Source organism: Limosilactobacillus secaliphilus (genome assembly GCF_001437055.1).
GTDB classification, from domain to species: domain Bacteria; phylum Bacillota; class Bacilli; order Lactobacillales; family Lactobacillaceae; genus Limosilactobacillus; species Limosilactobacillus secaliphilus.
On sequence record NZ_JQBW01000004.1, the window covers coordinates 115,344 to 173,014 of the forward strand.

51 protein-coding genes, 4 tRNA genes, 1 other RNA gene and 1 pseudogene (2 of these 57 cut by a window edge) are annotated in these 57,671 nt (G+C 47.6%); 13 read left to right on the top strand and 44 right to left on the bottom strand.

Annotation, left to right across the window (positions count from 1 at the left end):
- Nucleotides 1-5, top strand: the final stretch of a protein-coding gene (locus IV45_RS00625; RefSeq protein WP_057739629.1) for a hypothetical protein. Its footprint begins 397 nt before the window's first position; the window shows 5 of its 402 coding nt (coding positions 398-402); the start codon falls outside the window, past its left edge; its stop codon occupies nucleotides 3-5.
- A 411-nt stretch (nucleotides 6-416) separates the two neighbouring features.
- Entirely contained in the window at nucleotides 417-782 is a 366-nt protein-coding gene (locus tag IV45_RS00630) for a hypothetical protein (protein WP_057739631.1), read from the top strand.
- Nucleotides 783-1,295: 513 nt separating this feature from the next.
- Here IV45_RS00630 and IV45_RS08075 read toward each other — a convergent pair.
- The 4 genes and pseudogenes from IV45_RS08075 to IV45_RS00650 form a co-directional block, all read right to left on the bottom strand.
- Nucleotides 1,296-1,391 (bottom strand): annotated as a pseudogene (locus IV45_RS08075) (IS30 family transposase); the annotation flags it as partial.
- A gap of 214 nt (nucleotides 1,392-1,605) precedes the next feature.
- Nucleotides 1,606-3,108: a glycosyltransferase family protein gene (locus IV45_RS00640; protein ID WP_057739634.1), complete on the bottom strand. Its 1,503-nt coding sequence runs from the start codon at nucleotides 3,106-3,108 to the stop codon at nucleotides 1,606-1,608.
- 879 nt (nucleotides 3,109-3,987) lie between these two features.
- Nucleotides 3,988-4,060: transfer RNA gene (locus IV45_RS00645), tRNA-Glu, on the bottom strand.
- Between the two features lie 59 nt (nucleotides 4,061-4,119).
- Nucleotides 4,120-4,449 (bottom strand): hypothetical protein, encoded by a 330-nt coding sequence (locus IV45_RS00650; RefSeq protein WP_057739636.1) that lies wholly within the window; start codon nucleotides 4,447-4,449, stop codon nucleotides 4,120-4,122.
- Between the two features lie 123 nt (nucleotides 4,450-4,572).
- Here IV45_RS00650 and IV45_RS00655 point away from each other — a divergent pair.
- The 4 genes from IV45_RS00655 (at nucleotide 4,573) to IV45_RS00670 (ending at nucleotide 7,380) form a co-directional block, all read left to right on the top strand.
- Nucleotides 4,573-4,645 (top strand) — tRNA-Gln (locus IV45_RS00655).
- A gap of 79 nt (nucleotides 4,646-4,724) precedes the next feature.
- Complete coding sequence (locus tag IV45_RS00660) at nucleotides 4,725-5,588, top strand: aldo/keto reductase (RefSeq protein ID WP_057739638.1); 864 nt, start codon at nucleotides 4,725-4,727, stop codon at nucleotides 5,586-5,588.
- 136 nt (nucleotides 5,589-5,724) lie between these two features.
- Nucleotides 5,725-6,426: a M57 family metalloprotease gene (locus tag IV45_RS00665; RefSeq protein ID WP_057739640.1), complete on the top strand. Its 702-nt coding sequence runs from the start codon at nucleotides 5,725-5,727 to the stop codon at nucleotides 6,424-6,426.
- A gap of 39 nt (nucleotides 6,427-6,465) precedes the next feature.
- Nucleotides 6,466-7,380, top strand: a complete 915-nt coding sequence (locus tag IV45_RS00670; RefSeq protein ID WP_057739642.1) for a DMT family transporter — start codon at nucleotides 6,466-6,468, stop codon at nucleotides 7,378-7,380.
- Nucleotides 7,381-7,426: 46 nt separating this feature from the next.
- Here IV45_RS00670 and IV45_RS00675 read toward each other — a convergent pair whose 3' ends face one another.
- The 6 genes from IV45_RS00675 to IV45_RS00700 form a co-directional block, all read right to left on the bottom strand.
- Nucleotides 7,427-7,633 (bottom strand): hypothetical protein, encoded by a 207-nt coding sequence (locus tag IV45_RS00675; RefSeq protein ID WP_057739644.1) that lies wholly within the window; start codon nucleotides 7,631-7,633, stop codon nucleotides 7,427-7,429.
- Between the two features lie 2 nt (nucleotides 7,634-7,635).
- Complete coding sequence (locus IV45_RS00680) at nucleotides 7,636-8,517, bottom strand: ROK family protein (protein ID WP_057739646.1); 882 nt, start codon at nucleotides 8,515-8,517, stop codon at nucleotides 7,636-7,638.
- Between the two features lie 141 nt (nucleotides 8,518-8,658).
- Nucleotides 8,659-10,017, bottom strand: coding sequence for a glucose-6-phosphate isomerase (locus IV45_RS00685; protein ID WP_057739648.1), 1,359 nt, complete (start codon nucleotides 10,015-10,017; stop codon nucleotides 8,659-8,661).
- A gap of 99 nt (nucleotides 10,018-10,116) precedes the next feature.
- The gene (locus IV45_RS00690) at nucleotides 10,117-10,980 is read right to left on the bottom strand and encodes a GRP family sugar transporter (protein WP_057739649.1); all 864 of its coding nucleotides are present in this window, start codon (nucleotides 10,978-10,980) and stop codon (nucleotides 10,117-10,119) included.
- Between the two features lie 15 nt (nucleotides 10,981-10,995).
- Nucleotides 10,996-12,480: a HAMP domain-containing sensor histidine kinase gene (locus tag IV45_RS00695; protein ID WP_057739651.1), complete on the bottom strand. Its 1,485-nt coding sequence runs from the start codon at nucleotides 12,478-12,480 to the stop codon at nucleotides 10,996-10,998.
- Entirely contained in the window at nucleotides 12,480-13,190 is a 711-nt protein-coding gene (locus tag IV45_RS00700; protein ID WP_057739653.1) for a response regulator transcription factor, read from the bottom strand. Before IV45_RS00700 ends, IV45_RS00695 begins: the two co-directional genes overlap by 1 nt.
- 129 nt (nucleotides 13,191-13,319) lie before the next feature.
- Between IV45_RS00700 and ssrA the strand changes: the two genes are divergently transcribed.
- Nucleotides 13,320-13,696: a transfer-messenger RNA gene (ssrA, locus tag IV45_RS07720) on the top strand.
- 658 nt (nucleotides 13,697-14,354) lie between these two features.
- Here ssrA and IV45_RS00705 read toward each other — a convergent pair.
- The 5 genes from IV45_RS00705 to IV45_RS00725 form a co-directional block, all read right to left on the bottom strand.
- Nucleotides 14,355-16,271: a collagen-binding domain-containing protein gene (locus IV45_RS00705; protein WP_057739655.1), complete on the bottom strand. Its 1,917-nt coding sequence runs from the start codon at nucleotides 16,269-16,271 to the stop codon at nucleotides 14,355-14,357.
- A 743-nt stretch (nucleotides 16,272-17,014) separates the two neighbouring features.
- Entirely contained in the window at nucleotides 17,015-17,329 is a 315-nt protein-coding gene (locus IV45_RS00710; RefSeq protein ID WP_057739657.1) for a metal-sulfur cluster assembly factor, read from the bottom strand.
- A gap of 9 nt (nucleotides 17,330-17,338) precedes the next feature.
- Complete coding sequence (sdaAA, locus tag IV45_RS00715; protein ID WP_057739660.1) at nucleotides 17,339-18,223, bottom strand: L-serine ammonia-lyase, iron-sulfur-dependent, subunit alpha; 885 nt, start codon at nucleotides 18,221-18,223, stop codon at nucleotides 17,339-17,341.
- A gap of 9 nt (nucleotides 18,224-18,232) precedes the next feature.
- Complete coding sequence (locus tag IV45_RS00720) at nucleotides 18,233-18,895, bottom strand: serine dehydratase beta chain (protein WP_057739662.1); 663 nt, start codon at nucleotides 18,893-18,895, stop codon at nucleotides 18,233-18,235.
- Between the two features lie 162 nt (nucleotides 18,896-19,057).
- Nucleotides 19,058-19,885 (bottom strand): SDR family NAD(P)-dependent oxidoreductase, encoded by an 828-nt coding sequence (locus IV45_RS00725; RefSeq protein ID WP_057739664.1) that lies wholly within the window; start codon nucleotides 19,883-19,885, stop codon nucleotides 19,058-19,060.
- 280 nt (nucleotides 19,886-20,165) lie between these two features.
- Here IV45_RS00725 and IV45_RS00730 point away from each other — a divergent pair, with 280 nt between their 5' ends.
- Nucleotides 20,166-21,500 (top strand): APC family permease, encoded by a 1,335-nt coding sequence (locus IV45_RS00730; protein WP_057739666.1) that lies wholly within the window; start codon nucleotides 20,166-20,168, stop codon nucleotides 21,498-21,500.
- A gap of 56 nt (nucleotides 21,501-21,556) precedes the next feature.
- Here the strand turns inward: IV45_RS00730 and IV45_RS00735 are convergent, their stop codons facing one another.
- From IV45_RS00735 to murB, 10 genes are all read right to left on the bottom strand, one after another.
- Nucleotides 21,557-23,926 carry an HAD-IC family P-type ATPase gene (locus IV45_RS00735; RefSeq protein WP_057739668.1) on the bottom strand — a complete coding sequence of 790 codons (2,370 nt, stop codon included), beginning with the start codon at nucleotides 23,924-23,926 and terminating at the stop codon, nucleotides 21,557-21,559.
- Nucleotides 23,927-24,034: 108 nt separating this feature from the next.
- A complete protein-coding gene (gene apf / locus IV45_RS00740; RefSeq protein ID WP_057739670.1) occupies nucleotides 24,035-24,619 on the bottom strand; it encodes an aggregation-promoting factor in 585 nt (194 codons plus the stop codon).
- 330 nt (nucleotides 24,620-24,949) lie between these two features.
- Nucleotides 24,950-25,762, bottom strand: coding sequence for a Cof-type HAD-IIB family hydrolase (locus IV45_RS00745; RefSeq protein ID WP_057739671.1), 813 nt, complete (start codon nucleotides 25,760-25,762; stop codon nucleotides 24,950-24,952).
- A gap of 4 nt (nucleotides 25,763-25,766) precedes the next feature.
- A complete protein-coding gene (locus IV45_RS00750; protein WP_057739673.1) occupies nucleotides 25,767-27,623 on the bottom strand; it encodes an acyltransferase family protein in 1,857 nt (618 codons plus the stop codon).
- Nucleotides 27,624-27,783: 160 nt separating this feature from the next.
- The gene (locus tag IV45_RS00755; RefSeq protein WP_057739675.1) at nucleotides 27,784-28,095 is read right to left on the bottom strand and encodes a hypothetical protein; all 312 of its coding nucleotides are present in this window, start codon (nucleotides 28,093-28,095) and stop codon (nucleotides 27,784-27,786) included.
- 201 nt (nucleotides 28,096-28,296) lie between these two features.
- Nucleotides 28,297-30,114 carry a glutamine--fructose-6-phosphate transaminase (isomerizing) gene (glmS, locus tag IV45_RS00760; protein WP_057739676.1) on the bottom strand — a complete coding sequence of 606 codons (1,818 nt, stop codon included), beginning with the start codon at nucleotides 30,112-30,114 and terminating at the stop codon, nucleotides 28,297-28,299.
- A gap of 203 nt (nucleotides 30,115-30,317) precedes the next feature.
- Nucleotides 30,318-31,673: a phosphoglucosamine mutase gene (gene glmM, locus IV45_RS00765; protein ID WP_057739678.1), complete on the bottom strand. Its 1,356-nt coding sequence runs from the start codon at nucleotides 31,671-31,673 to the stop codon at nucleotides 30,318-30,320.
- A gap of 11 nt (nucleotides 31,674-31,684) precedes the next feature.
- Nucleotides 31,685-32,539, bottom strand: a complete 855-nt coding sequence (locus IV45_RS00770; RefSeq protein WP_057739680.1) for a CdaR family protein — start codon at nucleotides 32,537-32,539, stop codon at nucleotides 31,685-31,687.
- Entirely contained in the window at nucleotides 32,529-33,377 is an 849-nt protein-coding gene (cdaA, locus tag IV45_RS00775) for a diadenylate cyclase CdaA (RefSeq protein ID WP_057739682.1), read from the bottom strand. Before cdaA ends, IV45_RS00770 begins: the two co-directional genes overlap by 11 nt.
- A gap of 56 nt (nucleotides 33,378-33,433) precedes the next feature.
- Nucleotides 33,434-34,330, bottom strand: coding sequence for a UDP-N-acetylmuramate dehydrogenase (gene murB, locus IV45_RS00780; protein WP_057739684.1), 897 nt, complete (start codon nucleotides 34,328-34,330; stop codon nucleotides 33,434-33,436).
- A 113-nt stretch (nucleotides 34,331-34,443) separates the two neighbouring features.
- Here murB and IV45_RS00785 point away from each other — a divergent pair, with 113 nt between their 5' ends.
- Entirely contained in the window at nucleotides 34,444-34,980 is a 537-nt protein-coding gene (locus tag IV45_RS00785) for a 3'-5' exonuclease (RefSeq protein WP_057739686.1), read from the top strand.
- A gap of 62 nt (nucleotides 34,981-35,042) precedes the next feature.
- On the opposite strand, the gene IV45_RS00790 is transcribed toward IV45_RS00785, so the two are convergent.
- From IV45_RS00790 to IV45_RS00805, 4 genes are read right to left on the bottom strand one after another with little or no spacing between them, the layout of a single operon-like run.
- Nucleotides 35,043-35,549, bottom strand: coding sequence for a GNAT family N-acetyltransferase (locus IV45_RS00790; RefSeq protein ID WP_083487216.1), 507 nt, complete (start codon nucleotides 35,547-35,549; stop codon nucleotides 35,043-35,045).
- Nucleotides 35,509-36,000: a tRNA (adenosine(37)-N6)-threonylcarbamoyltransferase complex ATPase subunit type 1 TsaE gene (gene tsaE / locus IV45_RS00795; protein ID WP_057739689.1), complete on the bottom strand. Its 492-nt coding sequence runs from the start codon at nucleotides 35,998-36,000 to the stop codon at nucleotides 35,509-35,511. The genes IV45_RS00790 and tsaE overlap by 41 nt, the downstream gene beginning before the upstream one ends.
- 1 nt (nucleotide 36,001) lies before the next feature.
- A complete protein-coding gene (pta, locus tag IV45_RS00800) occupies nucleotides 36,002-36,976 on the bottom strand; it encodes a phosphate acetyltransferase (RefSeq protein ID WP_057739691.1) in 975 nt (324 codons plus the stop codon).
- Nucleotides 36,977-36,982: 6 nt separating this feature from the next.
- Entirely contained in the window at nucleotides 36,983-37,678 is a 696-nt protein-coding gene (locus IV45_RS00805; protein ID WP_057739693.1) for a uracil-DNA glycosylase, read from the bottom strand.
- 112 nt (nucleotides 37,679-37,790) lie between these two features.
- On the opposite strand from IV45_RS00805, the gene IV45_RS00810 reads away from it, so the two are divergent.
- Nucleotides 37,791-38,369: an LURP-one-related/scramblase family protein gene (locus IV45_RS00810; protein ID WP_057739695.1), complete on the top strand. Its 579-nt coding sequence runs from the start codon at nucleotides 37,791-37,793 to the stop codon at nucleotides 38,367-38,369.
- A gap of 164 nt (nucleotides 38,370-38,533) precedes the next feature.
- On the opposite strand, the gene smpB is transcribed toward IV45_RS00810, so the two are convergent.
- From smpB to gap, 9 genes are all read right to left on the bottom strand, one after another.
- Nucleotides 38,534-39,007: an SsrA-binding protein SmpB gene (gene smpB / locus IV45_RS00815; RefSeq protein WP_057739697.1), complete on the bottom strand. Its 474-nt coding sequence runs from the start codon at nucleotides 39,005-39,007 to the stop codon at nucleotides 38,534-38,536.
- 16 nt (nucleotides 39,008-39,023) lie between these two features.
- Nucleotides 39,024-41,378, bottom strand: coding sequence for a ribonuclease R (gene rnr / locus IV45_RS00820; protein ID WP_057739699.1), 2,355 nt, complete (start codon nucleotides 41,376-41,378; stop codon nucleotides 39,024-39,026).
- 93 nt (nucleotides 41,379-41,471) lie between these two features.
- Complete coding sequence (gene secG, locus IV45_RS00825) at nucleotides 41,472-41,714, bottom strand: preprotein translocase subunit SecG (RefSeq protein ID WP_057739700.1); 243 nt, start codon at nucleotides 41,712-41,714, stop codon at nucleotides 41,472-41,474.
- 62 nt (nucleotides 41,715-41,776) lie between these two features.
- Nucleotides 41,777-43,324 carry a ClC family H(+)/Cl(-) exchange transporter gene (locus IV45_RS00830; RefSeq protein WP_057739702.1) on the bottom strand — a complete coding sequence of 516 codons (1,548 nt, stop codon included), beginning with the start codon at nucleotides 43,322-43,324 and terminating at the stop codon, nucleotides 41,777-41,779.
- Nucleotides 43,325-43,378: 54 nt separating this feature from the next.
- A complete protein-coding gene (locus IV45_RS00835) occupies nucleotides 43,379-44,773 on the bottom strand; it encodes an amino acid permease (RefSeq protein WP_057739704.1) in 1,395 nt (464 codons plus the stop codon).
- A gap of 216 nt (nucleotides 44,774-44,989) precedes the next feature.
- The gene (gene eno, locus IV45_RS00840) at nucleotides 44,990-46,312 is read right to left on the bottom strand and encodes a phosphopyruvate hydratase (RefSeq protein ID WP_057739706.1); all 1,323 of its coding nucleotides are present in this window, start codon (nucleotides 46,310-46,312) and stop codon (nucleotides 44,990-44,992) included.
- 96 nt (nucleotides 46,313-46,408) lie between these two features.
- Complete coding sequence (tpiA, locus tag IV45_RS00845; protein ID WP_057739935.1) at nucleotides 46,409-47,158, bottom strand: triose-phosphate isomerase; 750 nt, start codon at nucleotides 47,156-47,158, stop codon at nucleotides 46,409-46,411.
- Nucleotides 47,159-47,215: 57 nt separating this feature from the next.
- Nucleotides 47,216-48,424 carry a phosphoglycerate kinase gene (locus tag IV45_RS00850; RefSeq protein WP_057739708.1) on the bottom strand — a complete coding sequence of 403 codons (1,209 nt, stop codon included), beginning with the start codon at nucleotides 48,422-48,424 and terminating at the stop codon, nucleotides 47,216-47,218.
- A gap of 85 nt (nucleotides 48,425-48,509) precedes the next feature.
- Nucleotides 48,510-49,523, bottom strand: a complete 1,014-nt coding sequence (gene gap / locus IV45_RS00855) for a type I glyceraldehyde-3-phosphate dehydrogenase (protein ID WP_057739710.1) — start codon at nucleotides 49,521-49,523, stop codon at nucleotides 48,510-48,512.
- A gap of 219 nt (nucleotides 49,524-49,742) precedes the next feature.
- Between gap and IV45_RS00860 the strand changes: the two genes are divergently transcribed.
- Both IV45_RS00860 and IV45_RS00865 read left to right on the top strand, forming a co-directional pair.
- Nucleotides 49,743-49,814, top strand: a tRNA-Arg gene (locus IV45_RS00860).
- A 5-nt stretch (nucleotides 49,815-49,819) separates the two neighbouring features.
- Nucleotides 49,820-49,903: transfer RNA gene (locus IV45_RS00865), tRNA-Leu, on the top strand.
- 97 nt (nucleotides 49,904-50,000) lie between these two features.
- Here IV45_RS00865 and IV45_RS08040 read toward each other — a convergent pair.
- A complete protein-coding gene (locus IV45_RS08040; protein WP_268872315.1) occupies nucleotides 50,001-50,132 on the bottom strand; it encodes a hypothetical protein in 132 nt (43 codons plus the stop codon).
- A gap of 660 nt (nucleotides 50,133-50,792) precedes the next feature.
- Here IV45_RS08040 and clpP point away from each other — a divergent pair.
- Complete coding sequence (gene clpP, locus IV45_RS00870) at nucleotides 50,793-51,389, top strand: ATP-dependent Clp endopeptidase proteolytic subunit ClpP (RefSeq protein ID WP_057739712.1); 597 nt, start codon at nucleotides 50,793-50,795, stop codon at nucleotides 51,387-51,389.
- 68 nt (nucleotides 51,390-51,457) lie between these two features.
- Here clpP and whiA read toward each other — a convergent pair whose 3' ends face one another.
- From whiA to uvrB, 5 genes are all read right to left on the bottom strand, one after another.
- Nucleotides 51,458-52,393, bottom strand: coding sequence for a DNA-binding protein WhiA (whiA, locus tag IV45_RS00875; protein ID WP_057739714.1), 936 nt, complete (start codon nucleotides 52,391-52,393; stop codon nucleotides 51,458-51,460).
- A gap of 15 nt (nucleotides 52,394-52,408) precedes the next feature.
- Nucleotides 52,409-53,395, bottom strand: a complete 987-nt coding sequence (locus tag IV45_RS00880; protein ID WP_057739716.1) for a gluconeogenesis factor YvcK family protein — start codon at nucleotides 53,393-53,395, stop codon at nucleotides 52,409-52,411.
- A gap of 12 nt (nucleotides 53,396-53,407) precedes the next feature.
- Nucleotides 53,408-54,274, bottom strand: coding sequence for an RNase adapter RapZ (rapZ, locus tag IV45_RS00885; protein WP_057739718.1), 867 nt, complete (start codon nucleotides 54,272-54,274; stop codon nucleotides 53,408-53,410).
- Between the two features lie 92 nt (nucleotides 54,275-54,366).
- Nucleotides 54,367-57,231 (bottom strand): excinuclease ABC subunit UvrA, encoded by a 2,865-nt coding sequence (gene uvrA / locus IV45_RS00890; RefSeq protein WP_057739720.1) that lies wholly within the window; start codon nucleotides 57,229-57,231, stop codon nucleotides 54,367-54,369.
- Nucleotide 57,232: 1 nt separating this feature from the next.
- Nucleotides 57,233-57,671 carry the 3' end of an excinuclease ABC subunit UvrB gene (gene uvrB / locus IV45_RS00895; RefSeq protein WP_057739722.1) on the bottom strand. Its footprint extends 1,616 nt past the window's final position, so 439 of the gene's 2,055 nt are visible here — the last part of the coding sequence; its start codon lies beyond the right edge, outside the window; it ends in the stop codon at nucleotides 57,233-57,235.

Genomic DNA, 57,671 nt, shown 5'->3' on the forward strand with positions numbered 1-57,671 from the left:
ACTAACTAGACCGACGAAAACTAACACCCCCAAACCGTTGTTATATCAACAATAGTTTGGGGGTGATTGTAGCTTTTCGTCGGAAGAGGACCAGAATTGTAGTTATTTTGGCAGCAAGATACACTAAAAATATAGATCATATGTTCTATATACCTAATCACGTTTAAAATTAGGCCAGTTTTAGGCCGCTTAGTTAGCAAGTAACATAATTAATCATTCAATACTTAAAATTGATTAGACGGGCTTACAAGGGAAAATATAAATATATAGCAAAATGGAGATGGTTTAGTGTTTATCGCATCATGTTTGTTAATTGTGAGCATTGTTTGTGGTCTGGCAAGTCTTATCGCTGACATTACGGTTATATGGCTATTCACCCACTACATGAAAGACCAGAACAAGGGGGATGAAACTAAATGAGTTGGTATCGTGGACGATATGTTTTCACTAAACGGAACCTGGCACAGTGGATGGCAGCAAGCAACAAGGATTACCATTTTAGAGTTCGCCACAAGGACCAGGCAGACAAGACGGTGGTTAGTTTCGTGTATTCAGACCAGGTGAAGAAAGACAGGCGGTTATATTGCGCTTGTCGTGTCCTATATGACCATTACCAAGAATATTGCCAGCAGCAGGAGCTAACCCCACTTAACAATCACAATTTTAAGCGCAACATGGAACTACTAGGGTTCATATATCAAAAGCACCACCGCTTTTATGTTGGTTATTACGGTAACAAGGTAACGACTGCATACAAAAACATTGGAATTGTTAAACAATAAATTTTCCATAGGGTGTCCAATTTATTAAAGCCTCTTAAACGCTGATATAACAGCAAGCTAATATGTTTTTATTGCCCAATATTGTACATTGGTGGGGATGTTTGTAGTTATAAGAACGTTAACAAAACCTAACCTTTTTTATTGATTCGCAGTTAAAGCACTAATTAAACTAAATCGGAGTTGGTAACATGATTTTATTCTTTGATAGCACCTACTGGATTTATGAGTTGTTAGCAGTAATCGCAGTAATTATTATTGCTTTACTGGTTATTAAGTACAGGCACTAGAACCTTACAAAACCTAACCTTCTTTATTGATTCGTAGTTAATTGTTATTACTTATGAGTGATTAGCTGTAATCATTGATACAATAACGTTTTACGTCAAAACAAGAAACAACAAAGAGCAATGATCGCCCCTCTTTTGCTATCAAAATAGAACATACTAAAAAGCCCCCGTTTTCTTTCAACGGGGGTTAGTTTATGGCAGATTGCAAGAAATAACTTGAACGAATTTAATGACGTAAATTAAGCAGGAAGCTCTCGATTGGTATGCGCCAGTTAAGACATTTAGGTGGCCGGGAATTCAGATACCAATTGATTTTAATAACGGTTTCCACTTAGCAAGAATCAGTGCCACCTTACCAGAACAACAAGTGAGAACTAAAATTAGGGCAAAGATTTCAAGCGAAATAATGACGCTAAGGACAACATGCGAATAGGTTAATAAAGTCATCCCAATCGCTAGCGTTATCCAGCTCATATTTTCCATCTTTTTTTCACTTACTCTTTTTCCTCCTTATTTCTTTAGCGGTACTTCGCGTATTAAATATTTCTGTGCTTAAACCGACCTAAGGCTCTAATCATCAGGATTATTTTTTGTATACCAATCCCAGCCAAGAGTAAAATAAAAGGCAAAAATTGGATAACATAGCGGCTTCGGCCACCTTCAAACAGCAATAAAAATAAAGAAAAGCCAACAACTGCATACTTTGCCAATAAAGCAATAAAATGAACATCATTTACCGTAAGGAGCATCGCCAACAACGTCCCAAGCCAGACCAACTGAATTAAAATTTTAACTGCATTATTAACGACTGGACTTCCACTAGCGAAGAAAAGCCGTTGTCCCAAGCTCTTTGGATAGTTCTTAAATGGTTTCAAGAAGCCACCCTCTCCTCCCCATGCAAACGTTCCGTCGGCAGTATTGACGACCTGTTTCTTAATTAAGAATTTCTGGTAACCGACCCAGCCCATCCTGATTACTCGTTGTTCCCAGACTTTAGTGGCCACGGCACTCCGTTTACCAGGATCTTTGATTGCCTCATCCCGCTCTACGTCAGCAAGAGCATAACCACCATTCCCAGTAGCACCCATCGCAGCAAAGTGCATCATCGGCAACGCCTTGCGTTGATCAATTCGGACATATGAATTATGCTGCTGGTATGCTGAAAAAACCAGTAGCATAATTAATGGAATAATCACTATTACCACAACCGTTCCTAGCAATTGCTTATCAAGATTGTGCCAACTAACACTAACTAGTGCAACGATTACAAAGGCTATATAAGTTATTACTAGGGATGGTTTAATTAGATAATCCAGCCCTAGTAAAAACCCGCTCAATGCCGCATAAGCATACTTTGTGCTTATTGATTGGCTACTGAAAAAGCTAATTAACGCTGCCAAGGAAAAGACCGTTAGCGCAAAAGCGGGAATATCGCTATAAGGAATCACAGCCCACGGCATAATTCCCAATAAAACCACTCCCAGCACGAAAGCAGTTTTACCAACCCGCTGTGTTAAATACTTTTTCCCCAACCAATAAAGCGTTAATAGACTCGAGTCCAATAATCCATAATTAATAAGGCCTAACGTAACAGTTAAGATACGTAAACTTGGCTGTCCCAGCCCTTTCCAAATACTATGTTCAATTAGCAATAGAAAAAACGTATTGGGGTTATAAGAGAAGTAGTCTTTGTCGACCCAAGATGCTTTTCCGATCGCCTTGAGCATAATAATTCCTGGATCCCAACCGCAGAAGCCAGACATGTTTAACAATAAGTAAAACTGCCAAAAAAGAATAGCTCCAAGCATAAAATAACGTAAGTAGCGGCTAAACTTTCCGTTAATTGAAAAAAGCGGCTTCTTGTGCCGCACCAAAAACAGCAAAATCAGCATAACAATTAAAATATCCATCATTAATATTCCTGACTTGCTAGCTTCTGCTACATCATTAAGTAACATTGCTGCTGCACCTAGCAAGCTAATTAGCAGCAAGGGAATGAAGAAAATATTAGCCAGTAAATTCATTCTCTTTTTTAACACACTTCATAACTCCCAACTATTTTTATTCTTTGAATAACCACAAACAAAAGTAAAGGAACATCACAAATGACCTATAGACATCTTACCACACGTGAATTAACCCTCATAGCTGATTTTTGGCACCAAGGAACTAAAGCCTATATCGCCAACGAACCCTAGCAGAGCCTAGCATTTCATCCAGAAAAAAGACGGTCCTGAGACCGCCTCTCACAAATCACCATACACATACATTTTAGCATGAAACATCCCCCGCCCCACATTGCTGCCAAGAAAAGCGCACACATTTCAATCGTCATGCACGTAAGCGGTAATTTTCAAAATTTTACCCTAGGGGGGTGACCCTTGCTAACTGCTGGTAAAGCAATATTTGCTAGATACAGGATACAATGAAACATGCCCATTTTAGCACTAAAAAAGGCGGCCCTCACATAGCCGCCTTTTACTGTTCAAAAATTGAACTCACAATAAACCAAATACCCGTTAATTATAGCATGGCAGGTTAACATCCCCCAGCAACTAAAAAAGCCCTCAATCGGTTTTACGGATTGCATGGGCTGAAAATTCTAGCGGGTTGATGGTTAAACACACGGTGTCCCCAACGACCACTATTTTTTCTTTGAGTATACCATCATGCTGACAATCCCGACACCCTAAAAGCAATCGCCAGCAATTAGGGGATGATTTTTCCGCATCCTTTTCCGCAGAGCAAAATAAAAAACCGCCCAAACAGGCGGCCCACGCTGGGAAGAAGCTATTTAGTTTTTCCGCACTTTTTCCGCAGAATTTAAATTAAATACGTTTTTCAGCGTTTCATCAAAATTAAGAATGCCGTTATATCAACATTCTGCAACGCTCAAAAATCATTTAAAAATAAAAAAATCACCCGCCCGGGGATCGAACCCGGAACTCCGCCTTGAGAGGGCGACGTCTTAACCAATTTGACCAGCGGGCAATGAAACCACTTGAATAGTGTACAAGATCCGCTATTCAAAAGTCAAGCACTACTAACGCCTACTCATATGACAATTCGATCAAGTAAACAGATTGGTTCTTCACGTGACTCGTAGTCATCCAAACCTCGTGATAGCCCGGATTTTCTTCCTCGGTCATGTCGTAGAAGTAATCTAACAAATCACCGTTCTTAGCCACAAAATCATGGGACAAACGGTTAACAGACAACCGGTTGATTGGGAAATAGTAATCCGAATCAGAGATCTTAAAATTGTCGGTAATCGTGATCTGGACAGTGTTAGAGTCTCGCGGCACTGTGGCCGTCACTAGCTCTGGGTGATGATAAATTTTTGATAGCACATAATAAAGTGCGTCAGAATTGCTTGCCATAATTCTTTCCTTCTCTCCTATGATATTTTAACAAATTATTCGCGGCTAGAAGAATTTTTGCTGAAATAAAAAATAGGGCTTGCACTTATTATGGCAATACCATATAATAATTAACGTTGTTATTGGGTATTAGCCAAGCTGGTAAGGCAGTGGACTCTGAATCCATAATGCACTGGTTCGAATCCAGTATACCCAATCATTAAGCGTCATGATGCAAGTCATGGCGCTTTTTTTATAATATAATGACTTGTGAATACGAGTTAGGAGGATTTTCTATGACCGATATACGTACTAATTACTTAGATCTGGCCGATGGCAATCGGATTCCGCAAGAAGGCTTTGGTGTTTACAAATTAACCGACCCCGACCAGTTTAAAGAAGCCATTCATACTGCTTATGAATGTGGCTATCGCCTGTTTGATACGGCGCAGATGTACGGCAACGAAGCCGAGTTAGGGGCTGCACTGAAAGAATTAGGCGCTGCACGTGATGACTACTTCGTGACCACCAAGGTTTCAGAAGCCAATCAAGGGTATGAAAAAGCCATCGATTCCGTTAAACAGTCGCTAAAACGGCTGCAACTGGACTATGTTGACCTCTTACTGGTTCACTGGCCGATCCACACCCACTTCTTTGAAACTTGGCGGGCTTTTGAAGAGATGAAGAAGGAAGGGTTAACAAAGTCAATTGGTGTTTCTAACTTTGGTATGGCCCACCTACAGCTGTTAGCAACACAGGCAGACGAAATGCCAGTCTTAGACCAGCTTGAATGCCACCCACGGTTGACCGAAAAACCAATGATTAAGTACAATCAAGAACACCACATTGTGACTCAAGCTTGGGCACCCCTTGGTCGGACAACCGTCTTCGATTTACCTGAATTGAAGGCATTAGCGGAGAAGCACCACAAGAGTGTCGCCCAAATCATTTTACGTTGGCACTTGCAAAACGGAATCAGCTTCATTCCAAAGTCCGCTCATCCACAACGGGTCAAGGAAAATGCCGACATTTACGACTTCTCGTTGAGTCCTGAAGAAATGCAGGCAATTGATAATCTCAACCACAACAAGCGTATCAGCCAAGAACCCGAAATGGTTTACGAGTTTGGTCAACAATACCCTCACCACTTCAAAGACTAATCACATTTAGGTGACTAAAGTTCAAACGACCCCTGACTTTTTCATGTTAGGGGTCGTTTTTATCAAGTCGCTTTTATCCAATTTTAACCTTTGTTTTGCTATACTGGATGTTATCGAGTATTAAAGAGGTGTCGATATGAAGCACCAAAATTGGCTAGAAACCCTAGTCTACCTATGCTTGCTGTGTGCAGGCATCTTCTTTTATCAAAATAACGAAGGCTTTGCCCAAACCGTCGACAACGGCATCAATCAAGTGAGAACGCTGGTCGACCAGGGCGAAAATAAACTCAACGGCAACCACAAAGCGGCCAGCTCATCATCCGCCCCTGCCAACCAGAAACAACAGGTTATCAATGGTTCCAGCAAGTCCGGTCAGGCCCGCTGGGATAAACCATCCGCTACGATTTACGTCAATATGCATGACGACAACCTGCAACAGGCCATGGAAGAGGCCATTCACGCCTGGAATGCAACGGGCGTCTTTCACTTCGAACAGGTGCATTCCGCGAAGGGTGCCAACCTGATTGCAACGGCTGACAACAACAATTCAAACCGGGCAGCTGGTTTAACCGAAATGAGTCAATATGTTAGCACTGGCCGCTTCATTAACGGTCATGTCTATTTGAATCGTGCCTACCTGGATAATCCGATGTACGGCTATGATCACACGCGAGTCGTCAACACCGCCGAACACGAATTAGGCCATGCCATGGGGCTTAGTCATACTAATGAAATCTCCGTCATGCAACCGGCCGGCTCAATGTATAGCATTCAACCGCGGGATGTGGGAGCGGTTCGCGCAATCTACGGTGAAAACAAATCATCGAACCATCAATGAAGATCGGAACAAGTTTGAAATTAAAAAGGGAGGATCGGTATGAAAATTAGCAAGGCAACACTTTGGACCATTTTCGCCATTATGGCTTGTGCTATGTGGGGCATCTCCTCCCTGTTTGCCAAATATATCTTTCAATTAGCACCCACTACCAACGCCTTGTGGCTGACGCAGATTCGCCAATTGATCTCAGGCTCCATCTTGATAATCATCAGTGGTCTTGTTGGCGGCCACCCGCTGAAAATTTGGCATAACAAGCAGCATGCCATCAGTTTAATTGCATACGGCCTATTCGGCATGCTCCCTGTCCAATACTGCTATTTCGTTGCGGTCCAGTTGGGTAACGCTTCGATTGCCACGGTATTGCAGTTCTTGGGTCCCTTCTTCATCATCTTTTACCTGGCTCTGTTCCGTCACCAGCGCCCCCTGCGCATTGAAATCATTGCCAGTATTGCCGCCTTCATTGGCGTGTTCCTCTTGGCAACGCATGGTCATCTCAACCACCTGGCCATCACCCCAGCGGTCCTGTTTTGGGGCCTCTTATCGGCTATCGGTGTTGCCACCAACACGCTGATTCCACAGAAAATGATCAAGGAAGGTTTCTCTTCGTTAACCTTGACCGGCTGGGCCATCCTGATTGCGGGCATTGCACTGACCATCATTCACCCGATACAGCCCTCTGTACCATCAAATCCGAGCTTATGGTGGTCCGTGGCAGCGGTCGTCGTCATTGGGACCCTCATCCCCTTCCAGTTGGCCACCAATTCCCTCAAGTACATTAAGGCAACGACTTTCAGCCTAATGGACGCCTTTGAACCAATCACCGCAACAATCGGCTCGGTACTGTTCTTCAACGTGATGATGAAACCCATCGACTGGTTCGGGTCAATCTTAATCGTCGTTGCCACTTTGGCGCTCAGCATCCCCCTGCCAGCGTTCTTCAAGAAAACCATTTAAAACTAACAAGACGCGATCGTGAAGCCATTTCACAACCGCGTCTTATTTATTTTTGTGACCATAAATACATCAAATAGATCAGGATGCCTAATTGGATGATGCTGTACAATAATGCTAACAACGTTACGTACTGCATCCATGGCAAGACCTGCAAGAAATCTAGCATCGCAAAGACAATGGTCAAGACGATCCACGACACCAACCGCCGCTTCGTTTTGGCGATTGTCCTTTTTATTTCGTCACGGCGTTTCATGATTACCCTTGCCGATCGTAGTTCTTCAAAGCCAGCGCAAAGTTGCCAACCGTTGCTGACCCGTTATTCTTGGCCAACGGCATCGTAATGTACTTGTCTAGTGGACCCACTTCGACATAATCATTCATCAACTCCGCAAACTGTGCACGAACCTTCTTCAGGAACGCTTCACTAACGACGCCACCGCCAAAGACAATCTTGGCCGGACGAATCATCAGGGTGGTATTCAGCGCCGCTTGAGCTACATAATAAGCCATAATGTCCCAAACATGGTCGGTCAAAGGAACGTCACGGCCGCTCTTGCCGCACCGCGCCTGAAAGGTTGGGCCGGAAACCAGGCCTTCCAAGCAATCGCCATGGAATGGACAGATGCCCTTAAAGTCCAGGTCGTCCGGATGGCGTTTCAGGCGAATATGACCAACTTCAGGGTGACCCAATTCGCCCACAAAATGACCATCGATCACTGTACCAGCACCCACACCAGTTCCGATCGTGTAATAAGTCAAAGAATGAATGTGCTCATTAAACAGGGTGGCCAAAATATATTCACCATAGGCTGAGCCGTTCACATCCGTTGTCCAGGAAGTCGGGACCTTCAACGCCCGCTTGATCGTTCCCAGAAAATCGGTGTTGCTCCAGCCCTTCTTCGGGGTATCAGTGATGTAACCGTACTTCGGGTTGTGAACCCGGATTTCAATCGGGCCAAATGACGAGATCGACAAAGCCTTCATTTCCGGAAACTTCTTGAAATAATCAATGCATTTCTGCAAAGTTTCCGCCGGTGTCGTTGTTGGGAAAACCGTCATATCTTGAATTCGATAATCCTCATTACCAATTGCACAGACAAACTTCGTGCCGCCTGCCTCAATACTTCCTAATTGCATGCTAAACCCTCCATCAGCTTAAGAAATCGCTTTCATCAACCATTATGACAACTTTTCCGTCTTTTGACAAGCGTTTATCAATAACTGCAATAAAAAAACTGTGGATGAAGTATCCACAGTTTTTTCAATGTTTATTAGCAACTAGGCGTTTTCGTTCATTTCCTTACGCAGTTGGTCACCAATCTTTTCAAAACCAGGCTTGCCCAGCAGACCGAACATGTTGGTCTTGTATGCTTCAACACCTGGTTGGTTGAATGGGTTGATACCATTCAGGTAGCCAGAGATGGCAATTGCAACTTCAAAGAAGTAAATCAAGTAGCCTAATGTGTATTCGTCTTCACGGTCAATATGGACGGTCATGACTGGAACACCACCAGTTGTGTGGGCAGCCACAACAGCTTGGTAGGCCTTGGTGTTGACCCAGTCCATGTCCTTACCCTGCAAGTATTCCAGACCATCAAGGTTGCTGTCGGCTTCAGGAATGTTGACGTTGTGGTTTGGCGTATCCAGCTTAACAACCGTTTCCATCAGGTTACGCAAACCTTCTTGGATGTATTGGCCTAAGGAGTGGAGGTCAGTGGTGAAGTTAGCACTGGATGGGTAAATACCCTTCTGATCCTTACCTTCAGATTCACCAGCCAGTTGCTTCCACCATTCAGCCAGCATGGTCATGTTTGGCTCATAGTTTTCCAGCAGTTCAGTCGTGAAGCCCTTACGATACAGGATGTTACGGTAAGCTGCATACTGGTAAGCTTCGTTCTTGCTCAAGTCCGGGTTGTCATAGTCATGTTCAGCTTGTGCGGCACCGGCCATCAACTGGTCAATGTCGGCACCGGAAGCAGCGATCGGCAACAGACCAACGGCACTCAGAACGGAGTAACGACCACCAACGCCATCAGGAATAACGAAGGTTTCCCAACCAGCGGCGTCAGCTTCGGTCTTCAGGGCGCCACGCTTGGCATCCGTCGTAGCGTAGATCCGTTCCTTAGCGCCTTCTTCACCATACTTGTCGATCAGACGCTGCTTAAAGATCCGGAAAGCGATGGATGGTTCCGTCGTCGTCCCAGACTTGGAAATCACGTTGACGGAGAAGTCCTTGTCACCGATCAGCTTGATCATGTCGTAAACATATGAAGAACTCAGTGAGTTACCGGCAAAGAGAACCAGTGGTGCCTTCCGGTCGGCTGGATCCTGGGCCTGGTAGAAAGTGTTGTGCAGAAAGTCAACGGCCATCCGGGCACCCAAGTAGGAACCACCGATTCCGATAACAACCAAAACATCGGAGTCTTCCTTGATCTTGGCTGCGGCCTTCTTGATCCGGGCAAATTCTTCCTTGTCGTAGTCACTTGGCAGGTGGAGCCAGTCACGGAAGTCTGCACCAGCACCGGTACCCTTCCGTAATTCTTCATCGGCGGCCGTAACCATTGCCTGCATTTCACCTAATTCATTGGCGTGCACGAATTTCTTCAGTGCACTGCTATCAAAAGATACATGAGCCATTATTCATAACCTCTTTCTAAACTACATTTGTTAAACCTAAAACAAATGATAGCCTTTTCTGAATACCTTTTCAACACAAATAATTCCATAAATGTTCGTCTATTTTGCAAATGTCGTGGCAATTGCCCCAGCAATGATCAGTACTAAACCAATTAACGTGCACCACATTTCAAAAGTATCCTTCTTTTCATGCAAAATCAGGACACCACCGAGCGTTGCCACTAATACGTTTAATTGCGAGAAGATGAAGGCGGTTGTCACACCCAATTGTTGAGCAACGACGATGTAGGCAAAGGTACCGATTCCCCATGAAAAGCCAGCAGTGATGTTGGTATACTGGGCCTTTTGCTTGAACGGAGTCAGCCCTTCAGTACACAACTGATAAATGGCAATGCCACCGAAAATACCGAGTGCCTCGGGCAGCAAAATGGCCACTGAAGAGGTATGGGCCAAGATAGGGAATTTCGGCAAGGCAGAATACAGCAGATAGCCAGACGTCGTGACCAGCAAGAACAAGAGGTCTTTTAACTTAACTCTTTGATCTTCGCCACGGTCAGTCGCGGAGGTCAATGCCGAACCAATGATGACCAGAATCAGGGCAATGAAACCAATGATGATTGATTGCCGTCCCTGCCACTCATGAAAGATAAAGGCACCAATCAGGGTATTACCAACTAATTGCAAGCCGGTCGAAATAGGAACCGCCTTTGAAACCCCAATCCGCTTCATCGAAACAAACTGACCCAGTTGCCCGATTGGCCAGCAGACTCCGGTCAATAGGGCAACTAGAAAGATCAACGGGCTGATCGTCGGTTTAACAATCAACGTCGCAATAATGGCGACCACGACCGTCCCTAACCCTAGACCGAATACTTGATTGGTAGCTGACCCACCTGTCTTCGTGACAATAATGGGGTTAATCCCCCAAAAGATTGCGGGAACCAAAACCAACAATAAATTCATGTGTCTCTCCTCTCACTAATTCTCCTTCTTGTCATGATCATGACCCCGATCAGGGAAGAAGACCGTAAACGTGGAGCCATGATGCGGTCGACTTTGCACATTGATTGTGCCATGGTGCAATTCTACCAGCTTTTTGACCAAGGACATGCCAATGCCGGATTCACCATACTTAGTACTCATCCGCGAACGATCCGCCTTATAGAAGCGCTCAAAGATTTTGCTGATCTGGTTTTTCGTCATCCCAATGCCCGTGTCTTCAACCTTAAACTCAGCACCATTCGGCAAACGACGGCCACTAATTTTAATTGTACCCTTATCTGTAAACTGGATGGCATTCTGAATGATATTAAACATGATTTGGACAAAATGATCTTGGTCGGCAAATACCCGCAGCGGGTGGGGCACATCGATTGTCAATTGATCGCCCTTCTCTTTAGCCAACGAACCCAACTGATCCTTCACATTCTTCAACGATGGGCCGGCATCAAAGGTCTCACGGTTCATCTTAATCTGATTAGTCCGCAAACGTTCGTAGCTCAGGTTATCGTTGACCAGTCGAATCAACCGTTTGGTATCCTTTTGCATCAACTCTAAGCTATGACGACGCTCTTCCTGCGGGATGGCATCATAGATCAAGCCCTCCAACAGGCCATTGATCGTGGTCAACGGTGTCCGCATTTCGTGAGCGGCATTCGCCAAGAATTGCTTACGCCGTTCCTCCTCACGTCGAATATCTTCCTGCGACGAGCGCAAGGAAGCCGCCATGATGTTGAAATTATCGCTCAGGTTATCCAATTCGTCTTTGCTACCCTTGCTTGGCAGGTGAACATCATAATCGCCCTTTGCAATCGACTTGGTTGCTAAATCCATTTGATCGATTCGTTTCGTCATCGAGCGTGCCAGCAAGAGGCTGAATATCAAGGCCACGATAATCGCCAACAAAAAGGCCAGCAGCAGATTTTGAAAAATTGTTTGATACTGCTGCTTCATCGTGGAAACAAAAGTACCGATCGAAACGACCGCCACCAGCTTTTTGTTGAAGAAATACGGTTTAATCAGGACCGTCAGCTGTGGTGCTTCCAGATTATGCTGTTTTTGTTGCAAAACTTCTGGATCCGGGTATGCCAACTGCTTTTTCAGCGATTTTCCTTGGCGCAGCTGCTTCCAATCACTCTTCGAAATACCAGGTGCAAAGCCTCGACTGTTATCATAACGCCGGTGTCCAGAACCATCATAGACGGCAAAATTGACATTCTGGCGGGACAACAAACGGGATTTCGAATCGATCGCCTGCTCCTCAAAACCCACAATCTGATTGTTCTTCCGGTCAATTAAAATTTCGTTGTCCTGAATCAGACTGTCAGCGTACTGATTGAGCTCATTGAAGGTGTGCTGATACATTGTGCGATTAGTGACACTAATAAAAGAAATGGCCATGATGGCTACTAAAACAACCATCACTGCCATAAAACTTAGCATTTGTTTCCAAATTAGGCGCATTATGCGTTAACCTCGTCATCGTCAAATTTGTAGCCGACACCCCAGACTGTCTGGATCAGTTCGCCACTCTTGCCTAGCTTCTGCCGCAGTTTCTTGATGTGGGCATCGACCGTGCGTTCATCACCATAATATTCATAGTTCCAAACTAATTGCAATAACTGTTCACGACTGAAAACCTGTTTGGGCTTGGCAGCCAAGGTCTTCAACAGGTCAAACTCTTTAGGTGTCAGATCAGAAATCTGCTTATCATCGACATAGACTTCTCGGGTCTTTGTGTTTAGCCGCAAATGCTTCGTCTGCACGTCCGAACTGGATTTCGCAGGCGCCGTTGTGACCGTCGTCTGCATCTTTGTCCGCCGGTGCAGGGCCTTAATGCGGGCAATTAAAGTCAGCGGACTAAATGGTTTGGTGACATAATCGTCAGCACCCATTTCGAGGCCCAGCACCTGGTCACTCTCTGTATCCCGCGCCGTCAGCATGATCAGCGGCACGGTTGGTGACTGTTGACGAATCTCAGCGGCTACCTGCATCCCATCTTTCTTGGGCAGGTTTAAGTCTAACAAAACCAAGTCCCAATCCTGACCAGCAGCGAACTGCTTAACTGCGGCCTCACCATCGTAGGCAAACTCAACTTGCCAGTTTTCCTTCTTGAAGAACATCCCCATCATTTCACAAACGGAATGGTTATCTTCAACCATTAGGATCTTCATTGCTTCACCCCCCTAAAGCAAACACAACATTGACATTATAAAACAGATTGATTTAAACATTATGACGTAAGTGTGAAGTTTCTTTTACTATGAGATATATTTATGATCTGTTATAATTTAGAATGTAACGGGGATGTTTTTTTGGATTCGACGGGTATAGGTCGAATTCCGACTGCACTTCGAAGGTTGCGTCTTCGTAAAAACGCTCAGTTTTCAAATTATAACTGCAAACAATAATTCTAGAGCTTACGCATACGCTGCCTAACAAGTAAGCGTGCGTAAATCCGGCCGAGCTAGTCCATGGCGCGTTACCGGGTTTCATATTTAGTGGACTACGTTTTACCCTCCCGTTTGAAGAGTAAAAAAGAGATCAATCAAACTAGTCAGTCATGGTTGCCTTGATTAGCGGCGTTTTGCCTGATGAATCTTAAATAGTTAATCTACGAGTGTAGAGGTTGGAATGGCGATATATTCGGACACGGGTTCGACTCCCGTCATCTCCATTTTTGGGGCTTCAATTGTTTTCATAGTTCGATAGGCGTTGATATATCAGCATTCGTAATTATATAAAGGACTGAAAAAGCGATTGAAAACAATTCTGCAGAAAAATTGCGGAAAGGCTTCATTTCTTCTTCCCCCCAGCGTGGCTGCCCGGTTTTCGGGTGGTTTTTTTGTCCAAAAGGCTGATTTTTCAATAGTCCTTTATAGCAAAATATTCTAAATTACTGCTAGTGTACAAGACAGTTGGAGTATGCTTTCTTTAATCGGCAACATAGGACGTGGGTAATTACAAACAATGGAAACGCTGGACAGCCTCTTTAACATATTGAGACATAGTGAGCTGGTTTATGCAGCTGTTTCTAATATAATCATAAAGGAAAAAGGCGCTAGGTGGTGCCAGCACCTAGCGTCCAATGGTCTACTCAAAATGTGTAGACACTTGCTCTATCTTGCGCTTTGTAGTCCATCTACGTTTTGGATAGATTCATGACTTTCTATCTCTTACCTAACTATCATACACGTATAACGCAATAATTAAGCCGTTAGTCATTAATGAACCAACGGCCTTTTTTAACTATGAATATTCATCACTTAACAGCTATTAATCTCATTCAAGCGACCTCAACCACTTGAGATGTTGCACAATATTCTTGTCTGCCATTGTTACCTTTTACGAGCTAAAGCTGGCATCCAAAGAATACTCAGTAAGCCTAGTAACGACCACACATCAGTATGCTGATTACCAGTTTGTGGTAACCCAGTGGACTTTGAAACTTGGTTGCGTTGCGATGAATGTGTTTGAGTGTCCAGCCGGGAAAATGCATCTTGACCATGGATTTCATCAGGGGTTGAAAATGGCGCTGGGTCATCTGAACCAGATTGTGGATCATTCATACCGGGAGTTTTAGAATGCTGATCCTTTGCCACTGACGTCACTGGCTGTGGGTTATCCGTGCTTGACGTTACTGGCTTATCATCTGTCCCTAGTGCCACCGGCTGTAGATTCTCCGTACGTGGCGTGACTGGCTGCTGATCCTCCGCACTTGGTGTTACAGGTTGCGGATTCTCTGCCCTTGGTGTTACTGACTGTGAGTTATCTGTGTCAGGCGTAACATGATAGCTGTGGTTATCATCGAAATAATCTACAGGATAAAATGGATGGTCCGCTTTCGGCGTATGGTGGTTAGAACCATCTGAAGTGGGACCATCGTTCTCACTATCAGTATCACCCCTTGGTGTTAACGGTTGTGGATCGTCCGTGCCTGGTGTTACAGGCTGTAGATTCTCTGTCTTTGGTGTTACTGGCTGTGAGTTATCCGTGTCCGGGGTGACATGATAGCCGTGGTTATCATCGAAATAATCTACAGGATAAAATGGATGGCCTTCTTGCGGCGTATGGTGGTCAGAACTATCTGAAGTAGGATCATTTTCGTCACTATTATCATTACCTTTTGGTATTACAGGCTGAGGTATTGGCTGTGGAGTGGCCAGATCCCAGCGATGAGATTCACCACCACGAACATTGACCTGCTGTCCAATCAGGTTGCCATCCGCATTCACGTTCACGTTGATTTCAGCATACGGTGCCAAAACACTACCCAATAGATAACCACTGTTAATGTTTAATTGACGCAACCGGCCGAAATCCCATAACACCTGGTTAGGTTTTGTATGATTCTCTGTCGGATTTATTTGACTACCATCATCATAAATCAGTTTGCTTTGGGTGTTCCAGTCAAGCTTATCACCATTAACGCTCACATTAATAACCAACACTGGGGCGTTTTGATCGCTACCCAACCCCTTAATCATGATTGGCTGTGGCGCACTCAAATATACAGCCGGTACGTTGATATAAATAATGTCTTGAGCATCCGGTTCGGCATCGCTGATATCAATCCAACGATTATTCTGGTCACCATCCAAATGAAGCTTTACCTGTTGATTGGCTTGCTTGGCCGCAAACTGCTTCGACAAATTTTTCAGATGGTCCAATTCCTCATCTATATCAATGGGCTGCCCGGGATGAACATCACTTGGATTTAAATGATCCATTCGCTTGCCATTTACATAAACACGGTCTTCTTTAATTTCATAATTAACGTTCTGACCAAACACTACATAGTTATGCGAATGGCGAAAAGCATTGGCACCCATATCATCAACCTTGCCAATATAGTAAGTATCTTCTGAACCATGATTGTCATTGTTATCGCGAGTACCGAATTCTGGACCCTGCTGGTACTCCTTAGCTGCCATATTGCCGTTACAGTCTGCATTCAAGCTGACCTTGCCAGCAAAAATATGGAAGCCGTCACTAATCCCAATTGGGTTCTTTGAGGTTTGATCTTTCAATCTTTGAAAATGCTGATCGGTAGCTGAAGTAGGAGAAGACAACTGCTTTTCGGATTTGACAGGGGCATCGCTAGTATCCAACGACTGAGTCACAGTTGCAGCAGCTTGAGCATTGTCTGCCTTAACCACAGTCTGCCAGCTCATCACGGACAGACTTGCAATCGTGATCAGGCAGGTTAACCACAATTTGCCAGATTTATACAGTTTATAATGTGTCTTTTTCATTGCTAATAACATCCTCCAGTGATTAAAAACATTTATTAATTATTCACTATTACAGTTATTGAGCAACAGCTAAGTAATCTACCACTTTCAAATGTTATATTAGCTATCAATTTTTTCGATTTTACAAAGAGCGTTAATCGCTAACCACGTTGCTTTATATAATGTTTTAGTATTAAATACGTTATTTAATCCACCAAAATAAGAGCCTATTTATCGATAAATATACCGTGCGATGAAACCCACTGACTCTATTTTTTCAGTGAGTTATCATTAAATATTAAGTATCGTGTTTTAGCGTTTTAATTAGTTACGTTTGCTGTAATCCCAACGTTTACATCAACATTTGCTGCTTTTAAGATTAGATAAATTAAAATATTTTATTGACGTGCCCATATAATAAGCTTGTTAAGCTAAATTATCTCCTTAACCAATGATCAGTCAACTTCCTCTGTAGAATTGTTTAATTTCTTGTTGCTATTAATTAAGAGCCGTAGAATAAGTATTCCATCACTAATAATTTTATTAATTTATGTTATCTTATCGCATATATTTGCTGTCCCATTCGGTGGCCAAAGCAAATTAAAAAGATTTAATTTAAGGCAAAAGGCCCTAGCGGTAACTCATATAATATGAAATAACCCCCATAATTGGATGAAACAATCCAACTATAGGGGTTCACTTCAAAAAATAGCTTTTATATTATCTGAGGTTAAAAGTAATTGCAGGAAAGCTGATTACTATTCTCAAGAAACCCCTAAAGTCAGTTTTGCGGCCGTACTCATGCGGTCACGGGTCCAACGCGGGTGCGTGATAAATTCAACATCGACGTTCTTGACTTCTGGAACCTTCATCACGGCGTCCTTAACCATCCGTGCTAGTTGACCAGTGATGGGACAACCTAAGATCTCCAAAATTAATTCAATCAAGCAAATTCCATTTTCATCGAGGTCAATGGTTTCCACAAAACCCATATTCACTATATCAACCCCGAGTTCAGGGTCTACGACTGTCGATAACTGCTTCACGATATCGGCTTTAATGGTCTTTGCGTCACGCATGGCAACCACCTACTTAACGTCTTTACCGAAGATCTTTGCCCGGATCCGTTGACCAGTTGGGGTACCGGCCAAACCGCCCATTCCAGTTTCACGCAGAGAAGACGGCAGGTTGCGGCCCACCTTATCCATTGCTTGAATGCACTCGTCAGCGGGAATCAAACTTGTACAGCCAGCCAATGCTAGGTCGGCTGCAACCAGAGCATTCGCTGTCCCAATGGCATTGCGCTTGACACATGGCACTTCCACCAAACCGGCAATCGGGTCACAAACCAAGCCCAACAAGTTGCTGATGGCAATCGACAAAGCTTCAGCACTCTGCTGCGGCGTGCCACCAGCAGCCTCAACAGCGGCAGCGGCAGCCATTGCGGACGCGCTGCCAACTTCCGCTTGACAACCACCAGTTGCCCCGGCGATGTTGGCGTGATTAGCAATGACTAGGCCAAAGCCCCCAGCAGTAAAGAGGAAGTTGACCAACTGTTCTTCGCTCAGGTGAAGACGATCTTCAAGAGCCGCAATCACACCAGGCATGGTACCGGCCGAACCGGCAGTTGGGGTCGCGCAAATAACTCCCAGTGCCGCGTTGACTTCGTTGGTGGCCAAGGCTGCTTGAACGGCGCCCATCATGGTGTCACCGGACAATGACTTATGCTGTTCGCGATACTTCTTCACCTTGATGGCTTCACCACCAGTCAATCCCGTTGGTGAGTGGACCCCGGCGCCCGTCTCACCTTTCTTAACGGCTTGACGCATTGTATCCAGATTACGCTTCATCTTATTCCAGACGGCATCCCTTGAGACACCAGAATCGGCTACCTCAGCATCGATAATTAGTTGGCAAATCGGCTGCTTTTTCTTCTCCGCAGTCGTCACAATTTGTTTAATACTTTCGTACATATTATCAACCTACTTTAAAAAGACGATTCCTTTGTACTTCTTCTCTAGTTCAGCAATCTTTTCTGGTGACAGGTTCTTCAGCGTATCGAATTCGTACAGGTCACCAGTTGTGGCTTTCTTCTTCCGTTCCTTGAGCTGGCTGCCACCCATCAATTGCTCCTTCAACGCTTGGATTTGATGCAGGTTCTTATCCCGATCAAGGTACAGGACCATCGGCAGTGGGCCAGTTGGCGTTAATTCAACATTTTGGGCCTTAACGGAACGAATTTCGATGGCCCCGCCACCAACGGAACAGCCACCCACTGTGGTATGGTGACTGCCGTTTTCCATTTCCAAAATAGCGGTGTTCGGGTGGTGAATCGGGCTTGGCCCCTCTTCTTCAACGTAGCGGATATCGATACCCGCAGCCTTTGCCAACTGTGGCGCTTTCGGCACCCGTTTATCATCCGGCGCAAAACCCATAATACCGGCAGCAATCGCAAAGTCAGTACCGTGACCACGGTGAGTCTTAGCGAACGACTCATAGTAATGAACCGTGACCTTAGTCGGTACATCCTGAAAGATCACCCGGGCTGCCCGACCAATGGCAACTGCCCCGGCCGTATGTGAACTGGAAGGACCGACCATGATCGGCCCGATAATATCAAAGACACTCCGATAAATGCTTGACATAACGTACCTCCTAAATATATGAAAGCGCTTGATCCATTACAATTTTAACACTTTAATTGACAAATCAGTGCAAACACCAGACCTAATTAATCGCAAAGAAAAAGGACGATCGAAAGCGTCCTTCTCGTTCTGGGTTAATTATCTAAGGTTAACGGTGATAAATTAATGTTTCAAAATATCATGCATGTTCTTTTCGGGAACAAAGGAGTTGGTTGACCAGCCACCATCGATCACCAGGTCCGAACCAGTCATAAACTTGCTCTCGTCAGATGCCAGGTAGACAAAGGCATAGCCAATGTCATCTGGTTCACCTGCGTAAGGTGGCAGGTTGATCCGTCCCTTGTGCAAAGCGCCCATGGCTTCTTGTGAATGAATTCCTGAGTCTTCTACCATGCCGGTAAAGATTGGGCCTGGGTTGACGTTGTTTACCCGGATATTGTATTGAGCATACCATTGAGCGGCGTGCCGGGTCATTGCATCAACAGCACCTTTGGAAGCGGAATATGATACTGAGCCGGCGTCTGAATAACCACCCATCAATGCCGCTACGGACGACGTATTGATGATGGAACCTTTGCCCTTGCCGTCGTTGTTCTTCATCATTACGGGGATAACCTTCTTCATGCCCAGCCAAACACCCTTTGCGTTGACGTTCATGATGAAGTCCCAATCATCCTCGGAAGTTTCCAGCAAGCTCTTGGTAACATGGCTACCAGCATTGTTGACCAAAACGTCGATCGTACCGAACTGGTCTACCGTTTCGTCAACGACACGCTGCCAATCACCAGCATCCGCCACATTCAGCTTTTTAACGACGACTTTTCCGCCCGCATCGTTGAATGGCTTAACCTCTTTTTCCAACAGCTCGACACGGTGGCCAGTAGTAGCAACCACTTGTGCGCCTTCTGCAGCCATGAGTTTAACCCCGGAAAGACCAATGCCCCGCGAAGCTCCCGTAATCAATACTACCTTACCGTCTAAACGACCCATTTCATCATTTCCTTTCAATTACTAATCGTTGATAATTATAGGTGATTGTGAAATAAATAACAATTTTTATTTGATTGTTTTTATGCCGTAAAGAGAGAATTTATAGTATGATTATATGAGTACTTGAACAAGTCGCGCTATTTTGATCAACTGTTGACTTATTTGAATATGCAATGTGATGGTCAGATGGTCATCGCATTTTCTTTCATCAAGAGACTTGCAGTCAATTGACGCAAGCCTTTTTGTTGTGGATACTACTAAAAACAAAAGGAGTGAGATAATGACAAATCGACAAAGCAATGCCGTAGAACGGCAAATGGGTTTCTGGAGCATTGTCCTGTTCGGTATCAACGGGATCCTTGGCTCAGGAATCTTTCTGCTGCCCGGCAACGGTTACAAGCTGTTTGGCCCAGCCAGTCTGATTTCCTTAGCGGTCGATGCCGTCTTAGTTTTGATGATTGGGATGTGTTTCGCTGAATGTTCCGGTCTCTTTGATGAAACCGGTGGCGCCTACCTCTATGCCAAGACCGCCTTTGGCCCATTTGTGGGTTACGAAATTGGGTTGGTCACCTGGGCCATCCGGATCATTGCTGAAGGAACCTTATACGTCGGGATCGCCACTGCTGCTGCCAGCCTGTACAAGCCGTGGTCGACCCCGCTGGCGAAAAACATCATCGTAACCATCATCGGGATCATCATTATCGCCATCAACTGTACAGGGGTTAAGACACCGACGTTGATCAACGATATCATCACGGTGGCCAAGCTGACACCGATTTTGGCCATTGCCGTGATTGGGGTCTTCTTCATGCATCCGCATAACTTCTCGCCTTTCTTCCTGCCAGGCAGCACCCCCACCGGTTTTGCCCATGCAACCGTGACCCTCTTCTTCGTCTTCACTGGGGTTGAATCGCTGGTTATCACCGCCGGGAACATGAAGAACCCGGCCAAGAATCTGCCAAAGGCGCTCTTGCTGGTCATTGGGGTCGTTGCCCTGATCTACATGCTGGTCATGATTTCCTGTATCGGGATTCTCGGGCCTCAACTTGCCAAGACCAGTGTTCCCCTGCAAGATGCTGCTAGAGCTGTGGCTGGTCGAGTTGGTCAATCCGTTATCATCGTCGGTACCTTCCTATCGATGGGCGGGATTGCGCTGAACGCGTCATTCATCTCACCACGACTGGTTGCGTCCTTAGCCGACAACCGGCAAATGCCACTGGTCCTGGGCCGCGAAAGCAAGAAGGGTGCGCCAATCGTTGCCATTTTTGTTCACATTGCTTTGGTCCTGCTAGTTGCTTACTCCGGCAGTTACGAATCCTTAGTCAGCATCTCGGTGGTTTCACGTTTTGCCCAATACATTCCGACCTGCCTGGCCGTGATCGTCTTCCGCAAGACTATGAAAGACAAACCGCGTGAATTCAAGATTCCGGGCGGCTACACCATTCCGATCCTGGCGTTGATTGTTTCCGTCTGGCTCTTGGCACACACGCAGGCCTACCAACTCATTGCCGGCTTCGGTGCCTTAGTCATCATCCTGCCATTCTACTTCATTACCGGTCAACATAAACGCGACCAAAAGATGGAAGCAGAAGCCAAAAACAACGAGAATAAATAAAGAACGATAAATGCAAAAGCCTCGCCGATGTTAAATCAGCGAGGCTTTTTAGTTTCCTACAGTTTGAATTTATCCCACCAGCGAACGCCATGCTTGGGTTTGCGCTGCCAGTGTTGCCAACTCTGAGCAAAGTACTTGCACAGCCAGCGCACGTCAATCAGAACCGCCTCGGCTGCCAGCAAGAAGACCAAACCCAAGGCCAGCACGAGGAAGGATGGACGCACAAAGCGGAACAGTTCACCCATCAACGTTACCGCAGTAATGAAGCCCACCGCTGACACCAGGATGGTCAAGCCACGGATGATGGTCAACGGGCGCGACAGGTAGACCAGCATGACGATCCCGACGAAGGCCATGATGAAAGCCGATACGGTGGAAACATCTGCATTGCTCATGTGGAAAATGTTACCCACTACCATCAGCAGGCCAATCGCAAAGACGTCGACTAATGCGGCCGGAAAGGCGTTCCCTAAGACCGTCCGAATAAAGTGGCCCTTGATCCGGGAGTGGTCTGGTTCAAAAGTTAACAGGTAACCGGGAATCCCAATCATAAAGGCTGAGATCAGCGAAACCTGGGCACTGCGTAATGGATAAGTCATACTGGTGAAGACGGTGAGCAATGCCAGCAAGAATGAGAAGATATTCTTGATCAAGAACAGGCTTGCCGATCGCTGGATGTTGTTAACGGTCCGTCGTCCTTCATCGACAATCTGCGGCATCGTCGAAAAGTCAGACTTCAACAGGACAATCTGGGCAGCATTCATCGCCGCACTGGCTCCCGATGCCATTGCCACACTGCAATCGGCCGTCTTCATCGCTAAGATGTCGTTGACCCCGTCGCCAGTCATCGCCACGGTGTGACCCTGCGCCTGCAAAGCCTCGATCAGTTGCTTCTTTTGATCAGGGGTAACGCGGCCAAAGACGGTGTTCTCCTCCGCTGCCTTTTTGATGTCGTCATCTTTGATCGTGCGGGCATCGATGTAATGATCCGCCCCAGCAATGCCGGCCGCTTGTGCCACTGCCGCGACCGTTACCGGGTTGTCACCAGAAATGACCTTAATGTTCACATCTTGTTTGGCGAAAAACTTAAAGGTCGCAACAGCATTTTTGCGGACCGGGTTGTGCAGGATGATAAAGGCCAGTGGCTGAATCGCATGGGCAAAGTGGTCGCCGTCCATGTGGTCTTTGTAATGACCATACACCAGGACCCGGAAGCCCTTTTGCGAATATTGGTCGACCGTTGACTGATAGTTTGCGAACTGGTCCTGCAGCAGATTCTCTGGTGCCCCTAGCGCAACGGTATCATCGGCATACACAATGGCACTGTACTTATTGGCCGACTTAAACGGGATGATTCTTTGCGCCCTATCTAAGGTCACCTTCGGGAAATACGCCTGCAGGGCACGCATCGTTTCATTATCGGCACTGAACTGGTGGACGGTATTGCCAATCTCTTCGTACAGGTGGTCAACTGCATTCGTTTGGACCGGCACAATCTTCTTCACCTGCATGTCGGGTTCGGTGATAGTGCCCGTCTTATCAATGCACAAGGTGTCGACGCGCGACAGTTGTTCGATGCTATGCATGTTGTGCAATAACACTTTGCGGCAAGCCAGGCGGACTGCCGATGTAGCCAGGGCCACCGTTACCAAGAGGTACAGCCCCTCCGGAATCATGCCGATGATGGCCGCCACCATGCCGTTGATGGCCGCACTAAAGGTCAAGTGGTTGAATAACAAAGATTGGGCAACCATTATCAAGCCCAGCGGAATAATGATGATCCCGATCCATTTGACAATCCGGTCGATCGCCTTGACCATTTCACCTTGGTCTTCACGGACGGTACTTTTGGCCTTTTGTACCAGTTTAGCGGCATAGGTGTCGTTGCCAACTTTCACGACTTTCGCCATGCCGGACCCGCTAACGACGTAACTGCCGGACAGTAGTTGGTCACCAGATTGTTTAACGATTTCGTCGCTTTCACCGGTCAAAATGGATTCATTGACTGACATGTTCCCGCTGATCAATTCGGCATCAACGGAAATCTGGTCGCCGGCTTGGAGGTGGATCAAGTCGTCAATCACCAGCTGATCAACCCGGATCTGCTGTGCAGTTCCATCCCGGGTAACGATGACGCTGGGGACGCTCACAATTGTCAGCTTGCTCAGGGTTTTCTGCGAACGCACTTCTTGAAAGATCCCCATCAATGAGTTGGTGATGACCACCGGCAAGAACAAGAAATCACTGATCGTGAAGTGACCACCCAACAAAATCAGGATAGTGATCACCAAAAAGATCAGGTTGAAGTAGGTAAACACGTTTTCGTGAACGATTTGCCGGAAGGTCTTTTCCGGCCCTTGATCCTGCTGATTGACCTTTCCTTGCCGGATTCGCGTGTGGACTTGTTGTGCAGTTAATCCTTTCATCAGCGACCCTCCTTTTTTATTCATAGTTTAGCATAACCAGGATCATTACAAAAAGGCGTGACCACTACGATCACGCCTTAAATTTTGTATTTAGCTATTATTTAATTTTTAGTACCAACCATTGGCCATCCAGTGAGCCTGTGCAGCCGTCCAGGAACCGTAACGACTAGCCACGTATTGGTCGGCTACCCGGTCCTGGTTTTCAGGTGACAGATCACCATTCAGGTAGGACATATCCAGTTGGTAACGGCCATAGTAACGACCGTTTTGAGCAGTATAACTGCCGCCTGATTCACGCTGAGCGATCCATTCCTTAGCGGCTGCATCGCTGGCTGACAGGTTACTGTTACTACTATTGCTGTTATTGTTATTATTGTTGTTTTGAGCAGGTGCCTTTGATTGGCTTTGGTTATTCTTAACATCCTGCTTCGTAGCTGGCTTGATCTGGCCGTTACTCTTGATTAAAAGCTTATCGCCAACATGAATCATATTAATATCCTTAAGGTGGTTCTGGCTGGCCAGAGCATTAACTAAGCTACCATCGTGGTTGAACTTCTGCGAAATACTGTAAAGAGTATCGCCCTCTTTAACCGTGTAAATCGTGTCGGCGCTAGCAACAGCCGTGGCAGTGGAAATTCCCAATACAACTGCACCTAAAGTTGCGGACGCTTTGATTAAGTTCTTCTTTGACATGAATAAACCTTCCTTTTTCTAACCTAATATTTAATCTTTCCTTATCAACAATGCTTATGTTAGTGCGCCAGTGTTACCAGTAAGTAACAGGGACTTTGCTTTTTGCGCCTGCCAGCAGATATGTCTGTAACATAATGTAACAAAGCAATTCAGGCGTTGCGGTTTTCGACGAATAAATCGCTTCCAAACGTATTGGGATAAGGGTTCTTAGGCTAGCCTAAAGTTAGAAGTTAAGATTTAATAAAATTACTAAAAAAGAAGCAACCAATCGACATTTTCCGTTAAAAAAACATCGATTGATTGCTTAATTGCGTCTATTTGAGGCTTATATTACAGGATTGTTGCAAAGACTTTTCCCAGATAAACCGCTACACCATCGTCATCGTTGCTGGCAGTCAGGTGATCAGCGACTGCCTTGACCTCTGGCAAACCATTAGCCATGACCACCCCATCGGCAGCGGCTTTGGTCATGCCCAGATCGTTATCGGCATCCCCAAAGGTCATCAGATTGCTGAAGTCACTGTCAAAGTGGGCCAACAAGTGCTTCAAACCAACCGCCTTATCCACGCCTAATGGCAGGTATTCCAGGATATGCGGTTGTGACTGGACCACATTCTTCGTCTTTTTAATGGCTGCCGGGATCTGGGGAATGATCTTTTTCAGACGTTCCGGCTCGATTGCCATCACCATCTTAGCGTAAGGGTGGTCGCCATCGGGCAGGTCGGCGAACTTTTTGTCCACAAACTCGATGTGTTTAACGGTGCCTTTGTAAATTGACCGTGGCATGTCCATGATTTCATAAACCCGGTCAAAATCCAGCACGTCTAAAGAGTAGTTGTGTTCATGGGCAAATGCGAAAACATCTTTTAAGTCATCGTACTTAAAACCATTATGGTAAATCGTGTTCCGGCTGACATTGTTAATAACCAAGCCGCCATTGAAGTTGATGGTGTAGTCGTCTGGCTTGGTGAGGCCCAACTGTTCGATGTAATTCCAGATGGCGTTGATCGGCCGCCCCGTGCACAAAACCACGTGCATGCCCTGTTCATGCAGCTTACGCAGGACATCCGTGTTGCGGGGGCTGATCTGTTTCTGGCTATTTAACAGGGTATTATCCAAATCTAATGCAATGGTGTTAATCATAAGCCTACTCCTTTGCCAAAATCGTCTTCACAATCAAACGGGTAAACTGGGCATTTCCCTTCTCGTTCATGTGGACATTGTCATCCGCAAACCATTCACTGTGGTTTTCACTCTGGTCATGCCAGTCAACAACGTGCACATTGGAATGCTTCTTAGCGGCCCGCTTAATCTGGTGCGTCACTGTAGCTTCCCAACTCTTAGATGGGACGTGTGGCGTAATCCAGTAAATTTGGTGGCCGCTGCCGATTTCCTCGATGATGTCATTAACGGTGCTATTTGTCATTGGCCCATTAGTTCCTAAGTTCAAGACCACAATCTTGGACAGGTGGCCCTTAGCTTTCAAGTCCTTAATCACCGGTAATGCCTCACTGCCTTGCCGGCCAACCTTTGCGTCAACATAGGCGTTTGGCACTAATTCCTGGAGGTTCTTGGAAGCATCGACCATGACCGAGTCCCCAATCGCGGTCACATGCAGTTTCCGTGCTCTGGCAACCTGGCTGCTGGTCAAATCAAACTTCTTCTTTAAGGACTTGCTGTTGGTGGAAACCTTTGGCACTTTGCCTTCCGCCAACATCTTGTTGTGGGCCGTTACCGTACTATGGTTATGTTCAATCCGACTTTGAACGGCCGTCTTCTGTGGTGCCCGGTCAGGAGTTGTAAAGCCAGCCAGCGCCGTTAAGAAGACCAAGGAAGCGGGAACGATGGCCAACCACTGTTTCCAGCCACGGTGGCGGATGTCAAACCATTCCACGATGGTAATGGGCAGGTCCCGCCATGAGTAGTTATGCAATGGTTTTTCAATAAAGCGATATGACAATTCACTCACTCCTAAAATCAGTGCTAATTCGACCAAGCCATTCAGCCACGGGTGTGAGCCCACCTGGACGACCTTTTCATAAAAGATCATGACTGGTAGCTGGTAAACATAAATGCCGTAGGAACGTTTGCCGACCCAGGTAAAGACAGGGTTGGTGAGCCAGGTGTTCATATCGGATCCTGGGTGCACAATCGTAGCCACTAACACCATCCCAATCACGCTGTAGAAGAACATCCAGCCATGATAAGTCTGCGGGCTTTGGCCATTGAGGTGGAAGAAACTAAAGATCGTAATCAACAGTGCCGCCACGCCGACGCCATTCAACGACGCTCGCACACTCGGATTGGTGTTGGGGTTCAACCGTCCCTGCGGCCATACGAAGGCCAGCCAGGAGCCCAGCAACAGTGAGAAGGCCCGTGTGTCGGTTCCATAGTAAACCCGGTTCAGGTTTTGCGGGTCAAACAACTTGGCCATTTCAACGGCAGAGAGAATCGCCAATATTAAGACCAGCCATTGGCTAATGCGGCGGCCACAGAAGTGTAGCAGCAATAACAAAATCAACGGCCACAGGAGGTAGAACTGGGCTTCGACACCCAAAGTCCATAGGTGGGTAAACGGCGATTCACCACCAAAGCGGTCAAAGTAAGACTGACCAGGGCCAATCTCCCACCAGTTGTAGACCCACAACAGGTTGGTTAAAATCACCGCCCGGATCTGGTGCAGCAGCTGACGGGCGAACAATGTAATGTAGGCCGTCGTAAAGACCAGCATCGTCACCAAGACCGGATACAAACGGGTAAAGCGCCGCTCGTACAGGGCCTTGATATCGACGGTGTTGTGCTCCCAAGCCTTCAACAACTGGCCAGTGATAAAGTATCCCGACACAATCAAGAATAGCGGTACACCTAAAAAGCCGCCGACCATCACGTTGGGTAATAGGTGATAAATAATAACCCCAATTACCGCGATGGTCCGCAAGCCATCAATCCCCGTCACGTAATGATGACGAGGTCGCAACTGTTCTTCTTCAAAAGCCGGCCGCATTACCGATGATCCCCCTGTTACATTTGTAATGAAAATACCATTTTATTATAGCGATAAAACTGTTCAACGTATAGCCATATTAACCAAGAAATTAGACATAAAAAAGCGTAGCTGAAGTTACCAACAGCTTCAGTTACGCCATATTTAAATTATTAACTGACTAACCAGCATGGTTTTCAGCCATAATTTCTTTGACCACTTTTTCCATCTCGGGCGTCTTCTTCCATTCCTCGAAGTGGTCCATGGATTCATCCTGCATCGTGTAGTGATCATTGATGTATCGCTCGTACTTAATCACATTTTGTGAGTGCGGAATGTTCAATTTCAAGATCCGCACCTGTTTAATAAAACCACGTTCGGCAGCCAATTCTGCACGACCGTTATGAACCATGTTCCCGATCTCATAGTATTTGCTACCGTCATTGCGCGTGATTTCTTCAATTAAATCTAGTGTTCCTGGTTTATCTGCCACTATGTCTCACCTCGCAACCATTGTAACAAAAAATCACCGTCGATCGGGCGGTGATTGGCATAAGAGAGAAAGAGAATTGATTAGAAGGTATTTAGTACCTTATGCTTTTATACTAAACCCTTTTGTAAGCGCTGTCAATTCTTTCTCAAAAATGTGGTGTGCATGGAATCAATCCACAACACACCACCATTAAACTCTCAATTATTGAACCGTAACTGACTTGGCCAGGTTACGTGGCTTATCAACGTCCAGGCCCTTGCCCAGGCTGGTGTAGTAAGCCAACAATTGGGCTGGAATGACTGACAACAATGGAGTCAGCAATGGGTCACAGTCAGGAATAACCACCGTGTCATCTTCCTTGGCTAAGTGACGAGCCACAATCGTCAATGCATTAGAACCACGAGCCTGCGTTTCTTCCAGGTTGCTCCGGGTAAGACCAGCCGTCCGGTCCTGCGTGATGATTGCAATCACTGGGGTGCCCTTTTCAATCAAGGCAATCGTCCCGTGCTTCAATTCTCCAGAAGCAAATCCTTCCGCCTGAACGTAGGAAATTTCCTTCAGCTTCAAGGCTGCTTCCAGAGATACGGACCAGTCAATGCCCCGGCCAATGTAGAAGGCGTTGCGTGGCTGTGACAGGTAGTGACTTGCCAGTGCCTGGAAGTCATCCTTGCTGTCAATGATTGACTGCATACCATTGGCAATGCTGCCCAGCTGGTTCTTCAGGTCGAAGTTCTTAGCTTCGTCATAGTTTAGGTATTCACCCAAGGCCTTGGCTAAGATGGCTTCAACAGCGATTTGAGCGGTGTATCCCTTGGTTGAGGCAACGGCAATTTCCGGACCAGCATCCAAGAGCATCGTGTAAGTTGCTTCCCGTGACAAGGTCGACTTATCAACGTTGGTAATGGTCAAACTTGGCCAATGCTGTTCGTTAACGTGAACCAGCACTTCACGGCTATCGGCAGTTTCACCACTCTGCGTCAAGAAAATGAAGAATGGCTTCTTGGACAGCAGTGGGTGTTCATAAGCAAATTCAGATGAAATGTGGGCCGTCGTTGGGATCTTGGCCATCTTTTCAAACAACCGTGCCCCAACCAAACCGGCATGGTAACTGGTACCAGCACCAACGATGTAAATGTGGTCGGCGTTCTTCAAATCAGCCAGCAGCTTTTCGTCGACTTGTGGCTGGTCGCCATTGAAGTAGTGTTGAACCAGCTTACGCATTACGGCCGGCTGTTCGTTGATTTCCTTCAGCATGTAGAATGGGTAGCCGCCCTTACCAACAGCATCCGCATCCATGTCCACAGTAAAGGTGTCACGGTGCTTGATGTTACCGTCAAAGTCTTCGATGCTGATGTTGTCTGGCTTGACGATCACTAATTCATGATCTTCCAATTCCATGAAGCGGTTCGTCTGCTTCAGCATTGAGAGAGCATCAGACCCAACCATGTTGTAGCCATCGCAAACCCCAATCAGCAATGGGCTCTTGTTCTTAGCAACGAAGAGCGTGTCTGGCTGCTTGCGGTCCATTAAGACCATTGCGTAAGAAGAGTCTGGGCTGATCAGGCGCAGCATCTTCAACAGGGCTGACTTGGTGTCCATCTTGTATTCAACAACGAACTTGTCCACCAGGGCCACTAAGACTTCCGTATCAGTCTGGCTCTTGAATGGGTAGTTTTCCAGGTATTGATCCTTTAATTGTTGGTAGTTTTCAATCACACCGTTGTGGACAACGTAGAAACGATCATCCTTGGAGTATTGTGGGTGGGCGTTAGCTTCATTTGGTACCCCATGAGTTGCCCAGCGAGTGTGACCGATACCAGCACTACCGTGAACGTCAGGCGTAATGGCTGCTTCCAATTCACTAATCCGACCCGGACGCTTGACCAGGTAGTCATGACCATTTTGATCGTTAACATAGATTCCAGCTGAATCATAGCCACGGTATTCGAGTCGTTTGAGTCCCCCAATCAGAATCGAAACTGCGTCCTTATTTCCTGTCACACCAACAATTCCACACATATTTTCGTCCATCCTTTTATCAATTGGTATAGATAGCTTGAACCCCTAAATCAATTATGCTCAAGCAATCACGATAACGTAATGGTAAATTGGATCATAACGATTGTCAAACATAATTGTTCGCTTTTTTCAAAAAATGTTAAACGGTTAGCATTAAATCCTTAAAAAAATAGCCCGTGAAGTTTCTTCGCGAGCTAAATTTTTTATTTGACTTCTAATTCTTGGCGGGCAACATCGGCAATCTTTTCGACGTAGGCATGAACTTTTTCCTTCGTCGGTGCCTCAGCCATGATCCGCAGCAGCGGTTCCGTACCGCTTGGCCGTACTAATACCCGACCTTCGCCGGCCATTTCGTCTTCAACTTCCTTGATGACGGCCTGCAGCTTTTCATTCTTCATCGCCGCCTGCTTGTCGGCCACCTTGATGTTGACTAATTCTTGTGGGTAGGTCGTGACATCGCTAGCCAAGTTGGCCAGACTTTCACCGGTGTTCTTGACCACTTGCAGCAATTGCAAAGCCGTCAGCATACCGTCACCAGTCGTGTTGTGGTCAAGGAAGATAATGTGGCCTGACTGTTCACCACCGAGGTTGTAACCGTTCTTCAGCATTTCTTCAACCACGTAACGGTCACCCACTTTGGTCTTGACACTCGTCATACCGTGAGCCTCCAAGGCCTTGTACATGCCCATGTTGCTCATCACAGTGGTGACCACCGTGTCCTTCTTTAAACGACCATTTTCGTCCATGTTTTTACCACAGATGTACATGATCTTGTCACCATCGACCAGGTTGCCATCACCGTCAACCGCAATACAACGGTCACCGTCACCGTCAAAGGCTACCCCAAGATCAGCCTTTTCCTCGACAACCTTCTTCTGCAAACTTTCAGGATGGGTGGAACCACAATGATCATTGGTGTTCAGGCCATCTGGCTGGGTGTGGATCGGTACAAAGTCCAAGTTCAGATCAGCAAACAGGTTTGCCACAATGGCACTGGCCGCACCGTTAGCCGCATCCACAACGACCTTCAAACCGGATAAATCAGCGGAAACCGTCTGTTCCAAGAAATCGGTGTACTTCAAAGCGCCTTCCTTGTAGTCTTCAACTTGGCCCAAGCCTTCAGCGGATGGACGTGGCAGCTTGTCTTCCGGAGCATCCAGCAACTGTTCGATTTCGTATTCCAGGTCATCGGAAAGCTTGAAGCCGTCACCACCAAAGTACTTGATCCCGTTGTATTGAATCGGGTTATGGGAGGCAGTGATCATGACACCGGCATCGGCTTCCTGAGCCCGCACCAGGTAGGCAACGCCAGGAGTCGTAACAACACCCAAGCGCAGCACTTCAATCCCGACTGACAACAAGCCGGCAACCAGAGCATTTTCCAGCATCTGGCCGGAAATCCGCGTGTCGCGGGCAACCAAAACTTGTGGCTGCTTGCGTTCTGAGTGACGGGTCAAAACATAACCGCCACAACGGCCAACCCGGAAGGCCAATTCAGGACTCAAATCTTGATTGGCGACTCCCCGAACACCATCAGTTCCAAAATACTTTAATTTCATTTTTCTTCTCCTTAATAATTACGTTTATCACTATTACTGGTAGCAGTAGCGTTGTTGGACTGATTGCCCTGATCTCTTGTTGAAGAACTGCTGCTAGCACTTGAACCCGATGAAGAATTATCGGCACTTGAACTGTTATTGTCATCACCAGGTTCACCGCCACCGATGATCGGCACCGTGACGGTAATCGTGTTTGGCACGACCACTACATCCACGGCCCGGCCCTTCTTGTCAACAGCTTGCAAAGTAACCTGCCGATGGATGTCATGGGTAGAATCCTTTGGCACATCAACGTAAGCGATGACCCGAGCGACCTTACGCACTTGATTCTTTGTACCGGTGACTTGCACCGTTGACATTGACGGTGTTGGCCGACCGACTTGATATTGACCATCCAAATTCCGGTTGCTCAAGCGAACCTCAACCTTACTGGTAATCGTCCGCCGTGGTTGAATATTCACGTTGATTTCCTTTGGCGTCACCTTAGCCTTCAGTTCCGAATTCAGACCGGACGTCTTAAGCTTGACCGTATGATGACCCGTCTTGAGGTCGGTCAAGTCAGCATAAACCTTGAAATTCTGCGTGTTGGCTGTACTTGTGACCAACGCACCCGGGCCAACCACTTTGACTTTGACGTACTGAGGGTAGCCGGTCACGACATACTTCCGTGAGTTCATCCGCAATTGCAGCGGCATCTTGATGGACTCGCTCTTGTTGGACATCACACTCTGATTGCTGTCGGAGTTTTGGCGAAACTGCCCGTTCTTGCCGCCATTAACATACACAAACAGGAAGATAGCAAGTACTAAAGAAATAATCCGCAGGAACCAGAGGCTGCTAAAAATGCTGTCTTCTTTATCGTTCACCGTGCTTCCCTCCTTGCCAATGGATCTTGCCTAACCAGCGTTCAAACAGGCTTTGCTTCTTGTTGCTCTGCTTTTGATAGAGGTTGGCCCGTAAGAACTTCAGGTAGTCCTTGCGCGACATGTTGCGAATCAGTTCGTTATCCTTGGTAAAGGAAACTTCACCGGTCTCTTCCGAAATGACAATTGTCAACGCATCCGTGACTTCACTAATCCCCACTGCGGCCCGGTGCCGGGTTCCCAATTCCTTGGGGATCAGCTTGCTGTCTGACAGTGGCAGGTAAGCGGCAGCCACCGCAATCCGGTTGTTCTTAATAATCACGGCACCATCATGCAGGGGTGTGTTCGGAATAAACGTGTTGATCAACAAGGCACCGGTGATGTCGGCGTCCATCGGAATCCCGGTCTCGATGTATTCCTCCAGGCCAGTATCCATTTCAATACTGATCAAAGCACCAATCCGTCGTTTCGACATGTAGGAAATGGCTTGGTCAAGCTGTTTGATCATATTTTCGGCTTCTTCATTGCCTGATGGGTTGCGGGTAAAAATTGACCCACGCCCAATGTGTTCCAAGCCCCGCCGAATTTCGGGCTGGAAGACCACCACAATAGCGATGACTCCCCAATTAATGATCTGGTCCATGACCCAGGAGACGGTGGTCAAACCCATCGCCCAACTGATCAGCCGGACCACCAGGATGACTACAATGCCCTTGAACAATGAAACGGCACGGGTCCCCCGAATCAGCACCATTAATTGATAGATCAAAAACCAAATAACTAGGATATCAATCAAGCTAGCCAGGTTTCGCCATGTGAGGAGTGCGGTAATCGTCTGCATGCAAATACCTCCTCTTTCAAATACCGCCTAATTATAGCATTAATCGTGCAAAGCGCTTAATCTCTGCCAATAATTCGTACTTCGGTATGCAGGTCGACACCAAATTTATCATGAACCGTCTTTTGAACGTGATGAATGACATTCAAGTAGTCGGTGGCCGTACCATGATTGATGTTAACGATGAAGCCAGCATGCTTAGTTGACACCTGGGCACCGCCAGATGTGTAGCCTTGCAATCCGGCATCATGAATCAGTTTGCCGGCATAGTAGCCCTTTGGACGCTTGAAGACACTGCCACAGGAAGGGAGGTCCAGTGGCTGTTTGGCGGCCCGCCGCGCGTTTAAATCATCCATTTTGGCAGTAATGGCTGCCTGGTCACCCTTCTTCAACTGGAAGTCAGCACTCAGAACCACTGCTCCGTTGTCCTGTACGGAACTGTGACGGTAACCGAAATCCAACTCCTGATTGTTGAGTTCCTTAATCGTCCCATCTGGCAGCATGATTGTCGCTTTAGATACCACAAACTGAGTTTCACCGCCATAGGCACCAGCGTTCATGAAGACGGCACCACCAACACTACCAGGAATGCCGGCCGCAAATTCCAAACCGGTCAAGGAATGGTCACGGGCAACCTTAGTAACGTCGATGTAGGCAGCCCCGGCATCCGCAGTGACGGTAGTGTCATGGACGGAAATCTCCTTCATCGCCGTTGTAATGATGACCAATCCGGCAATCCCACCATCCTTGACGATCAAATTGCTGGCGTTGCCGATGATCGTTAGCGGCATCTTTTGGTCATGGGCAAAGGTTACCAGTTGCTGAACCTGGTCCACGTTAGCTGGAAAGGCCAGCCAGTCTGCCGGACCACCAGTTTTGGTGTTCGTATAGTGCGACAATGGTTCATTTTGCTTAATCTCAATTTCAGGAAACTGATCAATCAGATTAACAGTCATTTTTATCCATCCTCTTTAAATTTCTTGTTTCATTATATCTCAAGGTTCGCTAAATTTGAAAATCGGTTCCACACCCGCTAAAATTAATGTAATTTTGTGATGGAGGGTTCAACATGAATTTTGTTGCGATGGACTTTGAAACCGCTAATGCCAAACGCTACAGTGCGTGTTCTTTAGCATTGACGATTGTTAGAAACAACCACATTGAAGACGAATTTTATTCCCTCATCAACCCGGGAGTGCCTTTTAGCTGGCGCAACATCCAGGTTCACGGCATCCATTCCCGGGACGTGGCCGATGCACCGACTTTTCCCGAAGTCTGGCAGCACATTCAGCAGTTTTACGTTCCTGACAAATTGGTCATCGCCCACAACGCGACGTTTGACAACAATGTCTTAAAGGCAACGCTGGAACACTACGGCATCCAGCCCCCAGCCTACCAAAGTTTAGACACATTGCGGACCAGCCGCCGTTTGTTGCCCCAGCTAGCCAACCACAAGTTGAATACGGTTGCGGACGCCTTGCAGATTGACCTCCACCATCACCACAACGCTTTAGACGACGCTCAGGCGTGTGCCGATATCCTGATTTATCAAGCTCAACATTTTGGCAAACAGAAACTCCTGCCTTTCATCAAGATGCAGGGCTAATATTACAGCTAATAAACACAGACGGACCTCAAAGTGATCACCACTTTGGGGCCCGTTATTGTTTACTCTGTCTGGCGCTTAATTTGCATCATGATCGCCGTCTGCAATTGACCGCGCGAATCTTCGGCCTGCCTTCTGCCAACTTCTTTAAAGCCCAGTCGCTGGTAGATGGCATACGCCCGTTCGTTATCGGCGAAAACATCAAGCTTGATGCTGGGCAAGGAACTGAAATGATTGAGCCAATAAACAGCCTCATCGACCAGCATTGTGCCGATGCCATTGTGCCAATAGTCCTTTAAGATGGCCACACCAAGTTCGCCTTGACCATCCGCAGCCGGCGTCACCGTCAAAATGCCCACTGGCAATTGACCAACCATGGCCAAAAGCACGATAGCATCATCACGATCGCTCAACTGATCCAAGTCGGCCCGGGCCTTCTCTTTCGTCATCGATTGCAGATGGGCAATCAGCACCACATTGCTTTCGGTTTGCAATTGCTTTAACAAATCCAGGACGGCCGGTCCATCGTCAACCGTTGCCGTTTTCATACTTACGATTTCGTCGCTCATTCAATTGCTCCAATACTTCTTTGAAATGCTGGCCATGGGCGGTTAACTGCAGCTGCCGCTGGTTCTCCACGTCGGTCCGTTTGAAGGTGATGGCCAAGTAGTCATCCGGCAGTTCATCTTCGGCAAATTGCGCCCATTCAACGACCGAGACGCCATCACCGTCAAAGTATTCGTCCAGGCCCAGATCTTCGGCCCCGCCATCTTCCAGACGGTAAACGTCCATGTGGTACAGGGGTAGACGACCGCCATGATACTCACGAATAATGGTGAAGGTAGGGCTGCGCACCAGGTCATGGATGCCCAAGCCTTGCGCTAAGCCCTTGGTGAAGGTGGTCTTTCCTGCACCAAGGTCACCATTTAAGACGATCACATCACCGGCCTGCAATAAAGGTGCCAGCTGACGGCCTAGTTCAATGGTTGCTTCACGACTATTGAGAGAATAAGTAATCATGTTACTTCGCCTGCGCTGCAGTGATGATTGCTACCCGGTAGATTTCGTATGGTGAGGCACCCCGTGACAGGTCAGCGACTGGAGCGTTCAGGCCTTGTAAGATCGGGCCCACAGCAGAGAAGCCACCCAGGCGCTGGGCAATCTTGTAGCCAATGTTGCCGGCTTCGAGACTTGGGAAGACAAAGACATTAGCGTGTCCGGCAACTGGTGAATTAGGGGCCTTCAACTTGCCGACCGTTGCGTCGATGGCGGCATCAAATTGGAGTTCACCATCGACTTGCAGTTCAGGAGCCGCTTCGTGAACCAGTTTGTAGGCTTCCTGGACCTTGGTAACCATTGGGCCCTTAGCGGAACCCTTCGTGGAGAAGCTCAAGAGTGCTACCTTTGGATCGATGCCAAACATTTTGGCGGTTTCGGCACTTTGCTGAGCGACTTCAGCCATCGTTGGGGCGTCTAACTCCAGGTTGATGGCACAGTCAGCGAAGATGTAACGCTGATCGCCCTTCTGCATCAGGAAGGCACCACTGATCCGCTTGGTACCAGGCTTGGTCTTGATGATCTGCAATGCCGGACGAACTGTGTCACCAGTTGAGTGCACTGCTCCTGAAACCATTCCATCAACTTTGCCCATGTAAACCAGCATGGTGGCAAAGTAGCTGACGTCCTTGAGCATGGATGCCACTTCTTCAGGGGTATTCTTGCCCTTGCGGCGGTCGTTCAAGCTTTGTTCCATTTCTTGCCGGTCAGCCAGTGGGTATTCGGCCGGATCCAAAATCTGCACGCCCGTCAAGTCTAATTGCTGTTGATTAGCCACCTGGGCCACTTCATCACGATTACCCAGCAACAATGGCTTAATCATGCCGCTTTTGGCCAGCTTGGTGGCAGCCTCCAAAACCCGGGGTTCCGATCCTTCTGGAAATACAATGGTCTTTGGTGACTGCTTTAATTGATCTTCCATCTTTTGAAAAACGTTCATTATGCACTACTCCTTATCTAATGACACATGTGCCGGCAACTGCCAATCAATTGGCTCCTCACCCATCGCCTTCAAAGCGGTATTGGTCCGGGAAAAAGGTCGGGAACCAAAGAAACCGCGGTTGGCTGACAACGGGCTCGGGTGAGCTGACTCCAAAACAATGTTGGTCTTCAAGTTAATCAAAGACTTCTTCGACTGGGCCGCGCGTCCCCACAAGATAAAGATAACCGGTTCTGGTCGATCAGAAAGAGCTTTAATTGCCGCATCGGTCAGCTTTTCCCAACCATGTCCGCGGTGCGAAAAGGCTACCCCATCACGCACCGTCAGGACGGAATTCAACAGCAAGACTCCCTGATCTGCCCACTTTTTCAAGTAACCGTGATTGACGGGCGGATAGCCCAGGTCGGACTGCAATTCCTTATAAATATTCTGCAATGACGGCGGGACTGGTACTCCCGGCAAAACAGAAAAACTGCAGCCGTGTGCCTGATGAGGGCCATGGTAAGGGTCCTGGCCCAAAATTACGACCTTCACCTTGCTAAACGGCGTCCACTCAAAGGCCTCAAAAATATGGTGCATCTCTGGATAGACGGTATGCTGCGAATATTCCTTGATGAGAAACTTGCGTAATTGCTGATAATATGCGGATTCAAACTGGGGCTTCAGTATTGGCCACCAGTCGTTATGAATAAGTTGTTTCATGGCGCGCCACCTCGAATCTATTTTACCATAGACACCCTGTCACTTTGCTAAAACTGTTCAATCCGAATGGTTTAGGCTAGAATATAGGTAACTGAAAAAGGAGGACGTCCTAATGCGAACACTTTACCTGCGTGACCGGGCAACAGACGAATCAACCACGATCATCCACGATTCTAATAACAATGCCTGTTACCTGGTTACTGGCAAGTGGGGAATTCGTCACGACGCCCTCTCTTTGTACACGATGCAAGGGACCCTGCTCGCGGAAGTTAAACAGTTGGGGCTGGGACTGATGCCGAAGTTTGCCCTCTATGCGAATCAACAACGTGTGGGCACGATCGGCAAGACATTAGGCTTCGTGTCCGAGGTGGTTTATATCCATGGCCTGAACTGGGTGATTGTGGGCAATGCCTTAACGAACCACTACCGCGTCTTCCGCAACACGCAGCAGGTCTTTCAGATGGTTCCCGACCAAGCCACCAACGGCTATTACCTGACCATCACCGTCAACCAAGAAGCCGACGAACCTTTGGCGATCTTGGTGGCCTACGTTTTGAATCACTGGGCCCACCGGAAATTAAAGGCGCCACTACGAGTCCGCCAGTGGGGCTTCAAACATTCAGCCCTGCCTGGAATGGCCACGAGCCTGTATGACCATTGTGCCGATTATTTAAACCAATTGCTTAAGTAAAACAAAGGGACTATGACATAAGTCCTTTTATATACATCGAAAGTTAACAGGCGGTACAACAATGGCCCCCAACGTTCTGGCAAAGCAGAACATTGGGGGCCTATTGTTGCTCGCGGGGGCGTGACTACGAAGCCATTAATAGCTTCTGTCACGCTCCCTGTTTCTTAATAATGCTTCATAACCCGTTCAATCTGGCGGTCCTGCTCACGACGCTTGATGGCTTCACGTTTATCATACTCGTGTTTCCCTTGAGCGATCCCCAGCAAGACTTTGGCAAAGCCATGTTTCAAATACATCTTTAACGGAATGCAAGTGATCCCTTTGTTGGTCAACTCGCCACTGATTCGCTTCAGCTCTTTCTTATGCAGCAAGAGCTTGCGGTTGCGCAGCGGGTCTTGATTATGGTAAGTACCATTGTCGTACTCACTGATATGAACATTCATGAGCCACAGTTCCCCATTATGAAACTGTGCGTACCCATCCTTTAAGTTCACCCGGTGAGCACGAACCGACTTAATCTCCGTTCCGGTCAATACCAAGCCTGCTTCATAGGTACTCAACACTGAGTAATCATGACGGGCTTTTTTATTTTGTGCAACCAGGTTGGACGCGGTTGGTTCATGTGACTTTTTAGCCATCAATCTCGCCTCCTAATTAACGACGACGCTTGCGGATCTTAAAGTCCTTATCTCCCCGATGCCGGCTTTGACCACGGTTGATCTGACGGTGATTCCGTGAGCCATTATGACGGCCATCACCGTGAGAATTCCGGTGATCGTTATGCCGCGAGTTGCCATGCCGTCTGCCACGACCACGTTCACCACGATCATTATGTGGCACGCGCAGCTTGGTGACTGGCGCATCATCCGGGTTGACCAGTTCGAAGTCGACTTCACGTTGATCCTTGTCAACCCGCAGCAGCTTAACCTTGACTGGTTGCCCAATCCGGAAGATGTGGTGGTGACTGCGACCGACCAGCGCCAGTTGCTTCTCCACATACTCGTAGTAATCATCATTCATTGCGCTGATGTGGACCAGTCCTTCAACCGTATTCGGCAGCTGGACAAAGAGCCCAAACTTCATGACCGAACTGACAATGGCGTCAAAGGTTTCGCCAATGTGATCTTCCATGTATTCAGCCTTCTTCATGGAGTCCACATCACGTTCCGTGTCGATCCCCCGACGTTCGGTAACTGACGTGTGTTCGGCAATTTCCTTCAATTGGTCGCGGTATTTGGCCTTGGCACGTTCACCGGTACCGTGTTCGGCATACCAGCGAATCAAACGGTGGACCGTATCGTCAGGATAACGCCGAATTGGCGACGTAAAGTGGGTGTAGTATTGTGCACCCAAGCCAAAGTGACCCACTTCTTCGTCTGAGTACTTGGCCTGTTGCATACTGCGCAGCATCATCACTTGGACCATTTCTTCTTCGGGCGTGCCGGCGACCTTCTTCAGGACGTTCTGCAGCATCTTAGGGTTAACGTTGTCCAAGTCACCCTTCATCTCAATTCCGAAGACGCTCAGGAATTCGGCAAAGGACTTGATCCTGTCTTGATCCGGCTTTTCGTGGATCCGGTACAAGAATGGCACGTGCTTCTTGAAGTAGTGCTCAGCCACCGTTTCGTTGGCAGCCAGCATGAAGGATTCAATCAGCTTTTCGGCCACGCCACGATGCCGCAAACGGATATCGGTCGGGTGCCCCTGGTCATCAACAATGATTTCTGCTTCTGGGGCTTCAAAATCGATGGCACCACGGTCATGACGGTGCTTCAGCAAGATCTGGTGCAATTCGCCCATCGTCTCAAACATTGGAACGAGGTCCTTGTACTGCTCCATCACTTTAGGGTCGTGGTCTTCCAAGATGGCGTTAACTGCCTTGTAGGTCATCCGCGCATGCGACTTGATTACACTCGGGAAGATGGCGTGCTTGACGATGTTACCATGGCCATCGATTTCCATTTCACAAGACATTGCCAGCCGTTCCTCATTGGGGTTCAACGAGCAGATACCGTTGGACAAACGCCGCGGCAGCATCGGGATTACCCGGTCAGTCAGGTAGACCGACGTGCCCCGCTTGAAGGCTTCCTTGTCTAATGGCGTTCCTGGCTTGACGTAATGGCTGACATCCGCAATGTGGACCCCTAAATGGTAGTGGCCATTCTCCATCTTCCAGGCAACAACGGCATCGTCCAAGTCCTTGGATTCGATACTGTCGATCGTGACCAGCGGTTGGTTGGTGATGTCCTTACGCCCCTTCTTTTCCTCTGGGAGGACGTGCAATGGGATTGCGTTGGCCTGGTCCATGACCTCTTTAGGAAATTCGTGGGGAACATCATGGGCATAGACAACGGACAGGATATCGATCCCTGGTTCGTCCTTGTCACCGACAACTTCCAAAACTGGACCCGTCATCACTTCTGGCGACTGGTCAGATGGGTAGGTAGCAATGCTGGCATTGACCACCTCGTTATCTTGCGGGTGCAGGCCATCATCCGTGACGTAGAAGCGGAAGTTGCTCAGCTTCTTGTCCTTCAAGATCACTTCGCCAATGTAGTTGCCCATGGTCAGGTGCTTGAATTCACCAACCACATGGGTGTAATGACGTTCAGTGACCTTAACAACTGCACCTTCAGGACCCTGATCGCTGCCTGGTTGTGCAGCACGGAGGATCTTGACCTCAACTTCGTCCCCCGTCAGCGCATGCTTCGTGTGATCCGGGTTGACGTAGATATCAGGCAGGTCATCATCATAAGCCACAAAACCAAAGCCCTTGCTGTTACCGTGGAAAATCCCCGTAATCGTCTTTTGTTGCGGAACGGCCTTGAATTCACCACTATCCGTGACTTCTACTTTGTGTTCCCGTTCCAATTGGGCTAATGCCTGCACAATGGGCGTAAAGTCTTGTGCTGAAGGCATCCCCAGGTGACGCGCAATCTTTTCCGCCGACAAACTAATAGGCGCATTATCCTGCAGGGTTGCTATAATTTTTGCTTTTAAATCAGTCATCGTGTACCTTTCTTCAAAACGTTTTGATAATCATAAATCATCCAAAAAGAAAAGCCGAAAATAACCAATCGTTATTCCCAGCCTCTTTTAAAATCATTTGTGTGTCGAAACAAATACCAATGCCAGCGCCAAAATGAAAAACAGCGCTCCAACAATGGTAGTAACAATCTGCATCACCGCTTCAAAACCACGGGCCTTTTTCCGGGAGAACAAGTCTCCGGCACCACCGTTCAAAGCAGACATTGCATCATTGTCGTTTTTAGCTGGCTGCATCATTACACAAGCAATTAAAACGACACAGTCAATTAAAAAGAGGGTCATTAATGTATTTTGCAATGGTGTGCCTCCTATTTAACGTGACATATCTTTTAAATAATAGCATATTTGTTCATTAATATCTAGCGGCCTGCATCATGAGCGGCGTGGTTAATCACCTGCTGGTTGGCAAGGTGCTGCTCACCAGTTAACTGCAGAACCAATGTGTCGCCCGCTTGCAGCTCGGTGTCACCATGTGGAACCAGCTGCTGTTCACCACGATAGATGCCCATCACCAGACTGCCTTGGGGCCAATCGAAGTCGCTAATCCGAGCACCGTCCAATTGGGAACCGGCATAAACCGTAGTCGTCATCTGGGTCATTCCGGTCAACTCTTCTGATGGCCGTTTGCCCAACATGTTGTACATCATTTCGGCGTATACCGGACGACCGTTCAACAGATCATCCACCACATAGGCCGTCACCGCAACGACGGCTAATGGCATCAAGTGGGCCAAGGATCCGACCATTTCCGTAATCAATAAGATTGCCGTAAATGGTGCCTTAGAAATGCAGGCGAAGTAACCGGCCATCGCATAAATGGCGTAATTAGCCAAATAGGTTGCCGGAACCAGGCCCAGGCTGGCCAGCAAGGTACAGAAGGCGGCCCCAATCACCGCTCCCAAAGTCAGGATCGGTAAGAAGATGCCCCCGGCCATTTGTGAACCATAGCTAATCATCGAGAAGACGAAACGCAGGATGAAGAGCCCGATAATCATTAACATCGGCAGCTTCAAGCTTGGCAGGGCGACAATCAGCTGGTTGCCACCGCCCAGCGTGATAGGCGCAAACCAGGCAATCGGGATGACCAGCAGAAACGGTACAACTGGGTACCAGGCTGGCTTGAACCACCGCACCTTCTTAAACCAATTGTTTTGATTCAGGATGACGACTTGGTAGAGACGCCCCAAAACACCCAGGACCAGGCCCATCAGAATCAACGCCCAGTACTGGTTGACTGGGAAGTATAACTGGTGAATGACATCCAGGTCAGGCTTCAAACCAAAGACCAGCATGCCGACCCCGTTAGCTGATAAAGCGGAAATGAAGACCGATAACCAGATCAATGGTGAAAAATTATGATAGATTTCTTCCAAAACGAACATTGAACTAGCAATCGGAGCGTTAAAGGCAGCTGACAGACCCGCCGCAGCACCAGATGCAATGCCCACGCGGCGTTCGATCGGCGTGACCTGCCACATTTCAGCATAGCCTTGACCAATCGTGGCCCCAAGTTGAATCGAGGGTCCTTCACGTCCTAAATACAGTCCGGAACCGATGGCCAGAACCCCGGTGACAAACTTGCGCCAAAGCACCGGCCACCATTTTTCATCAAACTGTCCCGTTAATTGCCCTTCAACCTGAGGAATCCCTGATCCTTGAATGTCAGGATACTTCTGGGAAACCCAGCCTAAAATGAGAGCCAAGATGACCGAACCAATTGCCCATGGAATGAGCCATAAAGGATGCACATGAAAGTACTGGTAGGCTTTGATCACAAATGCTAATATTTTTTGGATTAACAAACGAAAGGCGCTCACCATTGCACCGGTGAGCACCCCTATTACGATTGCACGGCCAATCTGCCGCAAGTCGTTGTAATGAAGTTTTGCAATAATCTTCCTTTGCACCTTGTTCACTCCCTGCTTAATTTACAGTAGTAGAGTGTAACACATTTAGCGCAATTATTCTTGTTCACTATTAGTTGACAAACCGTGGTGCCGAATTAGGTAAACGACCGTTGCCAGAATCAGGACAATTGCCCCTACTGAAACGGAAATCCGGGTGTCCGGGTTGACGAACATGAAAATCACGATGACGATCAACATTGCAAAGGCGAAGTAATTAGAGATTGGGTAAAGGGGAAGCTTGAATGGGTGGGTACTCATCAAGTCAGGGTTGTTACGGCGGAAACGCAATTCGGCCAGCAAAATAACGAACCACGGAATCATGCCGGGCAGAACTGAAGAACTAAAGACAATCACGAACATGTCAGCCGTTGATTTGGAGAAGATAGTGGAAACATAGTCCAAAATGAAACCAATCAGGATCCCACCAGAAATCCCCATGATTGCCGCGTCAGGAACGATTCGTTTGGAAACACGGCCAAAGACCTTTGGCGCGTCACCTTCGTGAGCCAGTTTAAACAGCATCCGGCTGGAACTGTAGATCCCCGAGTTAGCTCCAGACAGTGCGGCCGTCAGCACAACGAAGTTAATGATGGAAGCAGCCGAGGTGATCCCAACCTTGGCAAAAGTCGAAACGAATGGTGAACCAACACTGCTTAACTTGTTCCACGGATAGATCGTAACAATTACAAAAATAGCACCAATGTAGAAAATCAAGATCCGCAGCAGGACTGATTTAACTGACTTGACAACCGCCTTTTGTGGGTCGGCAACTTCACCGGCGGAAATCCCCAGCAGTTCGATTCCTTCATAAGAGCCAACAATGATTGACATTGAGAAGAAGAAACCTTTGAAGCCGCCGGTAAAGAAACCACCGTGAGCCCACAGGTTGGAGAAGCCAGTTGGGTGGCCACCGTTACCAAAGCCAAACAGGATCACCATCAGGCCCAGGATAATCATTAAGATGATCGTAACGACCTTAATCATGGCAAACCAGAATTCCAGTGATCCATAAGCTTTGGCACTAGCTAAGTTGGCTAATACCAGGAAGATAATGATAATAATACCAACGAACCAGGTATGGAGGTGTGGCCACCAATACTGCAGATATTGGGTTGATGCCACCACTTCTGACATCCCAACGACAATGTATTCAAACACGTTGGCCCACTTAGCAAGATAGCCGGCCAGTGGGTGAACATACTCCGTCGCATAATCGGCGAAGGAACCGGTGCCGGGGTTGACATAAATCATTTCCCCCAAGGCACGCATGACAATATACAAAATTAATCCCACGAAGGCATAGGACAGCAACACGGATGGTCCCGTCCATTTAATAGTGGAGGTTGCCCCCATGAACAACCCGACACCAATAGCGCCCCCAAGGGAAATCATTTCCATTTGACCCGCAGTCATCGAACGTTTAAGCTGCGGTGCTTTCTCTTTGCTCATAGTAAGATCCCCTTTTTCTCTAAACCTAATAAGTGTTGAATGTTTACATTATATGAGGATCTTTCTCAGAATACAAGAGAATAATTAGAGTTTTCTCATTCTTGTATCCGATTATTAATAATTACTATACAGAAGTAACTCAATAGCCTATTTTACCGCATAAAAAAAGAGCATGACCATTCAGCCATACTCTTTAATATCTAATTTAAACGCAGATTAACGGTTTTCGATATCCTGCTTTGCCTGTTCACTCAGGTTGTAGAAGGAACGAATGCCCTTGTACTGAGCAACGTCGCCCAGGTTATCTTCAATCCGCATCAACTGGTTGTACTTAGCAAGACGGTCAGTCCGACTCATAGAACCAGTCTTGATCTGGCCGGCGTTTTCAGCAACAACCAGGTCAGCGATGGTCGTGTCTTCGGTTTCACCAGAACGGTGAGAAACGATGGCAGTGTAGCCGGCTTCCTTAGCCATTTCAATAGCTTCAACCGTTTCAGTTAAGGTACCGATTTGGTTCAGCTTGATCAGAATGGAGTTAGCGGCACCCATCTTGATACCCTTAGCCAGGTAATCAGTGTTGGTTACGAAGAAGTCATCACCAACGATTTGAACCTTCTTGCCCAGCTTCTTGGTAATGGTTACCCAGTCATCCCAGTTGTTTTCGTCAATTGGGTCTTCCATAGAAACGATTGGGTACTTGTTAATGATACCAGTCAGGTAGTCGATCCATTCGTCAGTAGTGAATTCTTCACCAGTTGACCAACGAAGCTTGTACTTCTTGTCTTCGTCGTTCCAAAGTTCAGAAGCAGCCACGTCAAAGGCAATGGCAATGTCCTTGCCTGGCTTGTAACCAGCAGCCTTGATGGCGTTGATCAGGTATTCGAATGGTTCCTCGTTGTTTGCAAAGTCAGGTGCGAAACCACCTTCGTCACCAACAGAGGTAACCTTACCAGCGTCTTCCAATTCCTTCTTCAGGGCGTGGAAAGTTTCTGAGCCCCAACGAATAGCTTCACGAATAGTTGGTGCACCAACTGGCATGATCATGAATTCTTGGAAGTCAACCTTGTTATCAGAGTGTGCACCACCGTTGATAACGTTCATCATTGGAGTTGGCATCAAGTGAGCGTTGAAGCCGCCCAGGTAGTTGTACAGCGGAACCTGCAGTTCATCAGCAGCAGCACGTGCAGCAGCTAATGAAACAGACAGGATAGCGTTGGCACCAAGCTTGCCCTTGTTAGGGGTACCATCCAGCTTGATCATGGCCTTGTCGATAGCGATTTGGTCAGTAACTTCCATGCCGACGATTTCCTTAGCAATCACATTGTTAACGTTGGCAACGGCCTTCAGAACACCCTTGCCACCGAAGCGCTTTGGATCACCATCACGGAGTTCAACGGCTTCGTGTTCACCAGTAGAAGCACCAGATGGAACGATTCCACGGCCAACACCACCGGCTTCAGTATAAACTTCAGCCTCAACCGTTGGGTTACCACGTGAGTCAAGGACTTCACGAGCATAAATATCAGTAATAAGTGACATGTTAAATTCTCTCCTCCAGATTGAATTGGAAAGCTTTGAGCTTACATACTTATTGTATTATTTTGCTCAACCTAAAACAAGCTAAAACCGGTTAAATTAGCGGTTGACCAAGCGCAAAAAGGTTTGAGGATCCAAACTTTCGGTGCCGACCAAGACCCCGTCGATATCGTTGCTGCCCATCAGGCGGTCGATATTATCAACGTTGACACTGCCGCCGTAGAGGATCCGCATCTGATTTGCCAGATCCTGGCTGTACATATCCTCGATGGTCTGCCGAATCAGGTAGCAACCTTCTTCGGCCTGCTCAGGGTCAGCGCTTTGGCCAGTACCGATGGCCCAAGTTGGTTCGTAGGCAATCGTGACCTTCTTCACTTCATCAGGGGTCAGGTCCTTCAGATCGTCAATAATCCGGGCAACTACCCAGTGGACCCGCTTACCATTAATCAACCGGCCCATGGTTTCATCACAGCAGACAATCGGGCATAAGCCGACTTTCAGCGCTGCTTTCACCTTTGCATTGATCAATTGGTCATTTTCGTGAAAAATCCGCCGCCGTTCCGAGTGACCCAAAATGACGTGGTGGATGCCAGCGTCCCACAGCATGGAAGGACTGGTCTCACCAGTATAGGCACCAGAATTCTTGCAGTAACAATTTTCGGCTGCCACTTTCAGCGGACTACCTTGTGCTGCTTTAACCATCGCAGTGAGGTCTAGTGTTGGCGCAGCCAGTGCTGTCTCTTGAATCTTGGGATCCGGCAGGTGGTCTTTAATTTCATTGACAAAGGCAACCGCCTCGTCCACTGTCTTATGCATCTTCCAATTTCCGGCAACAATTGGTACTCGCACTTGTTCACCCTCCTTAAAAGCAAAAAGGCTGGGAAAGACCCAGCCCATATATGTCGATTACTTCTCAGAAATAGCTGCAATTCCTGGCAGTGTCTTTCCTTCAAGGTAAGTCAAGGAAGCACCACCACCAGTTGAGATGTGGGTTAACTTGTCAGCAATGCCTAATTGCTTAGCAGCGGCAGTAGAGTCACCACCACCAACAATCGTGGTTGCGTTGGTCAAGCTGCCCAGGAACTTGCCGATTGCCAGCGTACCCTTGGCGAAGTTTGGCATTTCAAAGACACCCATTGGGCCGTTCCAAACAACCGTCTTGGCATCCTTCAGCACATCTTCAAACTTAGCGATTGACTTAGGACCGATGTCTAAGCCTTCCCAGCCATCATCAATGCCGCCTTCAACAACCTTGGTGTTGGCGTCATTCTTAAAGGCATCAGCTTCAACGTTGTCAACTGGCAAAACTAATTTGTCGCCGGCCTTTTCCATGATTTCCTTAGCAACGTCTTCCTTGTCAGGTTCAACCAAGGAGTTACCAATCTTCTTGCCTTGAGCTGCCATGAAGGTGTAAGCCATACCACCACCGATGATGATCTTGTCAGCCTTGCCAAGCAGGTGGTCAATAACACCGATCTTGTCAGAAACCTTGGCACCACCGAGGATAGCAACAAATGGCCGTTCTGGATTATCAACAGCGTTGCCTAAGAACTTGATTTCCTTTTCCATCAAGAAACCAACGGCGGACTTGCCAGCACCGATGTTTTGTGCAATCCCAACGTTAGAAGCGTGGTTACGGTGAGCAGTACCAAAGGCATCGTTTACGTAAACGTCACCCAGAGATGCCCAGTACTTGCCTAATTCTGGATCGTTGCCAGATTCACGCTTGACGTACTTGCCATCCTTAACGTCTTCGTAACGGGTGTTTTGAACCATCAAAACGTCACCGTTGTTCATTTGGTTGATGGCATCTTCCAATTGCTTGCCTTCAGTAACTGGAACAAAGGTTACGGGCTTGTTCAGCAAGTTGGACAGACGAGCTGCCACTGGCTTCATTGACAGACCTGGCTTGTCTTCTTCCTTCTTAACCCGGCCTAAGTGTGAGAACAGGATGGCCTTGCCACCATGTTCAATCACGTACTTGATCGTTGGCAGTGCAGCCACGATCCGGTTGTCATCGCCGACCTTGCCGTCCTTAATCGGAACGTTAAAGTCAACACGCATCAATACCTTTTTACCTTCTAAAGGAAGGTCTTCAACAGTCATTTTTGCCATGCTAATCCCTCTTTCTTTCACGTTTTACATCAAAAAGGTGGGCGGAGTCAGCCTCCTCCCACCTTTTGATTCATCAAACTTTAAATTACAGACTTGCGAAGTGGAGCAGAGTCCGAATCATGTTTGAAGTGAAGCCGTATTCGTTGTCGTACCAAGCAACGGTCTTAACTAATTGAGTACCGTCGTCGCCTTCCATGATTTCAGTCTGGGAAGGATCAAAGACAGAACCATAAGTTGAGCCGATGATATCAGTAGATACGATTGGGTCTTCAGTGTAACCAAAGGCATCGTTGCCTTCAGTTGCCTTCTTCATTGCTGAGTTAACTTCATCAACAGTAACCTTCTTGTTGAAGACGGAAACCAGTTCAGTCAGAGAACCATCAACAACACCAACACGCTGAGCGTGGCCAGAAAGCTTACCGTTCAGTTCAGGAATTACCAGGCCAATAGCCTTGGCAGCACCAGATGAGTGAGGAATAGTGTTGATGCTTGCAGTACGGTTGTTACGCATCTTCTTACCACGAGGGCCATCAAGGATAGCTTGGGTGGAAGTGAAGGCGTGAATAGTAGTCATGGTACCAACCTTGATACCGAAGTTCTTGTTAAGGAAGTAAGCCATTGGGGCCAGGCAAGAAGTGGTGCAGGAACCTGCAGAAACGATCTTGTCATCAGCCTTCAGAGTGTCCAGGTTAACACCAGGAACAACAGTAGGAATGTTACCGGCAGGTGCTGAAATCAGAACACGCTTTGCACCAGCGTCCAAGTGAGCTTGTGACTTTTCAGCTGAAGTGTAGAAACCAGTACATTCAAGAACGAAGTCAACACCATCGTTCTTAACCCAAGGAATGTTCCGTGCATCGCGTTCTGCGTATACAGGGTATTCCTTACCGTCAACAACGATGCCCTTATCAGTTGCTGAAACTTCGCCAGGGAACTTGCCATGAGTTGAGTCGTACTTCAACAGGTAAGCAAGCATAGCAGGAGTAGTCAAATCGTTGATCGCTACAACCTGGATGTCATCCGTGTTTAATTCATGAATCCGACGGAATGCCAGACGGCCGATACGACCAAAACCATTAATACCAATCTTTACAGTCATACTGCAATATCCTCCTTTAGGAAATAAACTTAATGTACGCATATTATTTTAGCACGCTGTTCAATAAAGTACAGATGAAATAATTGCGTCCACCAATGAGCATCTGTATTTTAACCCCTTTTTTAGCAATAAGTCTAGTCTAGTGCTAATTGAATCTAAAATGACTTAACATTAGGGCTTGCATTTATGAGATTAATTAGATAAAATACTATGTGTTATGCGCCCTTAGTGTAATGGATCGCACGTGAGATTCCGGTTCTCGAGATCAGGGTTCGACTCCCTGGGGGCGCATTGATGCCCCAGTGGCGGAACTGGCAGACGCGCAACGTTCAGGTCGTTGTATGGGTAACCATGTACAGGTTCGAATCCTGTTTGGGGCATATGAAAAAGGTTCGGCAAGCTTGCCGGACCTTTTCTTTTTGTCTAAAAATCGTTGTTAATAAAAAAAGCGGCCCACACAGGTGGCACCACTTTAAATTACTTTTCTTCAGCTGGCTTTTCTTTAGCCCACTTACGAATTGCTTCAATCTTCTTTTCCTTTAAAGCCCGCTTGTAACGTGGGGCAACTGGGCGACGACCCTGTACGCCATGTGGATGTGCTTTACGCATGTCAACATGCCTCCTTTATATTGAACGTGAATAATCAACATTCACGATTATAACGAAACCTAGCCCAAAGCGCAAGGCTTTCCCCTTTTCTTCTCACCTAACAAGGTAGGCAATGCAGGCGTGCGTTGACTTAATTGACTATTTCAAAAAAGATATTAAAAACCCTTGATACCTATACCAATTTGGGATAGTATTGATGATGTCAAGAAGGGCAAGAGATTTATGGCCCTGACCAATTAGTAAATGTGATTCCATAATGGAGGAAAACAAAATGTCATTAAAGGATTTCAAAGCAATTAAAGATAACAGTGCTAACGGCCGTGAACAATTAGACGCCGAAAGTGCTAGTGCTGAATTAAATCTGATTTCTGAAGACGCCAACAAGTAGTCTCCATTTTAAAAGTTAAATAAGAAGGTACTGAATCAGACTGTACTTAATTAGGTGATCAGTACACAATGCCGTCAACGTGAAATAGCCGTTGGCGGTTTTTCTTACCTACGACCAATTGGTGACTGCTTAATCCTGCTGGTGCTCCCCAGTAATTGACAAAAAAGTAGCAAAATAAAAGGCACAAATAGTTTGACCTTTGCTGACCTATGGTTTACACTGTCAGTATCAGTTAGCAGTTAAAGCTAACAAGTGCTAAAGGAGGCTTAAACATGAATTTAGTTCCGACTGTCATTGAGCAGACCTCTCGTGGCGAACGTGCTTACGATATCTACTCACGGCTTCTGAAGGATCGGATCATTATGTTGTCTGGTCCTATTGAAGACAACATGGCAAACTCGATCGTTGCGCAACTCCTGTTCTTGGATGCGCAAGACTCAACTAAAGACATTTACTTATACATTAACTCACCTGGTGGTGTGGTAACTTCTGGTATGGCAATCTATGACACCATGAACTTCATCAAGGCTGATGTTCAGACGATTGTTATCGGTATGGCCGCTTCCATGGCTTCTGTCCTGGTATCATCCGGTGCTAAGGGCAAGCGGTTCGGCCTGCCTCACTCTCAGGTATTGATTCACCAACCATCTGGCGGTGCTCAAGGTCAGCAAACCGAAATTGAAATTGCGGCTACTGAAATCTTGAAGACCCGGAAGATGATGAACAAGATCTTAGCCGAAAATACTGGTCAGTCCATCGAAACCATCAACCGTGATACGGAACGTGACCACTACTTTAGTGCTCAAGAAGCCGTTGATTACGGTCTGCTTGATGGCATCATGGAAAACAAGCCAAAAGCTAACGACTAAGTATCAACCCTTAATTAGTTCATAACGTAAAAAGCAGTCAGGAAATTTTTCCTGGCTGCTTTTTTTAGTTATTCAGCTGGTGCACGCAGCTTGTTGGCGTAGTCGTTGAGTTTGCGCAGGCGGTGGTTGACACCCGACTTGGAAATCGGGCCGCCGGGAACCAGTACCCCCAGTTCCTTCAAACTCACCTCTGGATGCGCCAACCGTGTCTGTGCGATGGCTTGGAGCTTCTCGGGCAAGTTACTTAAGCCGATCCGCGAATCAATCAAGCGAATGTTTTCCACCTGCCGGTTAGCCGCATTGGCCACCTTATCCATATTGGCATTCTCACAGTTGACCAAACGGTTGACCGAATTTCTCATGTCTCTGACGATACGGATATTTTCAAATTCCAGCATTGAATTGGTGGCACCGATTAGTTGCAAGAAGTCTGCGATCTTTTCCGCTTCCTTCAGATAAACGATGAAGCCACTCCGGCGAGCCGTTGCGCGGGCGTTCAGGCCAAAATGGTTAATCATCTCTTTGATCATATCGTTATGGCTCTCATACAGAGAATAAATCTCCAGGTGGTAACGCGAGGTCTGCGGATTGTTCACGGACCCGCCAGCCAAGAAAGCCCCACGAAGATATGACTGAATCATCAGATCATCCTTAAACGTGCTCAAGGGAACCCGTTCAGCCAACTGGTAACCCTCTAAGATGCCCAAGTTGGCCAACAATTCCCGCACATGGTACTGCAAGCGGACCACATAAGTATTGTTCTTCTTCAGTTTCATCTTGCGCCGGACAACGATGTCACTCTCAATTTGGTAGAAATCCTTCAAGAGGCGGTAAATACGTCGTGCCAGCGCTGGACTTTCCGTCTGCACATTCAGAACCATCTGTGAATTCTGAATGGACAGCGAACCGTTCATCCGGATCAATGCCATCAGCTCGGCTTTGGCGTTTTGACGGTGCACCTTGAGTTCCGTCAATTCCTTTTTAACTTGACTGGCATATGACATTTACCTATTCCTCCTCTAATCGTGCACGTCATGCAGGCGGTTAAGCAGCTCAGTTACCACTTTGTCGCGGTCATGGAAGGCACCGTTGTCCCGCAAACGCAGGAAGTTCGCTGAGATGACCCGGCAACCCTGTTTGCGCAGGCCCTCGAAATCGTGGCCAACTGGCTGAGAAATTTCATTCCATTCCTGGAAGTTGATGTAGTCTTCTGGTACCGGTTGAATATTAACCAGCACGGTATCGATATAGTGGCCGCCCAGGTGTTCATTCAACACCCGCACATGGTCGGCATCCGTAAAGTGGTCGGTTTCACCTTTTTGCGTCATGATGTTGCAAATGTAGACCACTTCGGCCTTCGTCTTGCGCACCGCGTCACCAACGTTTTGAATCATCAGGTTCGGCAAAATGCTGGTGAAGAGGCTCCCGGGACCTAGAACGATCTGATCGGCATCCATAATGGCGTCAATCACTTCTTTCATGGCCTGGGCATGGTGGCCATCGTCGTCATTGGAAGGCGTGATCCAGACCCGCTTGATCTGTTTGTGGGCGGCCGTAATTTCGGACTCCCCGCTCATCTTAGTGCCATCGTAGAATTCGGCGTTCAAGGTTAACGGCTCGTTGGCAACGGGAAAGATGTGACCATGGATCTTCATTAACGAAGACAATTCCTGGACAGCGGTAAAAATATTACCCTTCATTTCCGCTAACGCCGTGATAATCAGGTTACCAATCGCATGGCCGGCTAAAAAGCTATCGCTGCTTTCAAACCGGTATTGAAAGATATCCTTGTCAATCTGTGGCAACTCCGTCAGTGCAACCAGCGCATTGCGAATATCACCAGGCGGAACCACGTTGATATAGTTACGCAAAATACCCGATGATCCGCCATCATCGGCCACTGTTACCACCGCGGTGATGTCCACTGACTGATCCCGCAGGCCACGCAGGATGATCGGCAGGCCCGTTCCACCGCCAATAATTACTACCTTTGGTTTATGCTGCATCCTCTTACTCCCTTATTGTGCTTTATCAACATCGCGATGATGCAGGTTGACCGTATACTTGGTCTTTAGATCTTGGGCCAACCGAGTGGCAATCGTTACCGACCGGTGCTGGCCACCAGTACAGCCGATTGCAATCGTCAAACTGCTCTTGCCTTCCTTGATGTAACCCGGCAAGGCCGTCTTCAATAATGATAAGAGGTGCTGGTAAAAGTCTTGTGCCAACGGACTCTTCATCACGTAATCCTGCACCGCCTTGTCTTCCCCGGTTAAGTGCTTCAGTTCCGGCACATAGAAGGGATTGGGCAAGAAACGAACGTCCATCACAATGTCGGCATCCAGCGGCAGACCGTACTTAAAGCCAAACGACATCACTTCGATATAGAAGTTGCTGTCTTTGCCGTCACCAAAATAGTCGGCCAGCCTTAAGCGCAAGTTGCGGGGCGTCAGATTAGTGGTATCGATCCGGACATCCGCTGTGCTCTCCAAATCAGACAGGAGTCCCCGTTCCCGGTCAATCCCGGCGAGGACGCCATCATGTTTGGCCAACGGGTGTGCCCGCCGCGTTTCCTTGTAACGGGAAATGATGGACACGTCACTCGCATCCAAGAACAGGACCCGGACATTCAAATCGGGCCGCTCACGCATTTCCTTGACCACTGGGGCCACTTGTTCATAAAAGCCCTTGGAACGGCTGTCCATCACCATTGCAGTTTTGGAAAACTCGCCCGATTCCTCGATGACGTCGACAAAGCGTCCGGCCAAGGCTGGCAGCATGTTATCAATAACGAAATAGCCTAGGTCTTCAAAGGCATGGACGGCCACCGTCTTGCCGGCACCGCTCATTCCCGTAATGATCACGACTTCTAGTTTTGCATTCATCGCGTTTGTCTCCTTAAAAAGCCTCTATTGATTGTAACACACCCGGGCGTGTCTTTTTACCATGTCCACCGAATCTGTGAAAAAGTCTGCTGCTATGACTTCTTTTTATTAGCTCGTTCGCGGGCCCACTCGGCATCCCGCTTCAGCATTGGTCCTAAGTACTGACCGGTGTAGCTTTGCTTAACCTTCGCCACTTGTTCCGGTGTCCCGGTAGCAACCACGTAACCACCGGCTTCACCACCTTCTGGACCCAAGTCAATCAACCAGTCAGCTGATTTCACTACGTCCAGGTCGTGTTCGATTACCAACACCGTGTTGCCCTTATCAACCAGCCGCTGCAGAACTGACAGCAGGCGCTTGATGTCGTCCATATGCAAACCGGTCGTTGGTTCATCCAAGATGTAGAAGCTCTTGCCGTGAGACTGACGGTGCAATTCACTGGCCAGCTTCATCCGCTGCGCTTCCCCACCGGATAAGGTCGTTGCCGGCTGACCGAGTTTGACGTAACCCAGGCCAACATCCTGAATGGTTTGCAGCTTGCGACGAATCTTTGGAATGGCGGAGAAGAAGTCCAAAGCCTCGTTGACGGTCATGTTGAGGACTTGGGAAATGTTCTTGCCCTTGTACTCAACTTCCAGCGTTTCCGAATTGTAACGGGTCCCATGACAGACTTCACATGGCACGTAGACATCCGGCAGGAAGTTCATTTCGATCTTGATGATCCCGTCACCGTGGCAGGCTTCACAACGACCGCCCTTCACGTTGAAGGAGAAACGCCCCTTGCCGTAACCCCGGACTTTGGCGTCGTTAGTTTGGGCAAAGAGACCACGGATATCATCAAACACGCCGGTATAGGTGGCCGGGTTGGACCGCGGCGTCCGGCCGATCGGTGATTGATCAATATCAATGACCTTCTCAATCTGATCAACCCCGCTGATGGACTCATACTTGCCCGGCTTGGCTGAGTTGTGGTTGAGCTTTTGCGCCAGAACCCGCTTTAAGATCAGGTTGACCAGCGTTGACTTGCCTGAACCGGAAACCCCCGTCACACAGATAAACTTGCCCAATGGGAATTTCACGTCAATCTTCTTCAGGTTGTTGGCTTGGGCACCCTTCAAGGTGATGAACTTACCGTTGCCCTTGCGCCGTTCTTGCGGTACCGGGATAAACTTTCTGCCCGACAGGTATTGGCCGGTCAGTGATTTCTTTGACCGCATCACCTGCTTAGGGGTCCCAGCGGCCATTACCTGACCACCGTTTTCACCGGCACCAGGGCCGATATCGATGATGTAGTCGGCAGCACGCATGGTGTCTTCATCGTGTTCAACAACGACCAGGGTATTACCGAGGTCCCGCATCTTCTTCAAGGAGCTGATCAAACGGTCATTGTCCCGTTGGTGAAGACCGATGGATGGTTCATCCAACACATAAATCACGCCGGACAGATTGGAACCGATTTGCGTGGCCAACCGGATCCGTTGGGCTTCACCACCAGACAAGGTCCGTGCCGAACGACTCAGTGTCAGGTACTCAACCCCCACGTTCTTCATGAAGGTCAAGCGATCAACGATTTCCTTCAGAATCGGCCGGGCAATCTTTTCCTTCTGCTGATCCAATTTAAGCTGCTTAAAGAACGGCAGGGACTTGCTGATCGGCAGCTCGGATACCTGGCCAATGTTCAACCCGCCGACTTGGACGGCCAGTGCCCGCTCATTCAAACGGTAGCCGTGACAGGCCGGGCAAGGCAGCTCGGTCATGTATTTACGCATCTGCTCACGAGTGAAATCAGAATTGGTTTCCTTGTAGCGACGTTCGATATTGTTAATGACACCTTCGAACGGCACATCCACATCGCGCACACCACCGAAGTCATTTTCATAGTGGAAGTGGAAAGTCTTGTCGCCGTTGCCATACAAGATCATCTTCCGCTGCCGCTTGCTCAGCTTGTTAAACGGCGTCTGCATGTTGATTTTTTCCGACTTGCAGAACTGGGCCAGCAATTCTGGGTAGTACTGCGAACTGATCGGGTTCCAAGGCTCGATGGCTCCGTCGGCTAAGGATTTGCTGCGATCGGGCACAACCAAATCCATATCCGCCGTCAACCGTGAACCCAGGCCTTCACAAACCGGGCAGGCTCCAAGGGGCGCGTTGAACGAGAAGAGCCGTGGTTCCAGTTCACCCACCGTGAAGCCACAGATCGGACAAGCGTATTGTTCCGAGAACGGGATTGGTTTGCCGCCAATCACATCCGCAATGGCGTAACCATCGCTCAGCTTCAGGGCCGACTCGAAGGAATCAAACAGCCGGGACCGCACGCCATCCTTGACGATGATCCGGTCCACCACCACGTTGACCGTATGCTGCTGGTTCTTGTTTAACTCGGGTACTTCTTCAATATCGTAAGTTTCACCATCGACCTGAACACGAACAAAGCCTTGCCGCTTAATTTCCTGGAAGACCTTCTTTTGGGTCCCCTTCTTGTCGCGGACAATCGGTGACAGAATTTGCAGCCGTGTGCGTTCCGGTAACTTCAATACCCGGTCCACCATCTGTTCGGGCGACTGACTGCTGATCGGTATGTGATCATTGGGACAGATCGGCGTACCAACCCGGGCCCACAGCAGACGAAGGAAGTCATTGATTTCGGTGACCGTTCCCACCGTTGAACGCGGGTTGTGCGACGTGGTCTTTTGGTCAATGGAAATGGCCGGTGACAGTCCGTCAATCGAATCAACATCCGGCTTGTCCATCTGCCCCAAGAACTGCCGTGCATATGCCGACAAGCTTTCCACGTAGCGCCGCTGACCTTCAGCATAGAGGGTGTCGAAGGCCAAAGAACTCTTGCCTGACCCGGATAGGCCGGTGATCACCACCAGTTTGTTTTTGGGAATCGTGACGTCAATGTTTTTGAGATTGTGGGCTCGTGCACCATGAATCACGATTTTATCATTCGCCAACTTATTTACCTCCCTTTTTGACGGTCTTTTTCTTGGATTTCTTCTTTTGCGCACTCAATTCCATGACCGTGTCACGCAACGTGGCCGCCTGTTCAAAGTCCAGACGCTTAGCCGCTGCCCGCATCTGATCGGTCAGTTCAGCCAGCATTTGCTCTTGTTCCTTGGCACTCAAGCGGGCAAAGTCTTTGCTGGTAAATTCAGCACTCTTGTCCTGCTCTTCCTTTTCTTTTTCTTCCACCGGTTTGACTGCCGAGATAGCGTCCTGAATCGGCTTGATAATGGTCTTCGGTGTAATACCGTGTTTCTTGTTATAGGCCTCTTGAATGCTGCGCCGCCGTTTGGTTTCATCAATGGCTTCCTGCATGGAGTCGGTAATCGTATCGGCGTACATGATGACCGCCCCATGAGCATTCCGGGCGGCCCGGCCAATCGTTTGAATC

What these genes read in the sequence shown, in the direction of transcription:
- IV45_RS00630 (WP_057739631.1), top strand. Translation starts at nt 417, where the DNA reads ATGAGTTGGTATCGTGGACGATATGTTTTCACTAAACGGAACCTGGCA.
- IV45_RS00650 (WP_057739636.1), bottom strand. Translation starts at nt 4,449, where the DNA reads ATGGCAAGCAATTCTGACGCACTTTATTATGTGCTATCAAAAATTTAT.
- IV45_RS00660 (WP_057739638.1), top strand. Translation starts at nt 4,725, where the DNA reads ATGACCGATATACGTACTAATTACTTAGATCTGGCCGATGGCAATCGG.
- IV45_RS00665 (WP_057739640.1), top strand. Translation starts at nt 5,725, where the DNA reads ATGAAGCACCAAAATTGGCTAGAAACCCTAGTCTACCTATGCTTGCTG.
- IV45_RS00670 (WP_057739642.1), top strand. Translation starts at nt 6,466, where the DNA reads ATGAAAATTAGCAAGGCAACACTTTGGACCATTTTCGCCATTATGGCT.
- IV45_RS00675 (WP_057739644.1), bottom strand. Translation starts at nt 7,633, where the DNA reads ATGAAACGCCGTGACGAAATAAAAAGGACAATCGCCAAAACGAAGCGG.
- IV45_RS00680 (WP_057739646.1), bottom strand. Translation starts at nt 8,517, where the DNA reads ATGCAATTAGGAAGTATTGAGGCAGGCGGCACGAAGTTTGTCTGTGCA.
- IV45_RS00685 (WP_057739648.1), bottom strand. Translation starts at nt 10,017, where the DNA reads ATGGCTCATGTATCTTTTGATAGCAGTGCACTGAAGAAATTCGTGCAC.
- IV45_RS00690 (WP_057739649.1), bottom strand. Translation starts at nt 10,980, where the DNA reads ATGAATTTATTGTTGGTTTTGGTTCCCGCAATCTTTTGGGGGATTAAC.
- IV45_RS00695 (WP_057739651.1), bottom strand. Translation starts at nt 12,480, where the DNA reads ATGCGCCTAATTTGGAAACAAATGCTAAGTTTTATGGCAGTGATGGTT.
- IV45_RS00700 (WP_057739653.1), bottom strand. Translation starts at nt 13,190, where the DNA reads ATGAAGATCCTAATGGTTGAAGATAACCATTCCGTTTGTGAAATGATG.
- IV45_RS00705 (WP_057739655.1), bottom strand. Translation starts at nt 16,271, where the DNA reads ATGAAAAAGACACATTATAAACTGTATAAATCTGGCAAATTGTGGTTA.
- IV45_RS00710 (WP_057739657.1), bottom strand. Translation starts at nt 17,329, where the DNA reads ATGCGTGACGCAAAGACCATTAAAGCCGATATCGTGAAGCAGTTATCG.
- sdaAA (WP_057739660.1), bottom strand. Translation starts at nt 18,223, where the DNA reads ATGTACGAAAGTATTAAACAAATTGTGACGACTGCGGAGAAGAAAAAG.
- IV45_RS00720 (WP_057739662.1), bottom strand. Translation starts at nt 18,895, where the DNA reads ATGTCAAGCATTTATCGGAGTGTCTTTGATATTATCGGGCCGATCATG.
- IV45_RS00725 (WP_057739664.1), bottom strand. Translation starts at nt 19,885, where the DNA reads ATGGGTCGTTTAGACGGTAAGGTAGTATTGATTACGGGAGCTTCGCGG.
- IV45_RS00730 (WP_057739666.1), top strand. Translation starts at nt 20,166, where the DNA reads ATGACAAATCGACAAAGCAATGCCGTAGAACGGCAAATGGGTTTCTGG.
- IV45_RS00735 (WP_057739668.1), bottom strand. Translation starts at nt 23,926, where the DNA reads ATGAAAGGATTAACTGCACAACAAGTCCACACGCGAATCCGGCAAGGA.
- apf (WP_057739670.1), bottom strand. Translation starts at nt 24,619, where the DNA reads ATGTCAAAGAAGAACTTAATCAAAGCGTCCGCAACTTTAGGTGCAGTT.
- IV45_RS00745 (WP_057739671.1), bottom strand. Translation starts at nt 25,762, where the DNA reads ATGATTAACACCATTGCATTAGATTTGGATAATACCCTGTTAAATAGC.
- IV45_RS00750 (WP_057739673.1), bottom strand. Translation starts at nt 27,623, where the DNA reads ATGCGGCCGGCTTTTGAAGAAGAACAGTTGCGACCTCGTCATCATTAC.
- glmS (WP_057739676.1), bottom strand. Translation starts at nt 30,114, where the DNA reads ATGTGTGGAATTGTTGGTGTGACAGGAAATAAGGACGCAGTTTCGATT.
- glmM (WP_057739678.1), bottom strand. Translation starts at nt 31,673, where the DNA reads ATGAAATTAAAGTATTTTGGAACTGATGGTGTTCGGGGAGTCGCCAAT.
- cdaA (WP_057739682.1), bottom strand. Translation starts at nt 33,377, where the DNA reads ATGCAGACGATTACCGCACTCCTCACATGGCGAAACCTGGCTAGCTTG.
- murB (WP_057739684.1), bottom strand. Translation starts at nt 34,330, where the DNA reads ATGACTGTTAATCTGATTGATCAGTTTCCTGAAATTGAGATTAAGCAA.
- IV45_RS00785 (WP_057739686.1), top strand. Translation starts at nt 34,444, where the DNA reads ATGAATTTTGTTGCGATGGACTTTGAAACCGCTAATGCCAAACGCTAC.
- IV45_RS00790 (WP_083487216.1), bottom strand. Translation starts at nt 35,549, where the DNA reads ATGAGCGACGAAATCGTAAGTATGAAAACGGCAACGGTTGACGATGGA.
- tsaE (WP_057739689.1), bottom strand. Translation starts at nt 36,000, where the DNA reads ATGATTACTTATTCTCTCAATAGTCGTGAAGCAACCATTGAACTAGGC.
- pta (WP_057739691.1), bottom strand. Translation starts at nt 36,976, where the DNA reads ATGAACGTTTTTCAAAAGATGGAAGATCAATTAAAGCAGTCACCAAAG.
- IV45_RS00805 (WP_057739693.1), bottom strand. Translation starts at nt 37,678, where the DNA reads ATGAAACAACTTATTCATAACGACTGGTGGCCAATACTGAAGCCCCAG.
- IV45_RS00810 (WP_057739695.1), top strand. Translation starts at nt 37,791, where the DNA reads ATGCGAACACTTTACCTGCGTGACCGGGCAACAGACGAATCAACCACG.
- smpB (WP_057739697.1), bottom strand. Translation starts at nt 39,007, where the DNA reads ATGGCTAAAAAGTCACATGAACCAACCGCGTCCAACCTGGTTGCACAA.
- rnr (WP_057739699.1), bottom strand. Translation starts at nt 41,378, where the DNA reads ATGACTGATTTAAAAGCAAAAATTATAGCAACCCTGCAGGATAATGCG.
- IV45_RS00835 (WP_057739704.1), bottom strand. Translation starts at nt 44,773, where the DNA reads ATGAGCAAAGAGAAAGCACCGCAGCTTAAACGTTCGATGACTGCGGGT.
- eno (WP_057739706.1), bottom strand. Translation starts at nt 46,312, where the DNA reads ATGTCACTTATTACTGATATTTATGCTCGTGAAGTCCTTGACTCACGT.
- IV45_RS00850 (WP_057739708.1), bottom strand. Translation starts at nt 48,424, where the DNA reads ATGGCAAAAATGACTGTTGAAGACCTTCCTTTAGAAGGTAAAAAGGTA.
- gap (WP_057739710.1), bottom strand. Translation starts at nt 49,523, where the DNA reads ATGACTGTAAAGATTGGTATTAATGGTTTTGGTCGTATCGGCCGTCTG.
- IV45_RS08040 (WP_268872315.1), bottom strand. Translation starts at nt 50,132, where the DNA reads ATGCGTAAAGCACATCCACATGGCGTACAGGGTCGTCGCCCAGTTGCC.
- clpP (WP_057739712.1), top strand. Translation starts at nt 50,793, where the DNA reads ATGAATTTAGTTCCGACTGTCATTGAGCAGACCTCTCGTGGCGAACGT.
- whiA (WP_057739714.1), bottom strand. Translation starts at nt 52,393, where the DNA reads ATGTCATATGCCAGTCAAGTTAAAAAGGAATTGACGGAACTCAAGGTG.
- IV45_RS00880 (WP_057739716.1), bottom strand. Translation starts at nt 53,395, where the DNA reads ATGCAGCATAAACCAAAGGTAGTAATTATTGGCGGTGGAACGGGCCTG.
- rapZ (WP_057739718.1), bottom strand. Translation starts at nt 54,274, where the DNA reads ATGAATGCAAAACTAGAAGTCGTGATCATTACGGGAATGAGCGGTGCC.